47 protein-coding genes, 1 tRNA gene, 3 rRNA genes and 1 pseudogene are annotated in these 55579 nt (G+C 41.4%); 40 read left to right on the top strand and 12 right to left on the bottom strand.

Annotated elements, in window-relative coordinates; all coding sequences use genetic code 11:
- Positions 1-5 precede the first annotated feature (5 nt).
- Both rrf (ACJJVX_RS05430) and ACJJVX_RS05435 read left to right on the top strand, forming a co-directional pair.
- Positions 6-120, top strand: a 5S ribosomal RNA gene (gene rrf / locus ACJJVX_RS05430).
- Between the two features lie 416 nt (positions 121-536).
- Positions 537-1796 (top strand): aromatic amino acid transport family protein, encoded by a 1260-nt coding sequence (locus tag ACJJVX_RS05435; protein ID WP_405630551.1) that lies wholly within the window; start codon positions 537-539, stop codon positions 1794-1796.
- 845 nt (positions 1797-2641) lie between these two features.
- On the opposite strand, the gene cysQ is transcribed toward ACJJVX_RS05435, so the two are convergent.
- Genes cysQ through cysG form a run of 6 tightly spaced genes read right to left on the bottom strand, consistent with a single transcriptional unit; the run spans position 2642 to position 9604 of the window.
- Positions 2642-3412 carry a 3'(2'),5'-bisphosphate nucleotidase CysQ gene (gene cysQ, locus ACJJVX_RS05440; protein WP_405630553.1) on the bottom strand — a complete coding sequence of 257 codons (771 nt, stop codon included), beginning with the start codon at positions 3410-3412 and terminating at the stop codon, positions 2642-2644.
- A 3-nt stretch (positions 3413-3415) separates the two neighbouring features.
- Complete coding sequence (gene cysC / locus ACJJVX_RS05445) at positions 3416-4015, bottom strand: adenylyl-sulfate kinase (protein WP_054206858.1); 600 nt, start codon at positions 4013-4015, stop codon at positions 3416-3418.
- A 30-nt stretch (positions 4016-4045) separates the two neighbouring features.
- On the bottom strand, positions 4046-5770 hold the full coding sequence (locus tag ACJJVX_RS05450; protein WP_054206859.1) for an SLC13 family permease: 1725 nt from the start codon (positions 5768-5770) through the stop codon (positions 4046-4048).
- A gap of 30 nt (positions 5771-5800) precedes the next feature.
- Complete coding sequence (gene cysN / locus ACJJVX_RS05455) at positions 5801-7228, bottom strand: sulfate adenylyltransferase subunit CysN (RefSeq protein WP_054206860.1); 1428 nt, start codon at positions 7226-7228, stop codon at positions 5801-5803.
- Positions 7228-8127 (bottom strand): sulfate adenylyltransferase subunit CysD, encoded by a 900-nt coding sequence (gene cysD / locus ACJJVX_RS05460; RefSeq protein WP_054206861.1) that lies wholly within the window; start codon positions 8125-8127, stop codon positions 7228-7230. The genes cysN and cysD overlap by 1 nt, the downstream gene beginning before the upstream one ends.
- Before the next feature lie 55 nt (positions 8128-8182).
- Positions 8183-9604: a siroheme synthase CysG gene (cysG, locus tag ACJJVX_RS05465; protein ID WP_054206862.1), complete on the bottom strand. Its 1422-nt coding sequence runs from the start codon at positions 9602-9604 to the stop codon at positions 8183-8185.
- A gap of 290 nt (positions 9605-9894) precedes the next feature.
- Here cysG and deoC point away from each other — a divergent pair, with 290 nt between their 5' ends.
- The 17 genes and pseudogenes from deoC to ACJJVX_RS05550 all read left to right on the top strand — a co-directional run bounded on the left by deoC (position 9895) and on the right by ACJJVX_RS05550 (position 30207).
- Positions 9895-10644: a deoxyribose-phosphate aldolase gene (deoC, locus tag ACJJVX_RS05470; protein ID WP_405630558.1), complete on the top strand. Its 750-nt coding sequence runs from the start codon at positions 9895-9897 to the stop codon at positions 10642-10644.
- 141 nt (positions 10645-10785) lie between these two features.
- A tRNA-Trp gene (locus ACJJVX_RS05475) sits at positions 10786-10862 on the top strand.
- 132 nt (positions 10863-10994) lie between these two features.
- Positions 10995-11372 (top strand): preprotein translocase subunit SecE, encoded by a 378-nt coding sequence (gene secE, locus ACJJVX_RS05480; RefSeq protein WP_054206864.1) that lies wholly within the window; start codon positions 10995-10997, stop codon positions 11370-11372.
- A 4-nt stretch (positions 11373-11376) separates the two neighbouring features.
- On the top strand, positions 11377-11934 hold the full coding sequence (gene nusG, locus ACJJVX_RS05485) for a transcription termination/antitermination protein NusG (RefSeq protein ID WP_054206865.1): 558 nt from the start codon (positions 11377-11379) through the stop codon (positions 11932-11934).
- 215 nt (positions 11935-12149) lie between these two features.
- A complete protein-coding gene (rplK, locus tag ACJJVX_RS05490) occupies positions 12150-12578 on the top strand; it encodes a 50S ribosomal protein L11 (protein ID WP_008108462.1) in 429 nt (142 codons plus the stop codon).
- A 3-nt stretch (positions 12579-12581) separates the two neighbouring features.
- Positions 12582-13286, top strand: coding sequence for a 50S ribosomal protein L1 (gene rplA / locus ACJJVX_RS05495; protein WP_054206866.1), 705 nt, complete (start codon positions 12582-12584; stop codon positions 13284-13286).
- Positions 13287-13609: 323 nt separating this feature from the next.
- The gene (rplJ, locus tag ACJJVX_RS05500) at positions 13610-14104 is read left to right on the top strand and encodes a 50S ribosomal protein L10 (RefSeq protein WP_054206867.1); all 495 of its coding nucleotides are present in this window, start codon (positions 13610-13612) and stop codon (positions 14102-14104) included.
- A 74-nt stretch (positions 14105-14178) separates the two neighbouring features.
- Entirely contained in the window at positions 14179-14541 is a 363-nt protein-coding gene (gene rplL, locus ACJJVX_RS05505; RefSeq protein WP_054206868.1) for a 50S ribosomal protein L7/L12, read from the top strand.
- Between the two features lie 271 nt (positions 14542-14812).
- Positions 14813-18838, top strand: coding sequence for a DNA-directed RNA polymerase subunit beta (gene rpoB / locus ACJJVX_RS05510; RefSeq protein ID WP_054206869.1), 4026 nt, complete (start codon positions 14813-14815; stop codon positions 18836-18838).
- Between the two features lie 104 nt (positions 18839-18942).
- The gene (rpoC, locus tag ACJJVX_RS05515; RefSeq protein ID WP_054206870.1) at positions 18943-23118 is read left to right on the top strand and encodes a DNA-directed RNA polymerase subunit beta'; all 4176 of its coding nucleotides are present in this window, start codon (positions 18943-18945) and stop codon (positions 23116-23118) included.
- A gap of 194 nt (positions 23119-23312) precedes the next feature.
- Positions 23313-23687 carry a 30S ribosomal protein S12 gene (gene rpsL / locus ACJJVX_RS05520; RefSeq protein WP_002958885.1) on the top strand — a complete coding sequence of 125 codons (375 nt, stop codon included), beginning with the start codon at positions 23313-23315 and terminating at the stop codon, positions 23685-23687.
- Positions 23688-23784: 97 nt separating this feature from the next.
- Positions 23785-24255, top strand: a complete 471-nt coding sequence (gene rpsG / locus ACJJVX_RS05525; RefSeq protein WP_054206871.1) for a 30S ribosomal protein S7 — start codon at positions 23785-23787, stop codon at positions 24253-24255.
- A gap of 27 nt (positions 24256-24282) precedes the next feature.
- Positions 24283-26391 carry an elongation factor G gene (fusA, locus tag ACJJVX_RS05530; RefSeq protein WP_054206872.1) on the top strand — a complete coding sequence of 703 codons (2109 nt, stop codon included), beginning with the start codon at positions 24283-24285 and terminating at the stop codon, positions 26389-26391.
- Positions 26392-26458: 67 nt separating this feature from the next.
- Positions 26459-27256, top strand: a pseudogene (locus ACJJVX_RS05535) (elongation factor Tu); the annotation flags it as partial.
- Positions 27257-27371, top strand: a 5S ribosomal RNA gene (gene rrf / locus ACJJVX_RS05540).
- A 632-nt stretch (positions 27372-28003) separates the two neighbouring features.
- On the top strand, positions 28004-28498 hold the full coding sequence (locus ACJJVX_RS05545; protein ID WP_054206827.1) for a hypothetical protein: 495 nt from the start codon (positions 28004-28006) through the stop codon (positions 28496-28498).
- A 5-nt stretch (positions 28499-28503) separates the two neighbouring features.
- Positions 28504-30207, top strand: coding sequence for an LruC domain-containing protein (locus ACJJVX_RS05550; RefSeq protein WP_064436085.1), 1704 nt, complete (start codon positions 28504-28506; stop codon positions 30205-30207).
- 105 nt (positions 30208-30312) lie between these two features.
- Here the strand turns inward: ACJJVX_RS05550 and ACJJVX_RS05555 are convergent, their stop codons facing one another.
- The 3 genes from ACJJVX_RS05555 to hslR form a co-directional block, all read right to left on the bottom strand.
- Complete coding sequence (locus ACJJVX_RS05555; RefSeq protein WP_054456056.1) at positions 30313-31851, bottom strand: phosphoenolpyruvate carboxykinase; 1539 nt, start codon at positions 31849-31851, stop codon at positions 30313-30315.
- Positions 31852-32117: 266 nt separating this feature from the next.
- Positions 32118-32963, bottom strand: a complete 846-nt coding sequence (hslO, locus tag ACJJVX_RS05560; protein WP_054206830.1) for an Hsp33 family molecular chaperone HslO — start codon at positions 32961-32963, stop codon at positions 32118-32120.
- Positions 32964-32975: 12 nt separating this feature from the next.
- The gene (gene hslR, locus ACJJVX_RS05565; RefSeq protein ID WP_054206855.1) at positions 32976-33353 is read right to left on the bottom strand and encodes a ribosome-associated heat shock protein Hsp15; all 378 of its coding nucleotides are present in this window, start codon (positions 33351-33353) and stop codon (positions 32976-32978) included.
- 265 nt (positions 33354-33618) lie between these two features.
- Here hslR and gspC point away from each other — a divergent pair, with 265 nt between their 5' ends.
- From gspC to ACJJVX_RS05630, 13 genes are all read left to right on the top strand, one after another.
- A complete protein-coding gene (gene gspC / locus ACJJVX_RS05570) occupies positions 33619-34566 on the top strand; it encodes a type II secretion system protein GspC (protein ID WP_054206831.1) in 948 nt (315 codons plus the stop codon).
- A 23-nt stretch (positions 34567-34589) separates the two neighbouring features.
- On the top strand, positions 34590-36650 hold the full coding sequence (gene gspD, locus ACJJVX_RS05575) for a type II secretion system secretin GspD (RefSeq protein ID WP_054206832.1): 2061 nt from the start codon (positions 34590-34592) through the stop codon (positions 36648-36650).
- Positions 36643-38202: a type II secretion system ATPase GspE gene (gene gspE, locus ACJJVX_RS05580; RefSeq protein WP_054206833.1), complete on the top strand. Its 1560-nt coding sequence runs from the start codon at positions 36643-36645 to the stop codon at positions 38200-38202. The genes gspD and gspE overlap by 8 nt, the downstream gene beginning before the upstream one ends.
- A 2-nt stretch (positions 38203-38204) precedes the next feature.
- Positions 38205-39440, top strand: a complete 1236-nt coding sequence (gene gspF, locus ACJJVX_RS05585) for a type II secretion system inner membrane protein GspF (RefSeq protein ID WP_054206834.1) — start codon at positions 38205-38207, stop codon at positions 39438-39440.
- 74 nt (positions 39441-39514) lie between these two features.
- Positions 39515-39937, top strand: a complete 423-nt coding sequence (gene gspG, locus ACJJVX_RS05590; protein ID WP_054206835.1) for a type II secretion system major pseudopilin GspG — start codon at positions 39515-39517, stop codon at positions 39935-39937.
- Positions 39938-39983: 46 nt separating this feature from the next.
- Positions 39984-40589: a prepilin-type N-terminal cleavage/methylation domain-containing protein gene (locus tag ACJJVX_RS05595; RefSeq protein WP_054206836.1), complete on the top strand. Its 606-nt coding sequence runs from the start codon at positions 39984-39986 to the stop codon at positions 40587-40589.
- Positions 40589-40963 carry a type II secretion system minor pseudopilin GspI gene (gspI, locus tag ACJJVX_RS05600; RefSeq protein WP_054206837.1) on the top strand — a complete coding sequence of 125 codons (375 nt, stop codon included), beginning with the start codon at positions 40589-40591 and terminating at the stop codon, positions 40961-40963. Before ACJJVX_RS05595 ends, gspI begins: the two co-directional genes overlap by 1 nt.
- Positions 40964-41584 carry a type II secretion system minor pseudopilin GspJ gene (gene gspJ, locus ACJJVX_RS05605; protein ID WP_054206838.1) on the top strand — a complete coding sequence of 207 codons (621 nt, stop codon included), beginning with the start codon at positions 40964-40966 and terminating at the stop codon, positions 41582-41584.
- Positions 41574-42566, top strand: coding sequence for a type II secretion system minor pseudopilin GspK (gene gspK / locus ACJJVX_RS05610; RefSeq protein ID WP_405630569.1), 993 nt, complete (start codon positions 41574-41576; stop codon positions 42564-42566). The genes gspJ and gspK overlap by 11 nt, the downstream gene beginning before the upstream one ends.
- Positions 42563-43771: a type II secretion system protein GspL gene (gspL, locus tag ACJJVX_RS05615; protein WP_054206840.1), complete on the top strand. Its 1209-nt coding sequence runs from the start codon at positions 42563-42565 to the stop codon at positions 43769-43771. Before gspK ends, gspL begins: the two co-directional genes overlap by 4 nt.
- Positions 43768-44241: a type II secretion system protein GspM gene (gene gspM, locus ACJJVX_RS05620; protein ID WP_405630572.1), complete on the top strand. Its 474-nt coding sequence runs from the start codon at positions 43768-43770 to the stop codon at positions 44239-44241. Before gspL ends, gspM begins: the two co-directional genes overlap by 4 nt.
- 2 nt (positions 44242-44243) lie before the next feature.
- Positions 44244-45002, top strand: coding sequence for a type II secretion system protein N (locus ACJJVX_RS05625; RefSeq protein ID WP_054206842.1), 759 nt, complete (start codon positions 44244-44246; stop codon positions 45000-45002).
- 18 nt (positions 45003-45020) lie between these two features.
- The gene (locus ACJJVX_RS05630) at positions 45021-45641 is read left to right on the top strand and encodes a UPF0149 family protein (protein WP_169328465.1); all 621 of its coding nucleotides are present in this window, start codon (positions 45021-45023) and stop codon (positions 45639-45641) included.
- A gap of 391 nt (positions 45642-46032) precedes the next feature.
- Here ACJJVX_RS05630 and ACJJVX_RS05635 read toward each other — a convergent pair whose 3' ends face one another.
- A complete protein-coding gene (locus tag ACJJVX_RS05635; RefSeq protein ID WP_054206845.1) occupies positions 46033-46392 on the bottom strand; it encodes a hypothetical protein in 360 nt (119 codons plus the stop codon).
- Between the two features lie 291 nt (positions 46393-46683).
- On the opposite strand from ACJJVX_RS05635, the gene ccoG reads away from it, so the two are divergent.
- The 5 genes from ccoG (at position 46684) to ACJJVX_RS05660 (ending at position 50990) form a co-directional block, all read left to right on the top strand.
- On the top strand, positions 46684-48114 hold the full coding sequence (gene ccoG, locus ACJJVX_RS05640; protein WP_054206846.1) for a cytochrome c oxidase accessory protein CcoG: 1431 nt from the start codon (positions 46684-46686) through the stop codon (positions 48112-48114).
- A 63-nt stretch (positions 48115-48177) separates the two neighbouring features.
- Complete coding sequence (locus tag ACJJVX_RS05645) at positions 48178-49152, top strand: serine/threonine protein kinase (protein WP_054206847.1); 975 nt, start codon at positions 48178-48180, stop codon at positions 49150-49152.
- Positions 49153-49186: 34 nt separating this feature from the next.
- Positions 49187-49810: a thiol:disulfide interchange protein DsbA/DsbL gene (locus ACJJVX_RS05650; protein ID WP_054206848.1), complete on the top strand. Its 624-nt coding sequence runs from the start codon at positions 49187-49189 to the stop codon at positions 49808-49810.
- A gap of 20 nt (positions 49811-49830) precedes the next feature.
- A complete protein-coding gene (locus ACJJVX_RS05655; protein WP_054206849.1) occupies positions 49831-50469 on the top strand; it encodes a thiol:disulfide interchange protein DsbA/DsbL in 639 nt (212 codons plus the stop codon).
- 62 nt (positions 50470-50531) lie between these two features.
- Positions 50532-50990, top strand: coding sequence for a DUF523 domain-containing protein (locus ACJJVX_RS05660; protein ID WP_054206850.1), 459 nt, complete (start codon positions 50532-50534; stop codon positions 50988-50990).
- An 8-nt stretch (positions 50991-50998) separates the two neighbouring features.
- On the opposite strand, the gene trmA is transcribed toward ACJJVX_RS05660, so the two are convergent.
- Positions 50999-52102 carry a tRNA (uridine(54)-C5)-methyltransferase TrmA gene (gene trmA, locus ACJJVX_RS05665; RefSeq protein WP_054206851.1) on the bottom strand — a complete coding sequence of 368 codons (1104 nt, stop codon included), beginning with the start codon at positions 52100-52102 and terminating at the stop codon, positions 50999-51001.
- Between the two features lie 163 nt (positions 52103-52265).
- On the opposite strand from trmA, the gene ACJJVX_RS05670 reads away from it, so the two are divergent.
- Complete coding sequence (locus tag ACJJVX_RS05670; RefSeq protein ID WP_054456063.1) at positions 52266-53387, top strand: DUF5610 domain-containing protein; 1122 nt, start codon at positions 52266-52268, stop codon at positions 53385-53387.
- 63 nt (positions 53388-53450) lie between these two features.
- A complete protein-coding gene (murI, locus tag ACJJVX_RS05675) occupies positions 53451-54260 on the top strand; it encodes a glutamate racemase (protein WP_405630575.1) in 810 nt (269 codons plus the stop codon).
- Here murI and ACJJVX_RS05680 read toward each other — a convergent pair.
- On the bottom strand, positions 54223-54702 hold the full coding sequence (locus ACJJVX_RS05680) for an RNA-binding protein (RefSeq protein WP_054206854.1): 480 nt from the start codon (positions 54700-54702) through the stop codon (positions 54223-54225). The genes murI and ACJJVX_RS05680 overlap by 38 nt on opposite strands.
- A 677-nt stretch (positions 54703-55379) precedes the next feature.
- On the opposite strand from ACJJVX_RS05680, the gene ACJJVX_RS05685 reads away from it, so the two are divergent.
- Positions 55380-55579, top strand: a 16S ribosomal RNA gene (locus ACJJVX_RS05685); the annotation flags it as partial.

The raw sequence follows: 55579 nt of genomic DNA on the forward strand, positions 1-55579 counted from the left end.
ATTTGCTTGGTGACAATAGCGTTTTGGACCCACCTGATCCCATGCCGAACTCAGTAGTGAAACGAAACAGCGCCGATGATAGTGTAGCATTTGTTATGTGAAAGTAGGTCATCGCCAGGCTCCAAATAAAGAAAGCCCGACTCATAGAGTCGGGCTTTTTTACGTCTGCAGGATAGTGAAACAGCGAGCAAGGTGCAAGGTGGCGAGTGTCGCTCAGGCGCTCATCTGAAAGCAGTACACCCCCATATATCGGTTGTCGCGATAAATCACGACCTACATCTTACTGAGTGAGCTCAAATAGTGTGTGTGATTTTACAGCTATACATATGATTTATTTTAATATGGAAACGAGTAAATCTATTTCCTCTATTTGAATTTTAATTTTGATTTCACGACTGTTTCAAATTAGTGACAGTTAGTAACTCATCAATTACAGCATATTTAGCATTATTTACTTAATTGCATCGTCAAAACCTGAAATTTTTAGCTGACTTCTATATGCTCTTGCCAAATTATTATTCTAATAGGTGAAGTGCATGAATTCTTCCACTGATGCTGCGCAATTTGAGGCATCGACAACAAGCAAATCTAAATGGAATTTTCATGATACCCAGTGGGTGTTGAGTCTTTTTGGTACTGCCGTGGGTGCTGGTATTTTGTTTCTGCCAATAAATATAGGGATTGGTGGTTTTTGGCCGTTGGTGATTTTAGCTTGCTTAGCTTTTCCTATGACTTTTTTAGCTCATCGAGGTTTAGCGCGTTTTGTATTGTCGTCAAAAAATAAAGATGCGGACTTTACTGATGTTGTTGAAGAGCATTTTGGCGTAAACGCAGGACGTTTAATTTCGTTACTTTATTTTTTATCTATTTTCCCAATTTTACTTATTTATGGTGTAGGTTTAACCAATACGGTTGATAGCTTTATGGTAAATCAGCTCGGGATGGAGTCACCATCTCGAGCATTACTTTCAGGTGTTTTGGTAGCAGGTATGATCAGCCTAATGTTAGGTGGCGAAAAGCTAATGCTACGTGCCTTTGCAATATTGGTATACCCGTTGGTTGGCATATTATTCTTTTTATCTTTGTATTTAATTCCTAGCTGGCAAATGCCAAATATGAGTTTCCCAGAGTTTGGTAGCTTTAGCCAAACATTATGGTTATCAATTCCTATTATAGTGTTCTCTTTTAGCCATGCTGCGGCTATCTCAAGCTTTGCAAATATACAGCGAGGTCACTATGGTAAGGAAGCTACAGCTAAGTCTGAAGCGATTTTGAAGCGTACCAGCTTACTTTTAATCGTGTTTGTACTGCTGTTTGTATTTTCGTGTGTGCTTTCTTTAACATCAGAGCAAATGTTACAAGCTAAAGCACAAAATGTGTCAGTTTTATCTTACCTTGCAAATGTAACTGATAATTCATTTATAGCAACGCTAGGTCCTCTAGTTGCATTTATTGCTATTACATCTTCATTCTTGGGTCATTTTTTAGGAGCACGTGAAAGCTTTAATGGTCTTGTAACAAAGCAAACTAAATTAGACGTTAAAATAGCAGATAAGATTGGTGTTGCAATCATGTTTTTTGCAATTTGGTTTTGTGCAGTTCAAAACCCAAGCATCTTAGATATGATGGATAAGCTTTCAGGGCCAATTATTGCGATGATCTTATTCATCATGCCGATGATTGCCGTGTATAAAGTCCCCGCATTACAAAAATACCGTGGCCGCTTTAGCACCTTATTTGTATTGTTTGTCGGCGTTCTTGCCGTAATGGCATTGCTATATAGCTTTATTAGGTAACTGAAATATAGATCTAAACAGCCCCGCAAGGAAACTTAGCGGGGTTTTTAGTATTTTTAGGAGAGTTGATTTTCGAAGTGGTGGGATTGTTTATCAAATAGATGCAGTACAGAGCTCTTCGTGGCTGAAGCCATCTCCTACATGGGATTTATACTTACGGTTTTACATCTTGTAGGTCAGGCTTTAGCCTGAAAAATGTGACAGGATGAATCCCGACCTACAAAAGAACATGAATATCAAACCTCGGTGCGCTCGGTGGTGAAATTGCCTTTTTAAATAGAATTCAGTGTAGGCTTTTTCGTGGCTGAAGCCATCTCCTACGGGTATATTTGGACTTACGGTTTTATGTCTTGTAGGTCTGGCTTTAGCCTGAAAAATGTGACGGGATAAATCCCGACCTACAAAAGAACATGAATATCAAACCTCGGTGCGCTCGGTGCTGAAATTGCCTTTTTAAATAGAATTCAGTGTAGGCTTTTTCGTGGCTGAAGCCATCTCCTACGGGTATATTTGGACTTACGGTTTTATGTCTTGTAGGTCTGGCTTTAGCCTGACAATGTGACGGGGTAAACCCCGACCTACAAAAACAATCTCTGTGCAGCGCGAAGTGCCTCGGTGGTCTCTGTGGTGAAATTTGTTTTTTTAATAGAGTTCGGTGTAGGATTTTTCGTGGCTAAAGCCATCTCCTACGGGTTGGGTTTTGAGGCGCTTATAACTTACCGCTTAAAGCTCTACAGCTTATAGTTCAGCATGCTGGGTTTTGCTTCGCTCTACCCAGCCTCGGCGTCAAATGTAACGCCGATCAGTTCCTAAACTGACGGCTGATAGCTTACAGCTGAAAGCTTTTATTCTTCCACCGCTGAAACAATAAAATACGGATTCAGGTATTCATCCTTAGTATTGTAAACAAGCGGGCTGCCGTCGAGTTTAGTGACCTTCGCGCCAGCGATTTCAGCAATGGCGTGGCCTGCGCCGGTGTCCCATTCGCAGGTTGGACCTAAGCGAGGGTAAATATCAGCGCGGCCTTCGGCGACTAGACACAGTTTGAGTGAGCTGCCTTTTGAGACCATTTCAATTTCATCAAAGCGTTTTACAAACTCGGCTAAATCAGGTGACGGGTGCGAGCGGCTGCCGACTACGCGAATTAACCCTTTGTTAGGTTTAGTAGTCACCTTAAGCTCTATGCGTTCGTCGCCTTTGTCTTTAAAGGCGCCGATTGCCTCCGCGGCTAGGTACGATACGCCAAGTGCAGGAGCATCGACTACGGCTAAAATTGGTTTGCCGTGTTCAATCAAAGCGATGTTAACGGTAAATTCGCCATTCTTTTTAATGAACTCTTTGGTGCCGTCAATTGGATCTACAAGCCAATAGCGAGTCCAGGTTTGGCGAATATCCCAGCTAATGTCGGCACTTTCCTCACTTAATACAGGAATATCTGGCGTTAAGTGGGCTAGGCCATTGGCAATCACTTTGTGGGCTGCAAGATCGGCGTCGGTAACTGGGCTTTCATCAGCTTTGTATTCAACGTTAAAATCCTTTTCGTAAATCCCCATAATTGCACAACCAGCTTGGCGGGCGAGGATCAATACTTCTTCTAGCAGTTCCGTTTGGTTCATGACTTAACCTTTAATTATTTGCTGTTGTTTAAGATACGCTATCAGCTCTTGCACCGATCGGTCTAGGGTATTTTTACTGGTATCTAGGGTTATTTCAGGTGAATTAGGTATTTGGTAGTCTGAATCTATACCTGTGAAGTGTTTTATTTCACCAGCGCGGGCTTTTTTGTATAAGCCTTTAGGGTCGCGACTTTCACACACGTCTAAAGGCGTGTCTAAAAATACTTCTATAAATTCACCGTCATCAACTAAGTTCCTGACCATATCCCGTTCAGCGCGAAAAGGTGAAATAAATGCGGTGAGTACCAAAATGCCTGCATCAACCATGAGTTTGGCGGTTTCCCCTACGCGACGGATATTCTCAATGCGGTCTTCGTCACTAAAGCCTAAGTCTTTACATAAACCGTGGCGTACGTTGTCACCATCAAGTAGATAAGTATGAATACCTTGTTGATTTAGTGCGCTTTCAAGGGCGTTTGCCACGGTGCTTTTGCCTGAACCTGAAAACCCTGTAAACCATAAAATAGCAGGCTTATGGCTTTTGTGTTCGCTACGTTGTGTTTTGGTAATTGCGTAATTATGCCAAACAATATTCTCATCCATTTGCTATGCCTCTTTTCGTGGTGCGCTGGTTTAAAATGGAAACACCAGCGGGATCAGGGTTAATACCGTTATTGAATAAATAATTGAAAGCGGTAATCCCATTAATACATAATCTTTTAAACGATAGTTACCGGCGCTGTAAACCATTAGGTTAGTTTGATAACCAAATGGTGATATAAAACTGGCTGATGCGCCAAAGGCAACCGCCATAATAAACGGCAGCGGGTCAACATTAAAGCCAATAGCCAATGCATATGCGACAGGGAATGATAATGCAGCTGCGGCGTTATTCGTGATTAGTTCGGTAAATAATACTGTCATCACAAAAATCGCGATAAAAGCGCCGTACGGGCCAAAATCCCCGAGTACATAAAACAGCGCTGACGATATTTCGCCAGCAAGGCCTGTTCCTATCATTAACTTAGCAAGACCAATGGCGCTGCCAACAACTGCGAGTAATTCGATTGGGAAACGACGCTTTACTTCACTGAGTTTTATAGTGCCGGTGAGCATTAAGCCGATTAATAAAACGAGTAAACCTTTTACCAGTGGCACATAGCCAACAATACTTAAACCGAGTACCACCGCAAAGCTGGCTAATACTAAGTTAGATTGTTTAGGTGCTAAATGAGTTTGTAAATCAAGCCCTGAGATATACACAAACTCACGCTTTAAATTAGGTAAGGTATAAAAGTCTTTACCTGGGGCAAGGATCAGTGAATCACCTGCTTGTAGTTTTACTTTACCAAGGCCGCCTTGCAAGCGGTCGTGACCACGGCGAATAGCAATCACTGCGGCATGAAACTGTTCACGAAAACGTACTTCTTTAACCGTTTTGCCTATAAACTTTGATGATTGACTAACGACTACTTCAACAAGGTGTTCTACGTCTTTTTCATGTTTGTCATGGACTACTTTTAGACCGTCAAAGCGAGTTAATAGCGGGACTGATTTTATATCGCCAACAAATAGTAGTACATCGCCTGCTTTAATAACTTGTTGAGGCGTGACGGCGCAAATACGTTTATCGCCGCGGATAATTTCAGCGAGGAATAAGTCTTTTAATTCACGTAGGCCGTTTTCTTCTACGCTTTTACCAATTAGCTTTGAGCCTTCTTCTATTTTACCTTCGAGGTAAAAGGGCACCACTTCTTGGTCATTTTTGCCGTTGTCAGGCAGGTATTTTAGCATTACTAAAATAGTGATAAGGCCAACACTTAATGCGCCTAAGCCGACTAAGGTAAAGTCGAAAAAGCCCAGCGGTGCCATGCCAGCATCAACGGCAAAGCCATTGACGATTAAATTTGTTGAGGTGCCAATTAAGGTGATTGTGCCACCTAAAATAGCGGTATACGACAGCGGGAGTAGCAGCTTTGAAGGTGAATGTGTTGGGCTGTCTTTAATTGCGGTGATAAGCGACGCTACCACGGCGGTATTATTCGTAAATGAGGATAAAAAGGCGGTCGAAAGGCCAAGTTTAGTGACTGAGCTGGTTAAACTTCCTTTTGATAATGACTGGGCAAGCTTTTGTACGAGCGTGGTTTTTTCTACCGCAATCGATACTAACACTAATAACACAAGGGTGATCAGTGATGGGTTAGCGTAGTTAATAAGCATATCTTCAAGTTCAATTAAACCACCAAGATAGGCAATACCAATACCACTGACAAAAAGCCATGCTGGCTTTAGTCGCGTGCCAAAAAGGCACCCGACTAAAGTGAGCATAATGCCTGTTAATACTAGCTGTTGATACATGCTTTATATATCCTTAACAGGCGAAGTTGATTATTTAAGCTTTGAGATATCAAGCGCTTGCCAATGTGGGAAGTGCTTGCGTACTAAAGTGTTAAACTCAACTTCAAAATCACTAAAGTTACCGCTCTGTTCTTGGCTAGTTAGAACTTGCTCAACCATGCCCGCTGCAACTGTTAGGTTAGATAGGCGATCAATTAAGATAAATGCACCGGTTTCGTGATTGTTGTGATAAGTATCAGCCAAAATAGTTTCGGTCAATTCTAAGGTTACAATCGCGATTTCGTTAAGCTGTAAGCTATCCGCGCTGCCGTGTTCAAGCGTGTTCACATCAATGGTGTGATCAATCTTTTTCACGATGGCTGAGGTGTTTTTACTGCCCAACTTAAAGTTATAGCTTTTACCTAAAACCAGGGGGGCTTCATGCATCCATACCAATTTCGCTTGTACTTGGTTAGTCACTGTAGCGGTTGACTCAGCTGGGACGATAACATCGCCACGGCTAATATCAATTTCGGTGTTAAGCGTTATAGTAATTGCTTGGCCTGCTTGTGCGGTATCTAAGTTACCGTCAAACGTTACTAGTTCTTTAATGCTTGATGTTTTACCCGATGGCAAAACTTTTATAGCATCTCCAACGCTTAACTTGCCCGAGGTTAATGTACCTTGGAAACCACGGAAGTTAAGGTTAGGACGTACTACATATTGGACAGGAAAACGCGCTTCAAAGCCTGTATCTGTTTCAGCTGCTGGTGAGTCTTCTAGCAGCTCTAGCAACGGCTTATCGGTGTAATACGGTGTATGTGCTGAACGAGTTACTACGTTGTCACCTTTAAGTGCTGACATAGGCACAAACTTAATGTTTGATACGTTAAGTTGCTCAGCAAAGTGCAAGTACTCGGCTTTAATACGCTCATAAACGGTTTCGTCAAAATCAACGATATCCATTTTATTCACGGCAACCACAAACTGTTTAATGCCCAGTGAATCACAAATGAAGCTATGACGTTTAGTTTGTACTTGTACACCGTAACGCGCATCAACAAGAATAATGGCTACATCACTAGTTGACGCACCCGTTACCATGTTACGTGTGTATTGCTCGTGTCCTGGGGTATCAGCAATGATGAATTTGCGCTTTGCTGTTGAAAAATAACGGTAAGCAACATCTATGGTGATACCTTGCTCACGTTCAGCTTGTAGACCATCAACTAAAAGAGCTAAATCAAGCTCTTCGCCTGCGTTACCTACTTTTTCGTTATCTTTATGAAGGGCGGCTAGCTGATCTTCATAAATTTGGTGGCTATCATGCAGTAGGCGGCCAATCAGGGTTGATTTGCCGTCATCTACGCTACCACAGGTCAGCATACGTAATAGGCTTTTATCTTGCTGGCGAGCAAGGTAGGCATCGATGCCTATTTCTTTTACTTCATTAATTGTGTCGTTATTTTGATTAGACATTAGAAATAGCCCTCACGTTTTTTCTTCTCCATTGAACCTGCTGAATCATGGTCAATTACACGACCTTCACGCTCTGATGAAGTCGATAACAGCATTTCTTCGATAATTTCGGTTAAAGTACTGGCCGTAGATTCCACGGCACCTGTAAGTGGGTAACAACCTAAAGTACGAAAACGTACAGATTTCATCATCGGTACTTCGCCATCAGCAAGCGGCATACGTTCATCGTCAACCATAATCAGCGTACCGTCACGGTCAACAACTGGACGCTCTTTTGCTAGGTACAATGGCACCATATCAATGTTTTCTTGGTAGATGTATTGCCAAATATCAAGTTCGGTCCAATTAGACAGCGGGAATACACGAATGCTTTCGCCCGGGTTTACCTGGCTGTTATAGGTATTCCAAAGCTCTGGACGCTGGTTTTTAGGATCCCATCTATGGTGTTTATCACGAAACGAGTAAACACGCTCTTTTGCGCGAGATTTTTCTTCATCGCGGCGGGCACCACCAAAAGCAGCATCAAAACCATACTTATCAAGTGCTTGCTTTAAGCCTTGAGTTTTCATTATGTCAGTGTGCTTACCTGAGCCATGTGTAAATGGCCCAACGCCCATTGCCAGGCCTTCAGGGTTTTTATGGACGATTAAGTCAAAGCCATACTCTTTTGACAAACGGTCACGAAACTCAATCATCTCTTTAAACTTCCAGTCGGTATCAACGTGCAGAAGTGGAAACGGAATTTTACCTGGGTAAAACGCTTTACGAGCAAGGTGCAATAGCACGGAAGAGTCTTTACCGATAGAGTAAAGCATTACTGGGTTTTCAAACTCAGCAGCCACTTCGCGCATGATTTTTATACTTTCAGCTTCTAATTGCTGAAGGTGAGTTAAAGCCATTGTTAGTCGTCCTACTAAAATGATTAAAAGTTAAAATATTTAAATAATTTGAAGCTTATGCAACATCTGTTAGCGGTTGAGCAAAGCTGCTGGTTTGCGCTTTTGTGCCAAACCAATGAAGTTGCTCATGTAATGATGCAACTTCACCAATAATTAATAATGCCGGTGAAATAATGCTATGGCGTTCGATTAAATCGGCGAGTTCACCCAACTTCCCGGTAACTACACGTTGATTTTTGCGTGTGCCGTTTTCAATAATAGCCACGGGAGTATCTGCGCCGCGGCCATGTTTTAATAACTGAGCTTGAATATGTGGGGACTTAATGACACCCATATAAATTGCTAATGTTTGATGTGGTTTAGCAAGCGATTGCCAATCTAATTCTTGGCCATCTTTTTTACAGTGACCAGTTACAAACTGAATTGATTGCGCGTGATCTCGGTGCGTTAGCGGGATCCCCGCATAGGCACTACAACCAGCCGCTGCAGTAATACCTGGAACAATTTGATAGTTCACTTGGTTTGCGGCTAATACTTGTACTTCTTCGCCACCACGACCATAAATGAATGGGTCGCCACCTTTAATTCGACACACTTTTTTACCTTGCTTAGCAAGGTCAACAAGCAGTTGATTCGTGTCTTCTTGGGCAACACTATGATCGCCTAAACGTTTACCTACGCAGATTAAATCTGCATCACGACGTACAAGCTCCATTATTTCATCAGACACTAGGTAGTCATAAACGACCACATCAGCTTGTTGCATTAATTGTAGTGCTTTCAATGTTAGCAACTCAGGATCGCCTGGACCTGCACCTATGACATATACTTCGCCTTCAGGTGCTAGTTTTATATTAAGTAACTGCTCAAGTTGGGAAGCAGCTGCTGCTGTATCACCACTTTGTACTTTACTTACAACCGATGAATCAAATACGCCCTCCCAAAATTGACGGCGATCAGCAAAACTTGTAAAACGTTGTTTTACTTTGTCACGAAAACTACCAACCAAAGTTGCTAATGGGCCTATATGCTGTGGAATTAGCGTTTCGAGTTTTTCACGTAAGCGACGTGCTAAGACTGGCGCTGTGCCAGCGCTTGAAATGGCAATAGTGATCGGATCACGATCAACAATTGAAGGAAAAATAAAGGTACACTTAGGTTGATCATCCACCACGTTAACAAATACATTTCGTGCATTAGCCAACTCGAAAACATCATTATTGACAGCATCTTTATCTGTTGCTGCAATTACGAGCATTTTGCCATCAAGGTGCGATTCATCAAAATAAGCATCAATTAGCGTGACTTCGTTATTATGCGCATGTTCTTTTAACTCATCACAAAACCAAGGTGCTACTAAGGTTACATTTGCGCGTGCTTTTAAAAACGCGCGACATTTGCGTAATGCGACCTCTCCACCACCAACGACCAGTACAGGCTTGTTGTCTAGCTTGGTAAAGATAGGTAAATATTGCATCGTGTAACCCCTTGGAAAAATAACAGCATATAAATGCGTCTTCAGAAGCGCAGAATATAGCGCCCCAAGCTAAGTAAAAAATAATTAAAACCCAGTTTATATAACTAAATGTTATATAGGGTGGGCTTGTTTGGCTTAAGGCTTAGTTAACAAGGGATTGAGCGCAGTTGCAATGTTTATCACTCAGTTTGAATAGCTTATAGTGTTTGGTTATGAGCTATAGCGAGAATGCTAAATTTTGATACTATGCGTATTCCAAAAAGCGGTATATGAATATTTAGGCGCAATTTATGACAACTAAATTAGTAGATGCGGCATTAGCCGTGCAATTAATGGATTTAACGAGTTTAAATAGTAATGATAGCACGGCGGCAATACAGGCCTTGGTGGCTAGTATTAAGCCCAACCTAGGTATTCCGGCTGCAGTGTGTGTTTATAGTGAGTTTGTTGATGACGCCAAGCTTGCTTTAGCTGAGCGCGAGCTTAGTTATGTAAAAGTCGCCACAGTAACTAACTTTCCCTCAGGCAACAGTGAGCTAAGTGAAGTAATTAATGAAACATTAATCGCAATAGAGCGTGGCGCAGATGAAATTGATTTGGTGTTACCGTATCAAGCTTTAATCGCGGGGGACGAAGCCACAGCGCTAGAATATGTGCGTGCCAGTAAAGAGTGTTGTCCTGAACACGTACAATTAAAAGTAATTATAGAATCCGGCGAACTAAAAACAGCGCAGTTGATAACACTGGCGACAGAAATAGCAATTGCCGGTGGTGCTGACTTTGTTAAAACCAGCACCGGCAAAGTTGCAGTTAACGCTACGCTTGAAGCGGCTGAAATTATTTTACGGACGATTAAAATGTCAGGAAAGGCAGTCGGCTTTAAAGCCGCTGGAGGCGTTAAAACTGTTGTTGATGCAAGTAACTATTTGCAACTAGGTTTAAATATCATGGGGAAGGAGTATGTAAACACCTCAACATTTAGATTTGGTGCATCAGGACTGTTAATAGATGTGTATGACATCTTGAAAAGTAAAGCCTAATAGATATAACTTACCGCTTTGGTAGGCTCAGTTTCGCCATTTTACAATCAAGAGGTTAATTAACCGCTAAGATTTTATAATATGAGTATCTTTTACACTTGTGTTAATGAATTGCGTAAGTATAATAGGCATCCACTTTGCAGGGGCGTAGTTCCAATTGGTAGAACAGCGGTCTCCAAAACCGATGGTTGGGAGTTCGAGTCTCTCCGCCCCTGCCATTTCATCCTTTTTGAGGGTGAAGTCTGAGATTAAAAATCGGTTTAAATAAGTCTGTTTTTAAGTTTAGATTTTAATGGATTAGCCTTTCCTTTGTGTAAGGTTGTTGTGTCTGTAGTTAAGGTAATAATATTATGAGCACGAATGTAGAAACACCATCGAGTGCGATGGATTCAGTAAAGTGGCTTGTGGCAATTGCGCTACTTGCAGGCGCAGTAGTTGGTAATCACATGTACGCAGATGCATCTGCTCTATACCGTGCAATTGGTGTAGTGTTTGCGGTTGCGGCAGGTTTAGGTATTGCTTCACTCACTGGTAAAGGGCAAGCATTTCTTGCTTTTGCCAAAGAAGCACGTATCGAAGTACGTAAAGTAGTATGGCCAACGCGTCAAGAAACTACCCATACGACATTTATTGTAATGGTTGCAACTGTGATTATGGCACTTATCCTTTGGGGATTAGATGGTGTATTATTCCGCGCAGTAGGCTTTTTAACTGGATTGGAGATCTGATCCCATGTCGGATGAGAAGAAAGAGATTAAACTACGTTGGTACGTAGTACAGGCTTTCTCAGGTTACGAGAAGCGTGTAGCACAAACTATTTTAGAGCATATTAAAATCGAAGGTCTTGAAGAGAGCTTTGGTGAAGTATTAGTACCAACTGAAGAAGTTGTTGAGATGCGCGCAGGTCAAAAGCGCAAGTCTGAGCGTAAATTCTTCCCAGGTTATGTGCTTATACAAATGGATATGAATGACGCAAGCTGGCACTTAGTAAATAGTACAGCACGCGTAATGGGCTTTATTGGTGGTACGTCTGATCGTCCAGCACCAATTAGCACGAAAGAAGCAGATCGTATTCTTAACCGTCTACAAGAAAATGCAGAAGCACCTAAACCTGCTACATTATTTGAACCAGGTGAAGTGGTACGCGTTGTTGATGGCCCGTTTGCTGACTTTAGTGGTGTAGTAGAAGCAGTTGACTATGAAAAGAGCCGCGTAAAAGTATCGGTACTTATCTTTGGTCGTTCTACGCCAGTTGACCTTGAATTTGGTCAAGTTGAGCAAGATAAATAATAAAATTAGATAGTTTATGCTAAGTAATTTATTACTCAGCATAAGACTTGATAAAGGCCGCTGATTAACTTATAATCAGCGGCCTTTTTGTATTCAATGATAGAGTTTCTTGATTTGATTATAAAAAGTGAGAAACCAATTTTTAAACTGGGAAGCCGCTAGAGTACGCGTCCTCGCGCGCACAAGGCTAAGACCCACCTAATGAGGTATTTATAATGGCTAAAAAAGTTGAAGCTCTAATCAAGCTACAAGTTGCTGCTGGTATGGCTAATCCTAGTCCTCCAGTAGGTCCAGCACTAGGTCAACACGGTGTAAACATCATGGAATTCTGTAAAGCGTTTAACGCACGTACAGAATCTATCGAAAAAGGCGCTCCAGTTCCTGTAGTGATCTCTGTTTACGGCGACCGTTCATTTACGTTCGACATGAAAACGCCACCGGCTGCTTACTTACTTAAGAAAGCTGCAGGTATCAAATCTGGTTCAGGCCGTCCTAACACTGAAAAAGTAGGCACAGTAACTCGTGCTCAACTTGAAGAAATCGTTGAGACAAAGAAACCTGACCTTACAGCTTCTGATTTAGAAGCTGCGGTTCGCACTATCGCAGGTTCTGCGCGTGCGATGGGCTTGAACGTAGAGGACTAAGAAATGGCTAAATTAACTAAACGTATGCGTACTATCCGCGAAAAAGTGGAAGTAACTAAAGATTACGAAATCAACGAAGCTGTTGCTCTTTTACAAGAGTTAGCGACTGCTAAATTCGTAGAAAGTGTTGACGTTGCCGTTAACCTTGGTATTGATGCTCGTAAATCTGATCAAAACGTTCGTGGCGCAACTGTACTACCTAACGGTACTGGTCGTGATGTTCGTGTTGCTGTATTCACACAAGGCGCTAACGCAGAAGCTGCGAAAGAAGCCGGTGCTGAATTAGTGGGCATGGAAGATCTTGCTGAACTAGTTAAGAAAGGCGAGATGAACTTTGACGTTGTAGTTGCATCACCAGACGCTATGCGTGTTGTTGGTCAACTAGGTCAAATCTTAGGCCCACGTGGTCTAATGCCAAACCCTAAAACTGGTACTGTAACACCTAACGTTGCAGAAGCAGTTAAAAATGCTAAAGCTGGTCAAGTGCGTTACCGCAATGACAAAAATGGTATCATCCATACTACTATTGGTAAGGTTGATTTCACAGTTGAGCAACTTCAACAAAACCTTGAGTCGCTAATTGTTGCGCTTAAGAAGGCTAAGCCTTCACAAGCAAAAGGTGTTTACATTAAGAAAGTAACCATCTCTACAACAATGGGCGCAGGTGTTTCTGTTGACCAAAGCACTTTAACAACAACTGTTGTTTAATTGAGTGTTTACATGGCGTGAAATTTGTACTATAATTTTGCGCCATTTTGCTGATTAATTCGTTTGTTAGCAAAGTAAAGAATTCGGGTTGAAGTCCATAATTTCGGTGAGCCTTCGGGTAAAGCGATAAATTGGGCTTCCGTCCAAGACCGTAGGTGGCTTCGGCCTTAATATTCACCTACGTAGACGGTGTGAATCCCCAGATAGATTTTTCCTAATCCTTCTGGCTCTCGCCGTAAAAAGCATCTCTATCTTGTTTGATAGGGAAGAGTAGAACAGGGAAACCGAGTGTCGGTGACCCCATTAAACCAGGAGTAACACCCATGGCTTTAAATCTTCAAGGCAAAAAAGCAATTGTTGCTGAAGTCAACGAAGCAGCCAATGGTGCTCTATCTGCAGTTGTTGCAGATTCTCGTGGTGTAACAGTAGGTGCAATTACTGCCCTTCGTAAAGAAGCTCGTGAAGCGGGTGTTTGGATGAAAGTTGTCCGTAACACTTTAGCAAAACGTGCTCTTGAAGGAACAGATTTTGAGTGCCTTTCTGATTCATTCGTTGGTCCAAGCTTAATCGCTTTCTCATCAGAGCACCCTGGTGCTGCTGCGCGTATCTTTTCAGATTTCGCGAAAAAGAATGAGAAATTTGAGCTTAAAACGGCCGCTTTTGAAGGAAATGTTGTTGATGCAGCAATGCTTGCGACATTACCTACATACGATGAAGCTGTTGCACGCTTAATGAGCGCTATGAAAGAAGCGTCTGCTGGCAAATTGTGTAAAACAATTGAAGCAGTACGTGTACAGAAAGAAGAGCAAGCTGCTTAATTTTAAGCTGTTTAATCACTTTCGGTGTAAAATTTTTTTGGACTTAAAGTCCGTTAATTATTAGGAAATTTGTAATGTCTGTAACTAAAGACCAAATCCTTGACGCAATTGCTGAAATGTCAGTAATGGACGTTGTTGCTCTTATCGAAGCAATGGAAGAAAAATTCGGCGTAACTGCTGCAGCTGCAATGGTAGCTGGTCCAGCTGCTGAAGCTGCTGAAGAGAAAACTGAATTTGACGTAATCCTTACTGGCGCTGGCGCTAATAAAGTTGCGGCAATCAAAGCTGTACGTAGCGCAACTGGCCTAGGCCTTAAAGAAGCGAAAGCGCTTGTTGAAGCTGCTCCAACTCCAGTTAAAGAAGCTATCTCTAAGGAAGAAGCAGAAGCACTTGCTAAAGACCTTACAGAAGCTGGTGCTGAAGTTGAGGTTAAGTAATTTAGCTTTTGCTAAGTTCGCTGCCTGAGAAATCAGGCAAGGGCTGGTGATTATTTAATCACCGGCCTTTTTGCGCTATAGAGCGATGTATTCCTATAGCTCAAATAAAATCTAATTTTTTCTTTACTTTCAACGCTTTATAGTTTGCTAGTGTTAAAGTGAGAGTCTATTAGAACAACAATTAAATGTTGTACAATCTTGGCTTAGATGCCAGTTAAGTCTGTTCTTACAAGAACAGGTCGGGTCAAAGATCAGCAAGCTGAGGAACCCCATGGCTTACTCTTATTCTGAAAAGAAACGTATCCGTAAGGATTTTGGTAAACGTCCACAAGTTTTGGATATACCTTTCTTACTGTCAACACAGTTAGAATCGTTTAAAAAATTCTTAGTGCCGGACGCTGATGGCGATCATGGTTTGGAAGCTGCCTTCCGTTCTGTGTTTCCAATCAAAAGCTACTCGGGAAATTCTGAGCTTCAATACGTAAGTTATCGTATTGGTGAGCCAGTTTTCGATGTAAAAGAATGTCAAATTCGCGGTGTGACTTATTCTGCTCCACTTCGCGTAAAATTGCGTCTTGTGGTGATGGATAAAGAAGCGCCAGGCACAGTTAAAGACATTAAAGAGCAAGAAGTTTACATGGGCGAAATTCCGCTCATGACCGATACCGGTACTTTTGTAATCAATGGTACAGAGCGTGTTATCGTTTCTCAGCTACACCGTAGCCCTGGTGTATTCTTTGATAACGACCGCGGTAAAACTCACTCATCGGGTAAAGTGCTTTATAACGCACGTGTTATCCCTTACCGTGGTTCATGGTTAGACTTTGAGTTTGATGCAAAAGATAACTTATATGTACGTATTGACCGTCGTCGTAAATTACCGGCGTCTATCATCCTACGTGCACTTGAGTACTCGAGTGAAGAAATCTTAGATATCTTCTTCGATACCACTGCGTTTGAAGTAACTGACGGTAAAGTTCTAATGGAACTTGTACCTTCACGTTTACGTGGTGAAACCGCTGCCTTTGACATAAAAAGCGAAGATGGTGAAGTGTTCGTTGAATCTGGCCGTCGTGTAACTGCGCGCCATATCAAGAGCATCGAGAAAAAAGGCATTAGCCAACTAGAAGTGCCACATGAGTACATCATTGGTCGTGTAATTGCGCGAAACTACGTTGATGAGTCAACGGGTGAAGTTATCGCAAATGCGAATGATGAATTAACTCTAGAGCTTATGGCTGAGTTGGTTAAAGCAGGTCACACTAAAATTGATACTCTATATATCAATGAAGTTGACAGCGGTGCATATATTTCTAACACGTTACGCATTGATTCAAGCAGTAGCCGCTTAGAAGCACTAGTAGAAATTTATCGCATGATGCGCCCAGGCGAGCCACCGACGAAAGACGCGGCTGAAGCCTTATTTGAGAACTTATTCTTCTCAGAAGAACGTTATGACTTATCAACAGTAGGTCGTATGAAGTTCAATAGCCGTGTTGGTTATGATACAGACACAGGCCCTGGTACATTAAGCAAAGAAGACATCGTGTCTGTTATGAAGGTGCTAATAGCTATTCGTAATGGTCAAGGCGATGTTGATGATATCGATCACTTAGGCAACCGTCGTATTCGTAGTGTTGGCGAAATGGCTGAGAATCAATTCCGTGTAGGTCTAGTACGTGTAGAACGTGCTGTACGTGAGCGTTTAAGCTTAGGTGACCTTGACGCGATCATGCCACAAGATCTTATTAACGCTAAGCCTATTTCGGCAGCGGTAAAAGAGTTCTTTGGTTCGTCTCAGTTATCACAGTTCATGGACCAAAATAACCCGCTATCAGAAGTAACGCATAAGCGTCGTATTTCTGCATTAGGTCCGGGTGGTTTGACTCGTGAGCGCGCAGGCTTTGAAGTACGTGACGTTCACGTAACTCACTATGGTCGCGTATGTCCAATCGAGACTCCTGAGGGTCCAAACATCGGTCTAATTAACTCACTATCTACGTACGCACGTACGAATGATTATGGTTTCTTAGAAACACCATACCGCAAAGTGGTAGACGGTGTTGTAACTGATGAAGTTGATTACCTATCAGCCATTGAAGAAGGTCAGTTTGTTATCGCACAGGCGAACTCAAACTTAACTGAAACCAATGAGTTTGTAGATGAACTAATTCCATGTCGTCACAAAGGTGAATCAACCTTTATGGGTCGTATGGATCAGCAATATATGGATGTATCACCACAACAGGTGATCTCTGTAGCGGCCGCACTTATCCCGTTCTTAGAACATGATGATGCTAACCGTGCATTGATGGGTTCAAACATGCAACGTCAAGCAGTACCAACATTGAAAGCGGATAAGCCGTTAGTAGGTACTGGTATTGAGTTAACACTAGCGAAAGATTCTGGTGTAACGATCGTTGCTAAACGTGGTGGTGAAGTAATGTATGCTGACGCAAGTCGCATCGTTGTTAATGTACATGAAGAAGAACGCATCCCTGGTGAAGCGGGTATCGACATCTACAACTTAACCAAATACACACGTTCAAACCAAAATACATGTATTAACCAAAAACCGACTTGTATGGTTGGTGAACCGGTTACTCGTGGTGATGTGTTAGCAGATGGTCCTTCGACTGACTTAGGCGACTTAGCCCTTGGTCAAAACCTTCGCGTGGCATTCATGCCATGGAACGGTTATAACTTCGAGGATTCAATCCTACTATCAGAGCGCGTAGTTGAAGAAGATCGTCTAACGACTATCCATATTCAAGAACTACAGTGTATCGCCCGTGATACTAAGTTAGGTCCAGAAGAGATCACAGCAGATATCCCGAATGTGGGTGAGTCTGCACTAGGCAAGCTTGATGAATCAGGCGTTGTTTATATCGGTGCTGAAGTTAAAGGCGGCGATATCCTAGTAGGTAAAGTGACTCCGAAAGGCGAAACGCAATTAACGCCTGAAGAGAAGCTTCTACGAGCTATCTTTGGTGAGAAAGCGTCTGACGTTAAAGACAGCTCATTACGTGTACCAAACTCTGTAACAGGTACTGTAATTGACGTGCAAGTTTTCACCCGTGATGGTGTTGAAAAAGACAAGCGCGCGCTAGAAGTTGAAGAAATGCAACTTCGTGATGCGAAAAAAGACTTTAATGAAGAATTCCGTATTCTTGAAGCAGGCGTGTTAGATCGTGCTCGTAAGTTACTTATTGCAGCCGGTCAAGACGAAGACAGATTAGCGTCACTTAATGCTGAAAAACTACTTACTCAAAGCCTTGCTGAAGAAGACAAGCAAGCTGAACTTGAGCAATTAGCAGCCCAGTACGATGAGCTTAAAGCTGAATACGATAAGAAGTTTGAAAACAAACGTCGTAAAATTACCCAAGGTGATGACTTAGCACCAGGCGTACTTAAGATTGTTAAAGTATACCTTGCTGTTAGACGTCGTATCCAACCGGGTGACAAAATGGCGGGTCGTCATGGTAACAAAGGTGTTATCTCGACTATCGTACCAGTAGAAGATATGCCATACGATGACAAAGGTCGTACGGTAGATATCGTATTGAATCCACTAGGTGTACCATCGCGAATGAACATCGGTCAGATCCTTGAAACACATATGGGTCTAGCTGCGCGTGGTATTGGTGAGCGCATTGAAGAAATGATGAAAGAACAACGTGAGCTTCATGAGCTACGTGACTTCATCAAGCAAGCTTACGAAATTGGTGAATCTCGCCAAGTTGTAGACATTGCTAGCTTCTCTGATGACGAAATTCGTCGTCTAGCTGTAAACTTAAAAGGTGGTTTACCGATTGCAACTCCTGCATTTGATGGCGCGAAAGAAAGCGAAATCAAAGACATGTTAGAGCTAGGTGGATACCCACGAAGTGGTCAGGTTACACTTTATGATGGCCGTACTGGCGATCAGTTTGAACGTCAAGTAACCGTTGGTTACATGTACATGCTGAAACTGAATCACTTAGTTGATGATAAGATGCATGCACGTTCTACTGGTTCTTACAGCCTTGTTACTCAGCAGCCGCTGGGTGGTAAAGCACAGTTCGGTGGCCAGCGTTTCGGTGAGATGGAAGTATGGGCACTTGAAGCTTACGGTGCTGCTTACACTCTACAAGAAATGCTAACAGTGAAATCGGATGACGTGAACGGTCGTACTAAGATGTATAAAAACATCGTTGATGGTAACCATAAAATGGAACCAGGTATGCCAGAATCGTTCAACGTATTGTTGAAAGAAATCCGCTCACTGGGTATCAACATCGAGTTGGAAGAAAATTAAGCCAATTAGATGCTGTAGCTAACGCTGCAGCATCTGTTACGGCCGAATAGAATGTAGGGACGAAATCATCCGTCCTCAAGATTAACTCCGACAGGAGAGCTAAGGTGAAAGACTTACTTAAGTTTCTGAAGCAACAAAATAAGACCGAAGAATTCGATGCAATTCGCATTGGTCTTGCTTCACCAGACATGGTTCGTTCATGGTCATACGGTGAAGTAAAGAAACCTGAGACTATTAACTACCGTACTTTCAAGCCTGAGCGCGATGGCTTATTCTGTGCCCGTATTTTCGGCCCAGTGAAAGATTATGAATGCTTATGTGGTAAATATAAGCGTCTTAAACACCGTGGTGTGATCTGTGAAAAGTGTGGCGTTGAAGTAACACTCACTAAAGTGCGTCGTGATCGTATGGGTCATATCGACCTTGCGAGCCCAGTTGCACATATATGGTTTTTAAAATCATTACCGTCACGTATCGGCTTAATGCTAGATATGACACTTCGTGATATTGAACGTGTTCTTTACTTCGAATCATTCGTAGTAACTGAGCCTGGTATGACAACGCTTGAGCGTAGTCAATTACTTGGTGAAGAAGAATACCTTGATGCACTTGAAGAGCACGGCGATGAGTTTGAAGCTAAGATGGGTGCTGAAGCAGTTTTAGACTTGCTTCGTGAACTCGATCTTGCACAATTAATTGCTGAAATGCGTGAAGAGTTACCAACTATTAACTCTGAAACCAAGCGTAAGAAGATCACTAAACGTCTTAAATTAATGGAATCGTTCCACCAATCAGGTAATAACCCTGAGTGGATGATCATGACAGTACTTCCAGTATTGCCACCTGATCTACGTCCATTAGTACCACTAGATGGTGGCCGTTTTGCGACTTCAGATCTAAATGACCTTTACCGTCGTGTTATTAACCGTAATAACCGTCTTAAGCGTCTATTAGATTTAGCAGCACCAGACATTATCGTACGCAACGAAAAACGTATGTTACAAGAAGCGGTTGATGCGCTACTTGATAACGGTCGTCGTGGTCGTGCAATTACAGGTTCTAACAAGCGCCCGCTTAAATCTCTTGCTGATATGATCAAGGGTAAGCAAGGTCGTTTCCGTCAGAACTTACTTGGTAAGCGTGTAGATTATTCAGGCCGTTCTGTAATCACAGTGGGTCCTACACTTAAGCTTCACCAATGTGGTCTTCCTAAGAAGATGGCACTTGAGTTATTTAAACCATTCATCTATGGCAAATTAGAGCGTCGCGGCATGGCTACGACGATCAAAGCTGCTAAGAAGATGGTTGAACGTGAAGTTCCGGAAGTATGGGATGTACTAGACGAAGTAATTCGTGAACATCCAGTATTACTTAACCGTGCACCAACACTTCACCGTTTGGGTATCCAAGCGTTTGAGCCTGTGCTTATCGAAGGTAAAGCAATCCATTTGCACCCATTAGTATGTGCGGCGTACAACGCCGATTTCGATGGTGACCAAATGGCGGTACACGTACCGCTAACGATTGAAGCACAGCTTGAAGCGCGTGCCCTTATGATGTCGACAAACAACATTCTATCTCCTGCGAATGGTGAGCCAATCATCGTTCCATCACAGGATGTTGTATTGGGTCTTTATTATATGACTCGTGATCGCATCAACGCCAAAGGCGAAGGCGCAATCTTTAAAGATCCAAAAGAAGCAGAAAAAGCATACCGTAGTGGTAATGCAGACCTTCACGCAATCGTGAAAGTGCGTATTAGCCAATCAGTTAAAAACGAAAATGGTGTAGTAGAAGATACTATAACTGTTATCGAAACAACTGTTGGCCGTGCAATTTTGTCTCTTATTTTACCAACTGGTATGCCGTTCGCGTCAATTAACCAGCCATTAGGTAAAAAGCAGATTTCTGGCTTATTGAATGAGTGTTACCGTCGTCTAGGTCTAAAAGACACTGTTGTGTTTGCTGACCAAGTTATGTACACCGGTTTCCATTATGCAATGAAGTCTGGTGTTTCTATCGGTATTGATGACTTAGTTATCCCACCGGTTAAAGCACAAATCATTGAAGCAGCAGAAGCTGAAGTTACTGAAATCAACCAACAATTCCAATCAGGTCTTGTAACGGCTGGTGAGAAGTACAATAAAGTTATCGATATTTGGTCACGTGTAAATGAAAATCTATCACGTGAGATGATGTCTAACTTGTCGAAAGACACAGTGATTAATGCAAAAGGTGAAGAAGTAGAGCAAGCATCATTTAACTCTGTGTTTATGATGGCCGACTCAGGTGCTCGTGGTAGTGCTGCTCAGATCCGTCAGCTGGCGGGTATGCGTGGTCTAATGGCACGTCCAGATGGTTCAATCATTGAGACGCCAATCACCGCTAACTTCCGTGAAGGTCTAAACGTACTTCAGTACTTCATCTCAACGCATGGTGCGCGTAAAGGTCTTGCCGATACAGCACTTAAAACAGCGAACTCGGGTTACCTAACGCGTCGTCTAGTAGACGTTGCACAAGATTTGGTAATCAATGAAGATGACTGTGGCACAGAAGATGGCTTAACAATGAAACCGCTTATTGAAGGTGGTGATGTTGTAGAAGCACTTCGTGAACGTGTTCTAGGTCGTGTTGTTGCTGAAGATATTGTGATCCCAGGTACTAATACTGTACTTGTTGAACGTAATATCATGCTTGATGAAAAACTGTGTGATCTTTTAGAAGAGCATTCAGTTGATGAAGTTCGCGTACGTTCAGTTATCACATGTGATAATGACTTTGGTGTATGTGCTAAGTGTTATGGTCGTGACCTAGCACGTGGTCATATCATCAACGCGGGTGAATCAGTAGGTGTTATCGCGGCTCAATCAATCGGTGAGCCAGGTACACAGCTTACGATGCGTACATTCCACATCGGTGGTGCGGCATCTAGAGCATCTGCTGAGAACAATGTACAAGTTAAAACTAACGGTACATTGAAACTTCACAATGCTAAATATGTATTAAACACTGACGGTAAGATTGTTATTACTTCACGTTCTACGGAAATCACTATCATCGATAGTCATGGCCGTGAGAAAGAGCGTTATAAAGTACCTTACGGTGCAGTATTAACAGTTCAAGATAATGCTGAAGTTCAAGGTAACGACATTGTTGCTACTTGGGACCCGCATAGTCACCCAATCGTTCTTGAGCATAAGTCAAAAGTATCATTCAGTGATATCGATGACTCAAACACTGAAGCACAGACTGATGAACTAACCGGCTTAACCCGTGTAGTTGTTAAAGATCTTGCTAAGTTGAATACAAAAGAACCTAAGCTTATCATCGAAAGTGAAGAGCGCGGCTTGCAAGAAACTCGTCTTCCTTCATTCACTACGATTGAAGTAATTGACGGCGTTACAGCAAACCCAGGTGACGTGTTAGCACGTATCCCGCAGGAAGGTTCGAAAACTCGTGATATCACGGGTGGTCTACCACGCGTAGCCGATTTATTCGAAGCTCGTAAACCGAAAGAACCAGCTATTTTAGCTGAAGTAACCGGTACGATTAGCTTTGGTAAAGAGACTAAAGGTAAGAAGCGTTTAGTTATTACTCCACCAGAAGGTGATCATTACGAAGAAATGATCCCTAAATGGCGTCAACTTAACGTGTTTGAAGGTGAGCAAGTGTCTAAAGGTGAAGTTATCGCCGATGGTCCTGAGTCACCACATGACATCTTACGCCTACGTGGTGTGACTCATGTTGCTAACTATATCGTTAACGAAGTGCAAGAAGTTTACCGCTTGCAAGGCGTTAAGATCAATGACAAGCACATTGAAACAATTATCCGTCAAATGATACGTAAATGTACCATTACAGACGGTGGTCATAGTGAATTCTTAGCTGGTGAGCAAATCGAAGTGGCGCGCGTTAATATCGCAAACCGTGATCTTGAAGCTCAAGGCAAGTTACCTGCTAAGTTTGAAATCCAGTTAATGGGTATCACTAAAGCATCACTAGCGACAGAATCTTTCATCTCAGCAGCCTCGTTCCAGGAGACAACTCGTGTCCTAACTGAAGCCGCTGTAAATGGTAAGAGCGATGAACTTCGCGGTCTGAAAGAAAACGTAATTGTGGGTCGATTGATCCCAGCCGGTACCGGTTTTGCGTATCATCAAGAACGTATGGCTCGTCGTAAGCAGAGTAAAGTAGTCGTTGAAGAGCAAACGGTAAGTGCAGAAGAGGCAACTCAAGCACTAACAGACGCTTTAAACGCAGATTTATCTGGAAATCAATAAACTGAATCTAATCAATAGATTAGCTTTTAGCAAGGTAGTTATCTACTGCCTTGCTAACGGTTTAGGTTGACAGGTCAATCTTTGCTCATTAAAATTCCGCCACCCATTTACCTGCACGTTTGATACGAGCACGTAAATAAAGGGCGGATTTTTTCATTTTTTCAGTAGTAATTTTAATTTCAGGAGCTATTTAAATGGCAACTATTAACCAGCTAGTGCGTAAGCCACGTCGTAGCAAGGTTACGAAAAGTAACTCAGCTGCGCTTAAAGCGTGTCCGCAAAAGCGCGGTGTATGTACTCGCGTATATACAACTACACCTAAGAAACCAAACTCGGCGTTACGTAAAGTAGCTCGTGTACGTTTAACTAACGGTTTCGAAGTAACTTCATACATTGGTGGTGAAGGTCATAACCTTCAAGAGCATAGTGTAATCCTAATCCGTGGTGGTCGTGTTAAAGATTTACCAGGTGTGCGTTTTCACACTGTTCGTGGTGCACTTGACTGTGCAGGCGTTAGCGACCGTCGTCAAGCTCGTTCTAAATACGGTGCAAAACGCCCTAAAGGCTAATTGTTTTCCGTTAGTAAGGCCAAGCACTAAATATTTTTAATTATTGTTTTGGGTGATTGACTCGAAAGAGCAAACCTGAATAAACCGGAGATACAAAATGCCTAGAAGACGCGTAATAGGTCAACGTAAAATTCTTCCAGATCCTAAGTTCGGATCGGAACTTCTTGCAAAATTCGTTAACATCGTAATGTTAGACGGCAAGAAATCTACTGCTGAAAAAATCGTTTACGGTGCGCTAGATGTGGCTGCTGAGAAATCAGGCAAATCGCACCTTGAAATCTTTGAAACTGCACTTGAAAACATCCGCCCACAGGTTGAGGTTAAATCTCGCCGTGTTGGTGGTTCAACGTATCAAGTACCAGTAGAAGTACGTCCAGTACGTCGCAACGCATTAGGTATGCGTTGGTTAGTAGACGCTGCACGTAAGCGTGGCGAGAAATCTATGGGCTTACGTTTAGCTCAAGAACTTGTTGACGCTTCTGACAACAAAGGCACTGCGGTTAAGAAACGTGAAGACGTTCACCGTATGGCTGAAGCGAATAAAGCATTCGCACATTACCGTTGGTAATCTGTCTTTAACCTTTAAGAGGATTTTATGGCACGTACAACTCCAGTTGAGCTTTATCGTAATATCGGTATTGTTGCTCACGTAGATGCAGGCAAAACCACCACAACAGAACGAGTTCTGTTCTACACAGGTCTTTCACATAAGATCGGTGAAGTACATGATGGCGCTGCAACTATGGATTGGATGGAGCAGGAACAAGAGCGTGGTATCACAATCACTTCTGCTGCTACAACGTGTTTCTGGAAAGGGATGGACGCGCAATTTGACGCCCATCGTATCAATATTATTGATACTCCAGGACACGTGGATTTCACTATTGAAGTAGAGCGTTCTTTACGTGTACTTGATGGTGCGGTAGTTGTGCTTTGTGCTTCATCAGGTGTACAGCCGCAAACTGAGACAGTTTGGCGTCAAGCGAACAAATACGAAGTTCCTAGAATGATCTTCGTAAATAAAATGGATCGCACGGGCGCTGATTTCTTAGCGGTTGTTAGCCAGGTGAAATCTCGTCTTGGAGCAACGCCTGTTCCAATTCAGTTGCCAGTAGGCGCTGAGGACGACTTTAAAGGTGTTATTGACCTTATAAAAATGAAAATGATTAACTGGAATGATGAAGACCAGGGAATGACTTTCGCTTATGAGGCAATACCGGCAGACCTTCAGGAACAAGCTGAAGAATGGCGCTCAAACTTAGTTGAGAGCGCTGCTGAAGCATCTGAAGAACTAATGGATAAGTATTTGGAAGGTGAAGACCTGAGCGAAGCAGAAATTAAAGCTGCTTTGCGTCAGCGTACATTAGCAAACGAAATCGTCCCAGTTACCTGTGGCAGTGCATTTAAAAACAAAGGTGTTCAAGCTGTGCTTGATGGCGTTGTTGAATATATGCCTGCACCAACACAAGTAAAACAAATTCAAGGTATTCTTGAAGATGGTACTGAGGAAGAGCGTCCTGCTAATGACAATGCACCGTTTGCTGCACTTGCTTTTAAGATTGCAACAGACCCGTTCGTTGGTACTTTAACCTTCTTCCGCGTTTACTCTGGTACTGTTAAACAGGGTGATGCGGTTTACAACCCAGTAAAAAGCAAACGTGAGCGCCTTGGCCGTATCGTTCAGATGCATTCAAACTCACGCGAAGAGATCAAAGAAGTCTACGCAGGCGACATCGCGGCGGCTATTGGTCTTAAAGACGTAACAACAGGTGAAACACTGTGTGATCCGAATTCTAAAATTACGCTTGAGCGTATGGAATTCCCTGAACCAGTTATCTCTGTTGCGGTTGAGCCTCGCACAATCGCTGACCAAGATAAGATGGGTATCGCGCTAAGTAAATTAGCGGCAGAAGATCCTTCTTTTCGCGTACAAACTGACGAAGAATCGGGCCAGACTATAATTTCTGGTATGGGTGAACTTCACCTTGATATCATTGTCGACCGTATGAAACGTGAATTCAGTGTTGAATGTAACGTTGGTAAGCCGCAGGTTTCTTACCGTGAAGCTATTCGTTCAACTGTTAAAGTTGAAGGTAAATTCATACGTCAATCAGGTGGACGTGGTCAATATGGGCATGTCTGGCTTAAACTTGAACCGATGGATATTTCGGATGATGAAGCACCAATTTACGAGTTCGTTAACGAAACCGTAGGTGGTTCAGTTCCAAAAGAGTTCATCCCTGCGGTAGACAAAGGCATCCAAGAGCAAATGGCTCAAGGTGTGCTGGCAGGCTACCCATTACTTGGCGTCAAAGCGACTTTATATGATGGTTCATTCCATGATGTAGACTCGAATGAAATGGCATTTAAAATAGCAGGTTCATTGGCAATGAGACAGGGTGCGCTTGATGCAAGCCCAGTACTTTTAGAGCCAATGATGAAGGTTGAAGTACTCACTCCTGAAGCAAACATGGGTGATGTAGTTGGCGACTTAAACCGTCGTCGCGGCATGATCGAAGGCATGGAAGATGCGCTAGGTGGACTAAAATTAGTTAACGCCCAGGTTCCGCTTTCTGAAATGTTTGGTTATGCTACTGATCTACGATCTGCAACACAGGGCCGTGCCTCATACTCTATGGAGTTTTTGAAGTACGCTGAAGCCTCAAAAAATGTTGCAGATAAAATAATTGCAGCTCGCTGTTAAGTAATTTTTAGCTCGGTTTAGTCCAAAATGGACTGGACCTTTAATTTCTTTATAGGAATTTTTTAAGATGGCAAAAGAAAAGTTTGAACGCGTAAAACCGCACGTAAACGTTGGTACAATCGGCCACGTTGACCACGGTAAAACTACACTAACTGCAGCAATCACTAACGTACTTGCAAAAGTATACGGCGGTGTTGCTAAAGATTTCGCATCAATCGATAACGCTCCTGAAGAGCGCGAACGTGGTATCACTATTTCAACGTCTCACGTTGAATATGACACTCCTTCACGTCACTACGCACACGTAGATTGTCCTGGTCACGCCGATTATGTTAAAAACATGATCACTGGTGCTGCTCAAATGGATGGCGCTATCTTAGTAGTTGCTGCGACTGATGGCCCTATGCCACAAACGCGTGAGCACATCCTTCTTTCTCGTCAAGTTGGCGTTCCTTACATCATCGTGTTCATGAACAAATGTGACATGGTTGATGACGAAGAGCTACTTGAACTAGTAGAAATGGAAGTTCGTGAACTTCTTTCAGAATACGATTTCCCAGGTGATGACTTACCTCTAATCGCTGGTTCTGCGCTTAAAGCGTTAGAAGGCGAGAAAGAGTGGGAAGATAAGATCGTTGAGCTTGCAGAAGCACTTGATACTTACATCCCAGAGCCAGAGCGTGACATCGATAAGCCATTCATCATGCCTATCGAAGACGTTTTCTCAATCCAGGGTCGTGGTACTGTTGTAACTGGTCGTGTTGAAGCTGGTATCATCCGCATCAATGACGAAGTAGAAATTGTTGGTATCAATGATACAACTCGTTCTACTTGTACTGGTGTTGAAATGTTCCGTAAGCATTTGCTTGGTGACAATAGCGTTTTGGACCCACCTGATCCCATGCCGAACTCAGTAGTGAAACGAAACAGCGCCGATGATAGTGTAGCATTTGTTATGTGAAAGTAGGTCATCGCCAGGCTCCAAATAAAGAAAGCCCGACTCACTGAGTCGGGCTTTTTTACGTCTGCAGGAAAGTGAAAAAGCGAGCAAGGTGGCGAGTGTCGCTCGGGCGTTCACCTGAAAGCAGTACACCCTCATATATCGGTTGTCGCGATAAATCACGACCTACAGTAGTGCGTTTAGTTTATTGTCAACAACAACTGAAAAGTGAGCCACTCGAGTATTTGAATAATGATCCACTATTTATACCAATCGACTTAAATATTTAACCATTCTAGCGGGCTAAATAAAGCGCTAACAGCGTTAGTGATTTTTCAAGTAGTAACAACTACATGTCAAAATTTCTGCCTTGTTATCACTGTATTTACCTGTCGCTATAAGTGGCCAGTAACTTAGCATGATTGGTATTATTAATATTTTACATTAATCCGCCTTGTTTTTTTCTTCGATTCTATAACTCCACACTCATTTGAATATCTCTGTTGTGGTCAACTAATTCCGGACACATTATAAGTAACCGAAAACTCGCTTTCTGCATTGCATTTTAATAATAAGATAAATTAAATTTTATATTAAGCTTAAAAATCAGTTGCTTAAAATTGGCTTGATTACTGCTTCATTAACTATCAATTAATACAGTGGAGATGACCTATGCTCAGGAAATTATTATGCTTAATCTTTTTTACGCTTTTATCTGGTTGCGGCGGTTCCGGAGGGGATACTACAGCAAGCCCGGTTGTAGTAACGCCCCCCGTTGTAGTTGAGCCTGTTGATAACTCACTAACAGACGTCGTGATCCCATCAGGATTTGATTGGTCAATGAATGATGAGGTGAGTATCAATTTTAAAGTTGTAAGCACTATAACGATGATAGACCAAAGTGGAGCTGGTATTGGTGGTAAACATTTCATAAAGGTTACTGCTATCGATCAAAACTCAGAGCAAGTGGGCACTACATTGCTCAAAGCCCTAACATCACGAACTGGGCAGTTAGAGAGCACGCTTAAATTTCCTAATGAGTGGAGTGGAATTAAAGTTGACGCTAAGGTTGATGGGGTAGTTTGTACTGAGACGTTTTTAAAAAATGTTTTGTTGGGGGACCTTGAGATTAAGTGTCCAGTTGAAGTTAATGCAGAAGAAGGATAACCGCGATGAGTCTTAAAAAAATTATTTTAGCGTCTGTATTATCTCCTTCATTTTGTGTAATAGCCGCAGCAACAAGTACAAGCACGGTGGATAACCAAGATGGGACATTTACATATACTCAGCGTATAAACAAACAAAGTACTGCACCTCATTATTTAGCTCCTCAAAACTATGGCTTTGATTTTTACTCGCATTATTCTCAAGATTATGGTTGGCAGCATAGTTTTGAAAACCTTGAAGATCCATTACTTAAAATACAAAGTGCCACGTTATTAATTCGAGGCTATGACATTGATTCTGAGTCTTTTCATGGAACGAGTGGTGAATATGATGGTATTAGTGTGGATGGTTCAGAGCTTAATCCTGGCTTGCTACAAGGTACTAACGGTACATGGTCTGAAACATCATTTGATGTGCCTTTGTCAGCCATAACTGACGATGGTTTAGTTAATGTATTTCTTGATATAGATATGAACCACGACTACGTGAAATGGAAAACAACTTTAGATTATAGTGAGCTGGTCATTACGTATGCTATAACCCCGAATGATTCACCATATTTGCCTGTTCTAACAGTAGAAAATGAGAGTTGTCTATCGCCAGATAAAGATCTAGTTATTGTGGTTGATAATACAGAAAATGCAGATCCCGATGGTGACAGCGTTACCTACCAATATCGTTGGTTTGTTGATGTAGGCCAAGGTGAAGTTGTTGATGATGAAATAGTGGGTAAAACAGATCACTCAGGTAGTACTGTATTAGCCTCGCAAGTGCAAGGTGGTGAAATATGGCGTGTGCAGGTCACCGCGATTGATAGCAATGGTTTAATTAGTAATCCTGCATTTTATACATGGGAAGTAAGTGCTGATACAGACTCTGATTGTGATGGGATTAGTAATATTGATGACGATTATCCAAACGACCCACAAAGAGCCTCAAATAACTATACTGTTAAATCAACCCTAGCGTTTGAAGACTTGTGGCCTAATAAAGGCGACTATGACTTAAATGATTTTGTTATGGGTTACACCTTTAATGTTATAAAAAATGCAGATAACCAAGTGAAGCAGATTGACCTAACTGGATCTATCAATGCACGAGGTGCAAGCAATGCAAATGCATTTGCTTTAGCATTTGATAATATTTCAAATGGGAGCGTTCAAAGTGCAAGCATTGATATAGCAGGTAATACACGTTCATTGGTTGCTGAAGCTGGACACACAAATCAACTCGTTTATACATTGGTTGAAAACATTCATGATGTAACAGCAAGTGCTAATGGGTATCAGTTTTTTAATACGCAAAGTGGTGATGAAAGCGATGTAGTACCAGTAACAATGAGTATTATATTTAATGACACTGTGAATACTTCAGATATTGGTAACGCTCCCTTTAACCCATTTATATACCCGGTAAATGATCGTGGGCGTGAAGTGCACCTTCCTAATCATTCCCCTACAGCGTTAGCAAACGCTGATTTATTTAAAACGGGTGACGATAATTCTGAAGTAGGTGGAGCACAGACATACATGACAACTGATGGTCACCCTTGGGCGCTCGATGTTACTTCAGTTTGGTCACATCCAATTGAAAATGTGGATATTGTTAATGCATACCCAATGATTAAAGAGTGGGCTGAAAGCAAAAAAGGTAAAAATACTACTTGGTATAATGAACCAGTAAAAGGTAAGTGTTGGAAGTGTAATTAATACCAATTTAATGAAACTAGTATTATAGGTTCAGTTATTTTAAATAAAAGAGTAGATCAAAAACGCCAGCTTTAGCTGGCGTTTTAATGTGGCGACTAAAGTTAATTAAGCTTTAGGGCCTGCATTTTTAATATCGTCTGAGACATCATACTTAGCGAAGTTTTCAGTGAAATCAGCAGCAAGCTTAGTCGCGTATTCAGCGTACTTTGCTTTATCTTCCCATGTGTTAATTGGGTTAAGTAAATTGCTGTCTACACCTGGAACTGCTACTGGCACGTCTAGGTTTAAAACATCGATGTGCTGAGTTTCAACACCAGCCAGCTTACCAGATACGATTGCATCAACAACAGCACGTGTTGTTGGGATATCAAAACGCTTACCAGTGCCGTAAGGGCCACCAGTCCAACCTGTGTTAACAAGGTATACTTTGGCACCAAACTCACGTACACGCTTCATAAGAAGCTCAGCGTAAACACCTGCTGGACGTGGGAAAAATGGTGCGCCGAAACACGTTGAGAATGTTGACTCAATATCGCTGGTTGAACCAATCTCTGTAGAGCCTACTTTTGCAGTGTAGCCACTTAAGAAGTGAAACGCTGCAGCTTCTTCAGTAAGGATTGATACCGGTGGTAATACACCGCTTACATCACATGTTAAGAATACAACGGCTTTTGGTTCACCAGCACGGTTTTCTACTTTACGCTTTTCAACGTGTTCAAGTGGATAAGCTGCACGGCTATTTTGAGTTAGGCTTGTATCGTGAAAGTCAGGAATGCCTTTATCATCTAGGACGACGTTTTCTAGGATAGTTCCAAAGCGGATTGCATCCCAAATAACTGGCTCATTCTTTTGTGAAAGGTCGATACATTTAGCGTAACAGCCGCCTTCGATGTTGAATACGCTGCCTGGTGCCCAGCCGTGTTCGTCGTCACCAATTAGAAAGCGAGTTGGATCTGCTGATAAGGTAGTTTTACCTGTACCAGATAGACCGAAGAACAATGCTGTGTCGCCAGCTTCACCTACGTTAGCTGAGCAGTGCATTGGTAATACACCCTTCGCTGGAAGTAGGAAGTTCTGAACAGAGAACATTGATTTTTTCATTTCACCGGCATAACGCATACCTGCTAGCAATACTTTACGTTGTGCAAAGTTGATAATAACGGTGCCGTCGCTGTTAGTGCCATCACGTTCTGGATCACATACAAACGAAGGTACATTCATTACCTGCCACTGGGGTAAATCAGATGCATTGTAAGACTTAGGTTCGATAAACATGTTTTTGGCAAAAATATGATGCCATGCAGTTTCTGTTGTAACAACAACAGGTAAATAGTGCTCTGGATCAGCGCCAACTTCAAGGTGAGAGATGAAGTGGTCGTTGTCTTGCACATGTGCTTCTACACGTGCCCATAAAGCGTCAAATTTATCTGCATCGAAAGGGCGGTTTACATTACCCCATTGAATTTCATTTTCAGTACTTGATTCTTGAACAATAAAACGATCTTTTGGAGAACGGCCAGTACGGCGACCAGTGTTCGCAACAAAAGCTCCATTGGCGGCTAAAGTCCCTTCGCCACGACGGATCGCGTGTTCGACAAGTTCAGCTGCAGTTAGATCGACAAAACGAGTAGCGCTTGAAGTCATGTTTATACCTAAATTGTGTGAGATTGAACGGGATAGCTCTGGGTTCTTAATAACCTTAAGCTGTAATTATAGTAACAGATGGATTAGGGATATTCGAGCCTATGAAAGCTTTAAAAACACATATATTTAGTAAAAAACATGAATAATTTCAATGATACCGGTGTCATGAAAGTTGTTGGTTTTATGACACCGGTATCATTTTTTATGAACAAAAAAGCTGCAGTGTTTACAGCTTTTCAATGTGTACTTTTTTAAGAGGGGGGTTCTTAGTTAAAAATGGCTTTGATTTCTTGCTCGTTAAAAGAGTAGTCTTTTAAGCAATAATGACAGCTAATTTTGATTTCACCGTTTTCAGCTACGTCGTTAAGTAATTCTTGCTGACCAATATTAACGAGTGCGGTAATCGTTTTCTCTCTGCTGCAACCACATTTAAATTGGATTGCTTGTGGCTCGTATACACGAGGGTTATCTTCATGATAAAGGCGAGTCAGTACAGTGTTAGCATCAAGCTCTAGTAACTCTTTATCTTTAATCGTATTACTGAGTGCCTCTAGATGTGTAAAATCAGTAATAGATTTTTCTTTATTCACAGGTAAAACTTGCAGTAATAAGCCGGATGCTTTGGCTTTATCTTGAGTTGTATCAGTGGCAAACCACAATCGTGTCTGCAGTTGTTCTGATTGGGCAAAGTATGCTTCTAAACATTCTGCAAGCGTATCGTGCTCTAGTGGTACGATACCTTGGTAGCGCTCGCCCTTATCAGGTGTAATAGTTAATACCATCACACCATTACCAATTAGTTCTTTAACAGTACTACCTGTTACTTCACTTTGTATGCGAGCGATACCACGCATATTTTGTTTATCATCACCATTAATAACCGCATATTTTACAGGACCATCACCTTGTAACTGTACTGCAATATCACCTTCAAATTTTAATGTGGCTGTTAATAAGCACGTTGCAACGAGTAATTCACCTAATAAGGCTTTTACTGGTGCAGGGTAATTATGGCCTGCAATCATCTCATTGTAGGTGTGCTCAATTTGGACTAGCTCGCCGCGGACGTCTAGTTTTTCAAATGTATAACGGTGAAGTAGATCTTGTTGCATGGGTCGCTTTACCTAACTTGATTTCATTTTTAAAAGTTCGCGTCTTTGCTTTTTATCGGGTTTACGATCCGGATGTGGAGCAAAAAAGCTATTATTTTTGCGGGCAATACTATTTGCCTCGCGTTTTTCAATACTAGCTTGTGATTCTAGATATAAGGTTTGAGCAATGGGGGCACTTAAACGTTTATCAACTAATTTAAGTACAGTGATGAGCTTTTCATCAACACCTTGTGCTAATTTAATTTGTGCGCCTAGTTCAACTATTTTACTGGGTTTTGCACGTTGCCCATTATAATGTACTTTACCACCTTGTACCATGTCTCGTGCGGTGGCTCGGGTTTTATAAAAACGTGCAGCCCACAGCCATTTATCTAAACGAATGGCATTAATATCATCAGCTGAAGTCGAATTGCGGGTGTTTCCTTTTGAACCATTACTTTTTGACAAAATAGCACTCTTTTATTTCGCTGATCACAAATACAAAATTTAGCACGAAACCCACATTTAAAGAAATAGTTGGTGAGTTTTGTAGTGAAGTAAAAGCCCTAATTTACCTTGTTTACAAAGTTTAATATTAGTGCGCTTGTTGAATGAAAAATGAAAAGGTACTATAGGGCAGAGATATGGCAGTAAATTAAAATAAGAAATGGCATTTATGGAACAGCAATTACAGCAGCTAAAACATCTAGTAAATAAATTACCCCACGCTAAATTAAGCTGGGTGGTAACTCTTTTAGCTATTGTTTACATTGCTTTTTTATTAGCTAAAGCGTTTTGGCTTGCATGGCCAGAGCCTACGAATTTAGCCCTCCCACCAAGCAGTATGAATGCTGCAAATAATTCATCCGAGCGTGTAAATTCTAAGTCAATATTAGAGCAGAATTTATTCGGTAAAGCCGATGTTGTGCTTGGTAAACAGCCTACCAAACAAGCTAAAGTGATTAATAATGCACCTGAAACACGGTTAAGCATTAATTTAACAGGGATTGTAGCCGTTAGTAATAATGATTTAACGGGGCTTGCGGTTATTGAGTCGCAAGGACAACAATCTACTTACCTTGTTGATGATGTAGTGAAAGGAACACGGGCAAAGCTTGCTCAGGTATTACCTGATCGAGTGATATTAGATGTGAGTGGGCGTTTTGAGACATTAATGCTTGATGGACTCGACTTTACTAAAACAGTCTCAATGCCTGTTTTGGCTCAGCGTGAAGAGGATGAGTCGGAATTAGATGAGGGCCCACAGATGGAAGGTGATCGTCAAATTGATGCCACATCTAATCAAGAAGTCAAAGAAGCAATCATAGAAACCCGAGAAGAACTATTAAAAGATCCTGGTAAATTATTTGATTACATCCGTGTATCTCAGGCAATGAAAGACGGCGAGCTTGTTGGCTATCGCTTAAGTCCAGGTAAAGACCCTGTGCTATTTAAGCAAATGGGATTACAAAATAACGATTTAGCTGTATCGATTAACGGCTATCAACTAACAGATTTAAAACAGGCCATGTCAGCCATTAATGAGCTGCGTAATAGCACCGATGCCAATATCACTATTGAACGTGATGGTGAGCAAATCGATGTACAATTTAGCCTGCAATAACTTAGCTTTGGAGTTTTAAAATAATGGTTCACGCGCTACACCTCAAAAAAATCAGAAAAGGGTTAGCTAAGTACGCAACACTTTTTTTTGCGGCCAGTTTATCTTTGTCAGTATCTGCCGTTGAGTACGCTGCAAACTTTAAAGGGACCGATATTAACGAGTTCATTAATATCGTAGGTAAAAACCTTAATAAAACAGTGATCATTGATCCTAACGTACGCGGCAAAGTAAATGTTCGCAGTTATGAGCTGATGGATGAAGCGCTCTATTATCAGTTTTTCCTAAATGTGCTTGAAGTTTACGGTTATTCAGCGGTAGAGATGGATAACGGCATTTTAAAAATCGAAAAAAGCTCTGACGCTAAAAAGTCGAATGTTCCACTGATCACTGAGGATAATCAGGCCAGCGGCGATATGATGGTGACGCGAGTTGTTCGCGTTAAGAATGTTAGCGTGCAAGAGCTTGGTCCGTTAGTGCGTCAATTTAGCGACCAAAAAGATGGCGGTCATGTTGCTAACTTCAATGCCGCTAACGTTATGATGTTGACGGGTCACGCAGCATCCGTGAATCGTTTAGTCGAAATCATTCGCTCTGTTGACCAAGCGGGTGATAAGCGCGTTGATATTGTAAAACTAAACTTTGCCACGGCAGACGACGTGGTTTCAGTGGTTGAGAATATTTACAAAGATACAGGTAAAGGCAGCGTTCCTGAGTTTTTAATTCCTAAAGTGGTTGCCGATGGCCGTACAAACAGCGTTATAGTCAGTGGTGAAGGCCAAGCAAGAACCCGCGCAATTGAGCTTATTAAGCGTTTAGATGGTGAATTGCAAAATCAAGGTAACACAAAAGTTATTTACCTTAATTACGCCAATGCTGAAGATCTTGTTAAAGTACTGCAGGGGGTAAGTAAAACACTTGGTGAAGAAGGCCAAGGTGGGGCAACCAAAACCCGTAGCCGTAGTAAAGATGATACAAGTATTGAAGCTCACCCAGATTCAAACTCGCTGGTAATTACCGCTCAACCAGACACAATGCGATCACTTGAATCAGTTATTGCACGCTTAGATATTCGCCGTGCGCAGGTACTCGTAGAAGCAATCATTGTTGAAGTTATGGAAGCTGATGGTATCAACTTTGGGCTGCAGTTTATCTCAGAGCAAGGCGGAATGATGCAGTTTAACAACGGCAATTCAGTCCCTGTAGGGTCGCTGGCCGTTGCAGCTGAGGTAGCTCGTGATAAAACAGTAACAAAAACCCTTACCGGCGTTAATAACGAACTAACAGAGTATGATGAAACTCAAGAAGGTGATTTAGGCCCATTAGGCGCATTACTGGGTGGTATTAATGGTTTAGCCATGGGTATTGTTAAAAATGACTGGGGCGCGATCATCCAAGCAGTGTCTACTGACACCAACTCAAATATCCTTGCCACTCCATCCGTAACAACGATGGATAACGAAGAAGCGTCAATGATCGTTGGTCAAGAAGTACCAATTATCACGGGCTCGCAAACAGGCTCTAATAATAACAACCCATTCCAAACTGTTGAACGTCAAGAAGTTGGTATTAAACTCAAAGTAACACCCCAAATTAACGATGGCAGTGCTGTTCAACTTATTATTGAACAAGAGGTTTCTGGTGTAAGTGGCGCCACTGCGGTGGATATTTCAATTAATAAGCGTGCTATTAAAACAACGGTAATGGCTGATGACGGTGGTATGGTTGTACTAGGTGGTTTGATTGATGAAGATGTACAAGAAAGTGTATCTAAAGTGCCGCTACTAGGTGATATCCCTATTTTAGGGCATTTATTCCGCTCTACCAGTACCAGCAAACGTAAACGTAATCTCATTATATTTATTCGCCCGACCATTATTCGTGATGGTATAAAAATGAATAAATTAAGCCACTCAAAATATAACTTTATTCGTGGTGAGCAACAAATAAAGCGAGATGACGGGATTGATTTGATGCCGCTAACTGATTCGCCAATATTACCAGAGTGGAATGACGCATTAATCTTGCCACCAACGTATGAAGAATACTTAAGAAAGCAAAATGCAGACGAGCGCAACGATGACTGATGCAATCACTGAAATCAGCGAAGAGCATGCAAAGCCACAAGATAGCAGCGACTTGATGACCAGCGATGATCTTGTTGAGCTACCCAATAAGCGTTTGCCTTTTTCGTATGCAAGGCGTGCGGGTATGTTATTAAGCAAAAATAATGATGACCGTGTCGTTTTCTACCGTGGTGAATTGGATATTGAAGCCCTGCTAGAAGTACGCCGTATTGCCGGTCATGGCTTTACACTTGAGCAATTACCAGATGATAAATTTGAATTGTTGCTCGAAGCATCGTATCAACGCGATAGCTCTGAAACTCAGCAAATGATGGAAGATATCGGCAATGAAGTGGATTTATTTTCATTAGCAGAAGACATGCCACAAACTGAAGATTTACTCGCTGGGGATGATGACGCGCCAATTATTAAATTGATCAACGCTATGCTTAGTGAGGCAATCAAAGAGGGTGCATCTGATATTCACATTGAAACCTTTGAGCAAGAGTTAGTAATTCGCTTTAGGGTTGATGGTGTGCTTAAAGAAGTACTTAAACCAAACCGTAAACTGGCCTCTTTATTGGTTTCGCGTATCAAAGTAATGGCGAAACTCGATATTGCTGAAAAGCGAATTCCGCAAGATGGTCGTATTAGTTTACGTATTGCAGGTCGTGCTGTTGATGTACGGGTATCAACCATGCCATCTAGTTTTGGTGAACGTGTAGTACTTCGTCTACTTGATAAAAACAATGCACGTTTAAATCTTGAAGATTTAGGAATGACTTTACGTAATCGCGAGTTATTCTCTGATTTGATAAGTAAACCGCATGGTATTATTTTGGTGACCGGGCCAACCGGCTCAGGTAAAAGTACCACGCTTTATGCTGGTATGAGTCAAATTAACTCTCGCGATCGCAATATATTAACGGTTGAAGATCCAATTGAGTATGAAATCCCAGGTATTGGCCAAACTCAGGTCAACGCAAAAGTTGATATGACCTTTGCTCGTGGCCTTAGAGCTATTCTACGCCAAGATCCTGATGTCGTAATGGTTGGTGAAATACGTGATTTAGAAACGGCTCAAATTGGTGTGCAAGCATCACTGACTGGCCACTTAGTTATGTCAACGTTACATACCAATACAGCAGCGGGTGCTATTTCACGTATGGAAGATATGGGGGTAGAGCCTTTCTTACTTTCATCGTCATTATTAGGTGTGTTGTCACAGCGCCTAGTACGTACTTTATGTAAAAGCTGTAAAGAAGCTCACACCGCAGATGAGCGTGAATGTGAATTACTCGGCGTGCCGTTTGAGAATCCACCGACAATTTACCGCGCAGTGGGTTGTGAAGAATGTAACTTTAATGGTTACCGTGGACGTACGGGTATTCATGAGTTACTTGTTGTTGATGAAACTGTACGAGAGCTTGTGCACAGTGGTAAAGGTGAGCAAAGTGTTGAAAAATACATTCGTAAACATACACCAAGTATTCGTCAAGATGGCTGTAGCCGCGTATTGGCTGGTAAAACGACCCTTGAAGAAGTGTTACGTGTAACACGTGAGGAAGGTTAATAATGGCTGCGTTTGAGTATCGCGCGTTAGATGGTCGTGGCAAAGATAAAAAAGGTATTTTAGAAGCGGATACCGCTAAACAAGTTCGTCAATCCCTGCGTGAACAAGGGCTCACTCCATTAGAAGTGATCCCCGCAGCACAGGGAGATAAACAGATTAAAGGTGAAAAAACTACGTTTTTAGGTGGTTTTTTTAAACCAAAAATATCTACATCGGATCTTGCATTAATCACTCGTCAGCTCGCTACTTTAATTCAGTCAGCACTGCCTGTTGAAGGAGCTGTTATGGCTGTCGCTGAGCAATGTGAAAAGCCACGCTTGAAGCGCATGTTGATGTCGGTACGCTCTAAAGTTGTAGAAGGTTACACCCTTGCTGATGGTATGTCTGAGTTTCCGCACGTATTTGATAACTTATACCGAGCAATGGTTGCGGCAGGTGAAAAGTCAGGCCATTTAGATGCTGTTTTGAATCGTTTAGCAGATTACACGGAACAACGTCAGCACATGCGCAGTCAAATAACGCAAGCAATGGTATATCCGGTTATATTAGTTATTTTTGCAATCGGCATTGTATCCATTCTATTAGGTACTGTAGTGCCTAAAATATTAAAAACGTTTGAAAAATCTAAACAGGTTTTACCATGGACGACAGAGTGGGTAATGGCCGCGAGTAATTATGTGCAAAATTACTGGTTTATAACTCTTGTGCTGTTTACGTTGCTTGTTATAGGGATTAAACACGCATTAAAACAGCCAAAAATTCGCTTTTGGTATGATGCTAAAATTTTAATATTACCCGGTATTGGTAAGGTTGCGCGTAGTATAAATACGGCTCGTTTCGCGCGCACGTTGAGTATTCTGTCATCGAGTTCGGTGCCATTACTCGAAGGTATGCGGATCTCTGGCGAGGTACTGATTAATGAAAAAATTAAGAAAGCGGTAGCGGATGCATCAACGCGTGTCAGTGAAGGTGCGAGCCTTCGAGCATCGCTACAAGAAACCAAATTATTTCCACCGATGATGCTACATATGATCGCCAGTGGGGAAAAATCGGGTGAGCTTGAGCAGATGTTAGAGCGTGCAGCGAATAACCAAGACCGTGAATTTGAAAGCATGGTAAATGTCTCGCTAAAACTCTTAGAGCCTGCGATGATAGCGTCAATGGCAGTGATCGTATTGTTTATTGTTATGGCCATATTACAACCTATTATGGCGATGAATAAAGCGATTGGGCTGTAACAGTTTCAGGGATATCGTAATGCACTTTACCGTATTGCGATGAATTAATTATTAAGAAAAATAGAGGTACATACGTGAATAAACAATCAGGTTTCTCATTGCTAGAAGTTATGGTGGTACTGGTTATCATTGGCATGATCATGTCAATCGTGGCACCAAATATTATGGGTCAACAAGAAGAGGCGGCAATCGATAAAGCGCATTTGGATATCCAGCAGCTTGAAGATGCAATGAGTCTTTATAAATTAAAAAATAAAGCGTACTTAACGACAGAGCAAGGCTTAGAAGGTTTAGTGACACAAACCAGCGTAGAGCCAACACCAAGACGTTTTCCTGAAGGTGGTTTTATTTCTAAGCTACCAGAAGACCCATGGGGTAACCCATATCTATTAATCAGTCCAGGTGAAGTGGGTAAAATTGATATTTTTTCAATGGGACCAGATGGCGAAGCGGGCACTGATGATGATATCGGTAACTGGGACGAAGAAAAACAGTAATGCATAATAATTCAGCGGCGTTATTCTTTTTAGTACAGGGCTTAGCATGTTCTTAAGCCCCACAGCTAACTCACGCGCTACAAAATTGAAGCCACCAACGCGTGGCTTTAGTTTAATTGAAATACTCGTTGTGTTGGTGGTCATCGCCTTTGCAACAAAGATGGTGGTATACAGCCTTGATGGCGGTGTTGAAGATGAGCTTGATAAGCAAGCGCTGAGGCTGCATACCACCATTAATATGGCATCTGAATTTGCAATATTAAATCAGGTTGAATTAGGTTTTCATATTGACGAAGATACCTTTGAATTTTTAGTATTTGATGGCGAAAAGTGGATTGTGTTCGATCGCGATAAACTGTTTGCACCCATTAAAGTTGATGAGCGTCTTAAATTGACACTTAATCTAGAAGATCTCGCATGGGCTCAAGATAACCTTTTAGAGCAATCTAACTGGCAGGAGCTGATGAGCGGCGGTGATGACGATGATTTTTTAGAGCTTAAAAAACTTAAAATCCCGCAAGTCCTTATTTTATCTTCTGGTGAAGTTAGCGCGTTTCAACTTGTTTATGAATTAAAAGACGAAAGAGAGCCTCTGTATTTCATTGAAGGGGAGTTTTCTGCTCCTGTAAACCTACGCCGAGAACCTGAATAATGCTTAATAATAAAGGTTTTACTTTACTGGAAGTGATGGTGGCGTTGAGTATATGCGCTATGGCGGGTATTGCTGCTATGCAGGCAACGGGCGATCACATTAATCATTTATCAAGCCTTGAAGAGCAAACTTACGCATCATGGGTTGCTGAAAATGTATTGGTTGAACAACGGGCAAAAGGCAATAAATGGCAAGGAAAAAACGGCGCTAAAGGCACTGAGGTTATGGGGGGCGTTGAATGGTATTGGCGACAAGACGTGGTTGCCACAGCTGATAAAACCTTTGTAAAAGTGACTATTAATGTTTTTAGTGATGAAAAACTAGAATACTCAATCTATGAACTTACTAGCTACTTAAATAAAGGTGGTCGTTAAGTGAAGCAGCGCGGATTTACCTTATTAGAAGTGATGGTAGCGCTGGGCATCTTAGCCTTTGTCATTTTGGCTACTCATCAAATACTGGATTCGACCACTAAAGCAAAAGAAGCGTCGGACGAAAAAATTGCAGAATTAAATGGTTTGCAAACGACATTCAGGCTAATGGATCAAGATTTTAGCCAAATGACAAAGCGAGCCGTTCGCGACGAATCTGGCGATATACAAGAGTTTTATCTATTAGCGGGACGTTATACATTAAATAGCCAATATGACGGCATAGGCTTTGTACGCGATGGTTGGGTAAACCCAATAAATTTATTACCTCGCTCAGAACTACAAGCAGTGGGTTATCGCGTGATAGATGACAACTTAGAGCGTGTGCATCGGGTGTATGTGGATCAGCTTGATAATCTTGAACCGCGTGTGCAAGTAATACTCGAAAATATTGAAGATCTTAAATTTGAGTTTTTAGATGACAAAATTGAATGGCAAGAGCAATGGCAAAAAAAGGAACTCCCTAAAGCGGTTGCTGTGACTATTACGCGTATTGATGAAGAGCCATTAAGGCGCATATTTTTAGTGCCAGGTAATGGCCAAGGGGGCAGTGTTGAACCATAAACCCCAGCAAGGCGCCGCACTCATAATTGTGTTGTTTATTGTTGCTTTAGCTTCAATATTGGCAGTTGAAATGAGTAGCAACCTGCTAATTCAGGTACAGAAAAGCACCAACATTCAAGGGCATCAGCAAGCAAAATGGTACGCCTATGCAGCGGAAGAGTTGGCAATAAAGGCATTGTTACAAAGCAAAAAAGACGATCCGGATAAAACCACACTAAAGCAGATTTGGGCTCAACAAGGTGATGTACCATACCCTGTTGATAATGGCACACTTCAAGGTAAAATTATTGATTTACAAGCGTGTTTAAATTTAAACGCATTGCGTGTAAAAGCAGCAACACAAGCAGGGAGTACAAGTAGAACAAACCCTGCACATAAGGCTCTACTTGCATTGCTTGAAAATATTGAAGACCTGCAATCAGATGAATCAGAAGAAGCGATGGCTGACAGTGTGTTTGATTGGCTAGACGAAGATAGTATTACGTATCGTTCGGGTGCAGAGGAGGACGAATACTTGTCGCGTCAATTTCCGTATATGACAGCGAATAGTTATTTTGCCTCAACATCAGAGTTACGTTTAGTTAAGGGCTTTAACCCGCTTGTAATGGAAAAAGTACTGCCTTACGTATGTGTTATACCAGGTAGTGAGTTATTGGCAATTAATGTTAATACGCTCGACCCCGAAAATGCCTTATTGCTTAGCGCAATGATTGATGGTTTGGATATATCTGGGGCGCAAGCCGTTTTAGCAGCACGCCCAGATGATGGTTTTTCAAATATAGAAGAATTTTTTGAGCAAGTGAATCAACAAGGGGCTCAAAATGTTAAGTCCGTTGAAAAGTTGTTCACCATAAATAGCGAATATTTTAAATTACAATCGCAAGCTGAATTTGTTGAGCTGCGTTTTTCGATGACCACATTACTGCAAGCCAAAGATGGTGAAGTAACGATACTGGCGCGAAAATTTGGAGGCGTACAGTGACAGAAATACTTTTGATCCGCACGGGTCAAACCCAGCAAGATAAAATTAATTGGTTGATTTACTCACCACTAGAACAAGAAATTATTGCCAGCGGTGACTTACCCAATGCAGAGCAATTGAGTGAGTTAACTGAAAAATCACAAAATCGAGAAGTGGTGGCATTGCTGCCCTGTGATCAAGTACAGCTTAAAACCGTTGAGCTACCTACTAAGTGGAATCGTAAACTCGAACAAGCATTACCCTATATGCTTGAAGAGGATATTGCGTGTGATGTTGATGATTTATTTATAGCGATAGCTGAACCGTCAATGATTGGTGATAAGCACGCAATTAATGTTGCGATGACAGATCGCGACTGGTTTGAATCTTGGTTAGCTGTATTTGTTGAGCATGATATAGAAGTATTTAAATTATTACCCGATGCAATATTACTACCTACAGCAGAAAATGATGCCTTAAGTGTAATTGAGCTGGGCGAACAGTGGTTGTGTAAGCACGGCCTGTGGCGAGTTGGCGCAGTAGAGCAAAGCTGGCTAGCAGAATATTTAGCAGCGCTAGGTAATCCACATGTTGAGCACTATAGCCCTGCGTCACAATTCCCTGAGACAATTGATTTAACAGCGCAGACAGATGCTTATGATTTACCATTAGCGTTATTTGCAAAGCAATTACCGAGTGTGAAATTCAACCTTCGCCAGGGGCAGTACCAACTTAAAAAGAAAACGTCTTTATGGTGGGGATATTGGAAAAATGCTGCGATAGCAGCGAGCGTTGCTTTAGTGGGGTCAATCGTTATTAAAGGTGTTGAATTGCACCAATTGAATAGCGAAATAGACATAGCAAAAACACACGTTGTTGAACGTTACCAAAAAGCCTTTCCGGGTAAAGCACTGAACCCTCATCTGATTAAAAGCCAAATTAAAGGTGAGCTCGCCAAACTTGATGGCGTTAGCAGTGCAGGCTTTTTAGACCTTACCAATGAGCTGGTTAGTGTGTTTAGTCAGGTTCAAGAGTTTAAGCCTGAAACGCTACGTTATGATCAACGTCGTAATGAATTAAGAGTGCGTGCTCGGGGTAAAGATTTTCAAACATTTGGTAAAGTTAAAGCAATCCTTGAGCAGCGTGGTTTAACAGTTGATCAAGGGTCATTGAACAATGATGGCGACTTTGTAGTCGGTGAAATAAAACTACGAGGTGCAGCATGAAACAACAGTTACTAAAACATTGGCGTTCTTTAAAAGAGCAAGAACAACAGTTAGTAATGATTGCGGGTGTTATTTTTATTATTTTTGTACTTGTTATGGGGATTTTTAGACCGCTCAATAATGCCATTGCTGAAGCACAGAAAAATCAGCTTAAACAGCAAGAGTTATTGACTTGGGTTGATACCAGTATTGTTAAATTGAAAGCTGGAAGTTCACGTGCTGTCATCAACAACCAAAATCTAAGTCAAATAGTCAATGCAACGCGTGGCCGTTACGATATTACAATTAGTAAAATGCAGCCGAACGACAACGCACTAAGATTAACGATTGACACAGTGCAATTTAATAAGTTAGTGCAATGGCTAGATGAGTTAGTAAATGACAAAGGTGTGATGATCGAAAACCTCGATTTGAGCCGCGATGACAAGCAAGGCTATGTTCGAGTTAGCCGATTGGTATTAGAGAAGTAAGCATGAAAAAAACAGCCACACTTATAGTAATATTTATCATTAGTTTTATCGTGTTTGCTTTGTTAAAAACGCCCGCTGCTGTGGCGCTTAACCTTGCGAGTAAATACGTGCCTCAAGACGTACAAATAGGCAAAGTGTCAGGTACTGTGTGGCAAGGCCGAGTAATGCAACTTCGTTATCAGGGGGAGCAAATTAATAGCTTAACATGGGACATCTCTGGTTGGGCGTTATTTACAGGACAGCTTAAAGGTAATGTTAAGTTTGGTAATGCACGTGAAAAGACGGATATATCCGGTCGTGCAGATTTTAGCTATGGTTTGTTTAATCAAGCTATAACATTGTCAGATACAACACTGCGTTTAACTGTTGAGCGAGCGATGATGCGCTTACAGTTACCTTTGCCAATCAATGCCAAAGGACGAGTGATTGTACAATTGGATGAATTTTCTTCAGGGCAACCGTATTGCAATGCATTACAAGGTGAGATTTCTAGCCAGAATATTGATGTTCAAGGTTTATCTGGTTGGTTTAGCATTGGCCCTCTTAGCGGCCAGTTAAGCTGTAAATCAGGTGATGTTGCAGTGTTGGTTGATCCAGATAATCGCCTAGGGCTCGCAGCCGATGCAACACTCAAAGCGAATATGAACTTTAAGGTCGCAGGGTATATAAAACCTGACGCGTCACTACCAAAAGAAGTGCATGATGCGACTAAGTTTTTAGGCCGTGCTGATAGCGATGGCCGTTTTCCATTAAATTTTTAAGTGTTATTGAGTTATCTTATGCAAATACCTGAATTTACTCTGCAACATAGTCAGCAACTAAGTGCATTTTTAGCGAGCCGAAAAGGCGCAATGACATTGCCGCAAAGCCAAGGTTATTTATTCGCGATAATATGTTCGCCCGAGCCGTTAGATGTTCACGAGTGGCTTGAGCAGATAATACCTGATACACAAGGGCAACTAGAGGAGCAGATGTTATTCTCCTTTATGGCTATGTACCACCAAATTAGCGAGCAAGTCTACGAAACGGGTTTTAAACTCCCTGTAAGCTTGCAAATAGGTGCTGATAATGAAAACTACCTAGATTTACATGAATGCCAACAGTGGTGCTTGGGGTTTGTACACGGCTCGCAATCTTATGTTGATAAGTTAATGCAAGCAGGTTCACTTTCCGTTGAGTTAAAAGAAGCATTGCAAACAGCTTATGCGAGTTTGGGATTTTTTGCTCTAGAGCCTGAAGTGATAGCAACAATTGCTCAACAAAATCAGTTAAGCGATGCGCAACTGAGTCAGCAGCAATATGAGTTAATGGGTGATTTTGCACTAGGTTTTGCTGAACTGATAGAAATCATTGCAGTACAAAGTGGCTTATATACGGATGAGGAAGACAGCTGGAACTAGGGCGTGTTGACCTTTGTGGATTGAAATTCGTTCAATCTAGGGGCTATTTAATCGCGGCGCGAGGTTTGTAACCTAGCAGGCTAAGTAAAAACCGAGCAAAGCTTGTACGTCCTGCTCACGCCCTTTACCTACATCCGTGTAGGTAACAAAGAGTCAATCCCCCTGGGGTATATAGCAGGGGATACCTGCTATATTAGATCAAGTATGATTTCAGTACAGTTTTGCGGGCATTTAGCGATGCCTTTTCCATGCTGCTGAGTTTTTAAATCTAACGTCAGCACTCCTTGGCACTTTTCGCACTTCACGGTCTGTCCTTTAGCGAGCTTTTTCAGCAAGTTTTTATGCTGGTTAAACGACGCGCTACTTTTTTTTGTTAATGCTGAGAAATCCACTATTTAGCTCTATTTTCTATCAGTGACTCGGATACGATAGAACACACTGTAGCTAGACGATCTTCATAAAAATATAAATTAAGGTCTTTACTATTACAGTAACGCGTATGGAACAACTGCAGTTGCTCATCTGTTTTTAAGGTATCTTCTAGATACTCGCGTTCAGATCCTGATAGTGTGAGTGCAGAGCTAATTCGGCTTTTAGCCATGCTAGCACCTCTACCTCGGTTTATATTTCCAGCATCACTGAGTACGCCAACACCTTCCCCTAATAGTTTTTCTCTAGGTTCTTTTATCATTGGGTGGTCGATAGTAAATAACGCAAGTATTACAACAACAAGTACAAGAAATTTCTTCATATGAATAAACTTTGATCTAAGCGGGTATGAATTGACCACTAGTGTAATAAAATGCACCTTTGTAAAGCAAGTAAGTTAGGTGAATAAATTATTAGCATTGAATTTCAGTTTTTCTAAATAGAGTTGGTATAATGCTTATGAACAATTAGATTTTTCAGAAATCTCTGAACATAACGAAGCGCTATGTCGGTTTCTGCACTATTTTTAGTATGAGCTTTCTATATTTTATTTATTGAATAAAGCCATATGATTGTTCAACTTTCATTCTCCAAGCGGCGTTGAGGAACTTCGATGGAAAAGCAAATAAAAGTAAAGAACATACCTTCTGAGGTGAAGATCGAGAAACCAGATCTTAATGCCCCACAAGATAGATTTAACCCCCGAAACCGCATTTATGTGCGTGCAGTAACTGGTTTACACCAACTGCTAAGGCAGCGTATCGGTTTTCTTGGCATGTTAGCGTTTATGGCGTTGCCATGGATAAACTTTAATGACCAACAAGCCGTGCTATTTGATTTGATGGGTCAAAAGTACAATATATTTAGCCTAACGTTATGGCCGCAAGACTTTACTATTCTTGCTTTTATTTTAATGCTTGCCGCATTTGCATTATTTTTAGTGACTACCTTCTATGGCAGAGTGTGGTGTGGCTATACATGCCCCCAAACAGTGTGGACCTTCATCTTTATTTGGTTTGAAGAGAAATTAGAGGGGACTGCCAATAAGCGCAAAAAGCTTGATCAGCGGCCGATGGATTTCGATAAGCTGTGGCGAAAAACAGCTAAACATACGAGTTGGATTGCATTTTCGCTTTACACTGCACTGACATTTGTTGGTTATTTCACACCTATCCGAGAGCTACTTCCTGATTTTATCACCTTTAATGTGGGTGGTTATGCGCTTGTGAGTATTTTAGTATTTGCAGCGTGTACATACGCAAATGCGGGATGGATGCGTGAAATTATGTGTTTACATATTTGCCCCTACTCACGCTTTCAATCAGCAATGTTTGATAAAGACACCTTCACCGTTAGTTATGACGAAACTCGCGGCGAGAATCGTGGTCCTCGTAGCCGTAAAGACGATCCTAAAAATCTAAACCTCGGTGACTGTATTGACTGTAACTTGTGTGTTCAAGTATGTCCGACCGGTATCGATATTCGAAATGGCTTGCAGGCAGAATGTATAAACTGTGGTGCGTGTATTGATGCATGTGATGGTGTGATGGATAAAATGAGTTACCCACGCGGGCTTATTTCATACACGACGGAGCGTAACTTAGAAACGCCGGATAACAAAACAAACCCATTGCGACCTAAAATTATTGGTTACATTGTGATTCTAGTTATATTAAGCACTGCGTTGGTTGCAAATATAGTCATGCGTAAACCGATGGACTTAGATATCATAAGGGATAGAAATCAGCTTTATCGAGTCGATTTTGATGGTTTAGTTGAGAATACATACACCCTTAAAGTAATTAATAAAGCGCAATACGAGCAAAGCTTTAATATTAAAGTTGAAGGGTTGGAAAACTTTAAATATATAGGCAAGCAAACTTTCACTGTGCAGGCCGGTGAATCACATAATGTACCATTATCACTAGTAATGGACCCATATGATTTGAAAAAGCCTATGACCGAGTTTAATTTTATCTTATCGCCAGTGGATGAGCCGAGTTCACAAATTTCGCAGCCGAGCAACTTCTTTAAAGCACGATAGTTAAGTACACTATCACTTAATAAAAAGCGGGATTTTCCCGCTTTTTTTATATTGATGAGAATTATGAGTAAATTTAGCTTTGTAGACTTAACCCCAGATTCAATTTTAGATGCCGTTGAAAGTATCGGCATTTATGCCGAGTCTGGCTTATTAGCATTAAATAGTTATGAAAACCGTGTTTATCAATTTAAAGCTGAAGATGGCAATCGCTATGTTGTTAAATTTTACCGACCTGAGCGCTGGAGCAAGGCACAAATACTAGAAGAGCACTTATTTGCAGCGGAGTTAGCTGATGCCGAGGTGCCTGTTGTTGCGCCGATTAGTCGTAATGGTGAGAGTTTATTTGAACATGACGGCTACTTGTTTACGCTGTTTCCAAGTGTTGGTGGACGTATATTTGAAGTTGATAATTTAGATCAGCTTGATGTACTTGGGCGTTTGATAGGCCGAATGCATCAATCAGCAAAAGTCAGTGAATTTAGTCACCGGCCTACAATTAGCTGTGATGAGTATTTAGATACAGCTAAAATTCAGCTTCAAAACAGTAATCTAGTGCCAAGTAGCCTAACTACAGCGTTTTATACCATTTTGGATATGGTGATCGATAAGACCAAATCACTCTATCAACAAGTCAGCACAATACGCCTGCATGGAGACTGCCACGCAGGTAATATTTTGTGGGCGGGTGATGCGCTCATGTTTGTAGATTTAGATGATAGTCGCCAAGGTCCTGCTATTCAGGACTTATGGATGATGCTAAGTGGCGATCGAAACAACCAACTGTTACAGTTAGATACCTTGGTGGCGGCCTATGAAGAGTTTTGTGATTTTGACCACTCTCAGCTTAAATTGATTGAACCATTACGTGCTATGCGTATGATCCATTACATGGGATGGTTAGCTAAACGCTGGGATGATCCTGCATTTCCACGGAACTTTTCGTGGTTTGCGGATGACAAATACTGGGAGCAACAAATTTTAGCATTAAAAGAGCAGTATTCTGCACTACAAGAACCAGCGCTAAAATTACTGCCATAAATAAATTATTTTAAAAAAGTGAATCGAGAGTCCAATGCTTAAAAAATTAAAACTGAGTCTTCTACTTTTATGTTTACCCTTTGCAGCTATGGCCGCAGACTTTAAAGCGGGTGATCAATATGATGTATTGAATATTGAAAAAAGCAAAACGCCCCAAGTAACCGAGTTTTTCTCATTCTATTGCGGACATTGCTTTAAGTTTGAGCCCGTCGCTAAAGCGATCGAAAAAAGCTTGCCTGAAGGTGCTGAGTTTATTAAAAACCATGTAAATTTTCTTGGTGGTTTAACACCACAAGTGCAAAGTAACTTAAGCTACGCTTATATCATTGCTAAACAGCATAATAAAGGTGAGAAAATTGCGGATCAAATCTTCAACAGTATTCATGTTCAACGCGCACCGCTTGATAACATTAAAGATGTTAAAAAGTTACTTGAAGTGAATGGTATTGATAATGATACATTTAATAGCGATATTGCCAGCATGCCAGTTATTTCAGCAGAGCGTGCTATGCAAGATAAGCAAAATAAATATTCTGAAATGGGCGCTTTGACCGGCGTACCAACATTCATCGTAAACGATAAATATAAAATAAATATCAATACCATTAAGAGCCAAGAGCAGCTTAATGAGTTAGTAGAATTTTTATTAGAACAATAATTTTTTGGAGTTAATTGATTATGATTAAATTAGTTAAAGCAGGATTACTTGCCTTATTACTACCTTTGGCGGCAAATGCGGCGCCAACGACTTACGAAGAAGGCGTGCATTATGAGATTGTCTCTGAGCGTGCGAGCAAAAAACCTGAAGTAAAAGAGTTCTTTTCATTTTATTGCCCAGCGTGTAATAACTATGAAGCGCTACTGGCTGAAGTTAAACCAAAATTAAATACGGGCGTTGAGTTCAAAAAAAGCCATGTGGATTTTGTCGGTGTGCGAGACCCAGAAAATCAGCAAATGATCTCTCAGGCTCTAGCAACAGCTGAAGTGCTACCACAAAAGGATGCATTGATTGCCGCTATGTTTAACCATATTCACGCCAAGCGCGCAAAGTTTAACGAATTAGCAGATATAAAAGATGTATTTGTTGCCCAAGGTGTTGATGGCGACAAGTTTGATAAAGTTTATAAGAGCTTTTCAGTGCGCACTATGAGCTCGAAGATGAAACGCGATCAAAATTACTATAAAGAAAAGGGCGCACTACGTGGCGTACCAACCTTTATCGTCAATGGTAAGTATAAGCTTAACTTAGGTCGTGAAACAGGTATTACAGAACCTGATGATATTAGTAAACTGATTAACTATTTAGCTGCTAAATAGCTAAATACAAAATTATGATGAAAGCCCCGGATGCGGGGCTTTTTTGTTTATAGAGATGCATGATGGAAAAGATTTTCGTATCGAGTTGTTTGTTGGGCGCCCCCGTACGTTATGACGGTAAAGGCCAGGCATTAAAACACCCCCAATTAGCCACTTGGCAGCAGCAAAAAAGAATCGTTTCTTTTTGTCCGGAAGTTGCTGGTGGCTTACCAATTCCACGAGCCCCTGCAGAGTTAAAGTCACAAAAAGTAATAACCAAAAGCGGTGAAGATATGACTGCTGAGTTTGAGCTTGGTGCTCAAAGAGCGTTACGCTTTTGTAAGCTAAACCACATTCGGTTTGCATTACTAAAAGAGTCGAGCCCGTCATGTGGGCGAAATAATATCTACGACGGCACGCATAGCGGTATAAAAATCATAGGTATGGGTTTAACTGCGGCATTATTAGAGCAAAATGATATAAAGGTATTTAGCGAAATGCAAATACCAGCGCTGTTAAAAGCACTGGCACAGGAAGTATAGCTATTTTATCAAAGCGCCTTTTTTTGTAAAAACACGCCCGACTCAATATGGTGGGTGTATGGGAACTGATCAAAAATAGCGAAACGTTTAACGTCATGCGTACGGGTTAAGTGGTCTAAATCGCGTTCTAGTGTCTCAGGGTTACACGAAATATAAATAATGCTCTCGTAATTGGCGACTAAATCACATGTTAATGTATCCATGCCTGCGCGTGGTGGATCTACTAAAATAGTTTGACAATCGTAGCTGGTTAAATCAATTCCTTCTAACCTAGAGAATGTACGCTCGCCGTTCATTGCTTGCGTAAACTCTTCACTCGACATACGAATAATATCTAAATTGGTTACATTATTTTTAGCAATATTATATTGCGCCGAATGCACCGATGACTTAGATATTTCTGTTGCCAATACACGGTTAAATGAGCCAGCTAGCGCAATTGAAAAATTACCATTGCCGCAATAAAGCTCAAGTAAATCATTCTTAAGAGGTTTACATAAATCTTGTGCCCACTCCAGCATTTTGATGTTCACTTGTGCATTGGGTTGAGTGAAGCTATTTTCTACCTGCTGATAAATAAGCGCTTGGCCATTAACCGTTAAGTGCTCGGTTACATAGTCAGTGCCTAGTACTTCTTTTTGTTTACGCGCGCGACCAATAAAGTCAATTTTAAATGAATGGCTTAGCTTTTCTTTTAAGGCTTTTATTTCAGCCATCCACTCTTCATCAAGTGGCTTGTGGTAAAGTAAACTTACTAAAATTTCACCACTGAGAGTCGATAAGTAGTCAATCTGAAACAGTTTGCGGCGCAGGATTTCACAGTCTTTAAGGTTATCAATCATCGCTTTCATTACTTCACCAATTAATGGCGCAGCAGGGTCAAACTCATCGACCCTAATTTTTTCTTTTGTTGCTTGGTCAAACATGATGTGAAACAGATCGTCGCCATCATGCCAAACTCTAAATTCAGCTCGTTGACGGTAATGAATTGGTTCAGAGGCAAATACGTCTAGTTGTTCAACACCAAAGCGTTGGAATTGCGCAATGATACGTTGCTCTTTTTCTGTTAATTGTGCATCGTATTCAGTTGTATCTATCTTTATAACCGCCATTACCTAATACCTTATCTCATTATGCTGTTTATCGGCGCTATTGTAGGGGGCAGAGAGTATTTGTCTAGTTTTGAGTAATAGTAAATGCTGTTTTTTTGTACGTATCGCTTTAGTTATTCGTTTTTAGGCCGATAATGAAGTAAGCAGAAATAGGAGTCGGATCATGAAAATTGGTAACTTTGGCTTTGTTCCAAATAATAATGTCAATAAATACAGCAATAAAGGCGCATTGCAGCAGCCTACAATACAATCTCCCCAAGATAGCTATCAGCAACGTGGCAAAGAATTAGCTGCAAAAGTATTGGGAGATAAAATGGCTGAAGCCTTAGGTTTGCCGATCGCTGAAGAGAAAAAAGACAAGCCACTGTTTGATTTTGATGAAATTGTCAAAAATGTGCTTAGCTTTGTTACTGGCGCAGTTAAAAAGGCACAGGTCGATGGCGCAGACAATGAGAAATTAAAAGGTATGCTTGATGACGCACGTAAAGGTGTGCAAATAGGTATCGATGGCGCGTTTGAAGAACTAAAAGATACCGGCATCTTAAATGATGAAATTGAAGAAGGTATAGAAAAGTCAAAAGAGGGCATTTTTAATGGCCTCGATGAATTTGAAGATGACTTATTTAATCCCAAGCCAGATTCAGTAAGTGTTACGCAGGCGCAATATTTAAGTTTAAGTAATAACGCGCAATATAACTTCACGACCGCAGAAGGTGATGAAGTGAGTATTAGTTTTGCCGATGCATTCAAACAGCAATCAGCAAGTAGTTACCAGCGTAATGGTCAAAATGAAGGTTATGCGAGTGAATCATCGCAATCACGAGAGCTATCATTTAGCATGTCAGTCAATGGCGATTTAAATGAAGATGAGCAAGAAGCCATTAACGCCCTTATGGAAGACCTACAGAGTGTCAGTAAAACATTCTTCGGTGGTGACATGGAAGATGCATTTGAGCAAGCTAAAGAGCTAAATCTAGGTAATGAACAGCTGGTGGCATTTTCAATGGATTTAAAGCAAACCAAAACGTTCGCGGCAATAAAAGGCTATGAAGAAAATAAGCCTGCGCCAGAAAAAGCAATTACCGAGAAGGTCGCGCCATTTAACAGTGATTTAAAAGATGCATTTAATAAAGCAGGTGATCTTGCATTGCAAAATGAGCTGTCAGGTATTTTGCAATGGTTAAATCAAGATCAGGAAGAAGTCGGCAAGCTAGTTGATTATACCAAGGCCATGTTTGAACAAATGAACAAGTTACGCTCAGCAACACTAGAGGGTGAAGCTTAAGCTTTATTTTAGAAGATGTGCATGGCAAACTGGTCAGCTTAGGTTTAGTTTGGAGCGAGTCGTTTGTCAGCACATATAATGGTATTTGATTCTGGAATAGGGGGGACAACCGTTCTTGAGCATATTCAGAAGCAGCTCCCATATGCACGCATTAGCTATTTTATGGATAATGCATTTTTACCCTATGGTAAATTGAACCAGCAAAAAATTATTGAACGCCTCAGAGGTTTACTGCACTTTATCGAAGTGAACTCACTTAACGTTGATGTGTTAGTTATAGCATGCAATACGGCATCCACTTCAGCATTGAGTGCTATTCGATCATTAACACACATTCCTATAGTAGGCGTAGTGCCTGCCATTAAACCTGCCGCAAGTATCACGAACAGTCATCACATAGGCCTACTCGCAACACCAGCAACGATAAGCAGCCCATATACACAGCAATTAATCGAAGACCATGCTTCATCTATCACTGTTAGTTTATATAGTAGTGTCGCGTTAGTCGCTATTGCTGAATATGCCTACTTAAATGGAGTGGTCGACATAGACAAGTTAAACGCCGAGCTTAGAGAGTTATCAATTAATCAAAGTATTGATGTTTTGGTATTAGGGTGTACGCATTTTCCCATTTTAGCGTCGGCGATTCATGCATTTTATCAAGGCAGCATTAAATTATTAGATTCGGGAGCGGCGATAGCAAAGCGGGTAGAAACTGTGCTTATAGAGAAAAACTATTCCTTAAACAGCAAAGTTACTTTTGATCACAAAAAAAAGCCGCTGCATTATTATGCAACGGCTTCTATTGTCATTGATGAGCAACCGGTGGAGCTAGTTACACTGACTGATCCGATTCAGAACGAAAAGAGTTAGGCTCGTCATCTTGTTTTTGTTTTGCTTCACGAACTTTCAACGTACGTTGTTGGAACTCGCTATCGTTTAACTTAGCAATTGCATTATCAGCATCTGACTCTGCCATTTCAACAAAACCAAAGCCGCGGCGCTTGCCAGTATTTTTATCCTTTAATAAACGAACATTAAACACTTTACCTTGCTCTTCAAATAAAGCACGAACAACACCTTCATTTGCACGATAAGGAAGATTGCCTACATAAAGTGTTTTTGTCTTTACTTCGGCTTCTTCTAAATCGTCAGACGACATTGCAGCAATAACAACACCACCAATTAGTAAACCAGCACCAAATAACAGTGCAGGACTTAATTGTAGGCTTGAAAGCGCAAAATTAACTATAACGAAACCAATAACAGCAAGGATAACTGAAGAGATAAGAGATTTTTGATCGGGTAATTTCATTTTTGATCTACCAATAAACAGGAAATAAACATTAATTTAACATTGTGAACTTGCTATCTTAACGCGATAAATGAACATAGCAATGGTATTTATGTGAAATTATCTAATTTAGCTTAAAAAAACAGCTCTGTAGTAGGCGTGAATTATCATTTTAAGCCGATTAGCACGCTTTTTGAGCGAACAGTCAAAATATCGAAAAAAAGTGTTGATCTGTTTTTGGATCTCCCTATAATGCGACCCCACTGAGACGGGAAACGCCAACGCATAGCGAGGCACGGACTTATCAGAGAGTTAAATAAAACTTCGGTTTTAAATATTCCAAAAGAAAATTTAAAACAAAGTGTTGACTCGAAAAATAAAGGGTGTATTATTCGCATCCCTTGAGTCGCTAAAGCGAATCAAAACGTTCTTTAACAATATAAAGCAATCATCTGTGTGGGCACTCGTACAGATTGAGTTCTAACAGCCGAGCTTAACTTTCTTTTTAGATAGGTAAGCAAGGCAAAAAATTTAGAGTCTCAATGTGATTTCTCGAAAGAGAAACTGAGTGACCAACAGAATAGTTATTTTTAATAATTATTCGGCACAGTCAATTCAATATCGAAAGATATTAAATAAATTCAGAATTCATTGAGCAGGTTCTTCATTCTTTATTGGATGAGAACAGAAAAAACTTTTAATTGAAGAGTTTGATCATGGCTCAGATTGAACGCTGGCGGCAGGCCTAACACATGCAAGTCGAGCGGTAACAGAGAGTAGCTTGCTACTTTGCTGACGAGCGGCGGACGGGTGAGTAATGCTTGGGAATATGCCTTTTGGTGGGGGACAACAGTTGGAAACGACTGCTAATACCGCATGATGTCTACGGACCAAAGTG

The sequence above is a fragment of the Pseudoalteromonas sp. Ld20 genome, from assembly GCF_045064175.1.
Taxonomy (GTDB): domain Bacteria; phylum Pseudomonadota; class Gammaproteobacteria; order Enterobacterales; family Alteromonadaceae; genus Pseudoalteromonas; species Pseudoalteromonas neustonica.

Coding starts and splice junctions, on each gene's coding strand:
- ACJJVX_RS05435 (WP_405630551.1), top strand. CDS start 537: ATGAATTCTTCCACTGATGCTGCGCAATTTGAGGCATCGACAACAAGC.
- cysQ (WP_405630553.1), bottom strand. CDS start 3,412: ATGAACCAAACGGAACTGCTAGAAGAAGTATTGATCCTCGCCCGCCAA.
- cysC (WP_054206858.1), bottom strand. CDS start 4,015: ATGGATGAGAATATTGTTTGGCATAATTACGCAATTACCAAAACACAA.
- ACJJVX_RS05450 (WP_054206859.1), bottom strand. CDS start 5,770: ATGTATCAACAGCTAGTATTAACAGGCATTATGCTCACTTTAGTCGGG.
- cysN (WP_054206860.1), bottom strand. CDS start 7,228: ATGTCTAATCAAAATAACGACACAATTAATGAAGTAAAAGAAATAGGC.
- cysD (WP_054206861.1), bottom strand. CDS start 8,127: ATGGCTTTAACTCACCTTCAGCAATTAGAAGCTGAAAGTATAAAAATC.
- cysG (WP_054206862.1), bottom strand. CDS start 9,604: ATGCAATATTTACCTATCTTTACCAAGCTAGACAACAAGCCTGTACTG.
- deoC (WP_405630558.1), top strand. CDS start 9,895: ATGACAACTAAATTAGTAGATGCGGCATTAGCCGTGCAATTAATGGAT.
- secE (WP_054206864.1), top strand. CDS start 10,995: ATGAGCACGAATGTAGAAACACCATCGAGTGCGATGGATTCAGTAAAG.
- nusG (WP_054206865.1), top strand. CDS start 11,377: ATGTCGGATGAGAAGAAAGAGATTAAACTACGTTGGTACGTAGTACAG.
- rplK (WP_008108462.1), top strand. CDS start 12,150: ATGGCTAAAAAAGTTGAAGCTCTAATCAAGCTACAAGTTGCTGCTGGT.
- rplA (WP_054206866.1), top strand. CDS start 12,582: ATGGCTAAATTAACTAAACGTATGCGTACTATCCGCGAAAAAGTGGAA.
- rplJ (WP_054206867.1), top strand. CDS start 13,610: ATGGCTTTAAATCTTCAAGGCAAAAAAGCAATTGTTGCTGAAGTCAAC.
- rplL (WP_054206868.1), top strand. CDS start 14,179: ATGTCTGTAACTAAAGACCAAATCCTTGACGCAATTGCTGAAATGTCA.
- rpoB (WP_054206869.1), top strand. CDS start 14,813: ATGGCTTACTCTTATTCTGAAAAGAAACGTATCCGTAAGGATTTTGGT.
- rpsL (WP_002958885.1), top strand. CDS start 23,313: ATGGCAACTATTAACCAGCTAGTGCGTAAGCCACGTCGTAGCAAGGTT.
- rpsG (WP_054206871.1), top strand. CDS start 23,785: ATGCCTAGAAGACGCGTAATAGGTCAACGTAAAATTCTTCCAGATCCT.
- fusA (WP_054206872.1), top strand. CDS start 24,283: ATGGCACGTACAACTCCAGTTGAGCTTTATCGTAATATCGGTATTGTT.
- ACJJVX_RS05545 (WP_054206827.1), top strand. CDS start 28,004: ATGCTCAGGAAATTATTATGCTTAATCTTTTTTACGCTTTTATCTGGT.
- ACJJVX_RS05550 (WP_064436085.1), top strand. CDS start 28,504: ATGAGTCTTAAAAAAATTATTTTAGCGTCTGTATTATCTCCTTCATTT.
- ACJJVX_RS05555 (WP_054456056.1), bottom strand. CDS start 31,851: ATGACTTCAAGCGCTACTCGTTTTGTCGATCTAACTGCAGCTGAACTT.
- hslO (WP_054206830.1), bottom strand. CDS start 32,963: ATGCAACAAGATCTACTTCACCGTTATACATTTGAAAAACTAGACGTC.
- gspC (WP_054206831.1), top strand. CDS start 33,619: ATGGAACAGCAATTACAGCAGCTAAAACATCTAGTAAATAAATTACCC.
- gspD (WP_054206832.1), top strand. CDS start 34,590: ATGGTTCACGCGCTACACCTCAAAAAAATCAGAAAAGGGTTAGCTAAG.
- gspE (WP_054206833.1), top strand. CDS start 36,643: ATGACTGATGCAATCACTGAAATCAGCGAAGAGCATGCAAAGCCACAA.
- gspF (WP_054206834.1), top strand. CDS start 38,205: ATGGCTGCGTTTGAGTATCGCGCGTTAGATGGTCGTGGCAAAGATAAA.
- ACJJVX_RS05595 (WP_054206836.1), top strand. CDS start 39,984: ATGTTCTTAAGCCCCACAGCTAACTCACGCGCTACAAAATTGAAGCCA.
- gspI (WP_054206837.1), top strand. CDS start 40,589: ATGCTTAATAATAAAGGTTTTACTTTACTGGAAGTGATGGTGGCGTTG.
- gspM (WP_405630572.1), top strand. CDS start 43,768: ATGAAACAACAGTTACTAAAACATTGGCGTTCTTTAAAAGAGCAAGAA.
- ACJJVX_RS05625 (WP_054206842.1), top strand. CDS start 44,244: ATGAAAAAAACAGCCACACTTATAGTAATATTTATCATTAGTTTTATC.
- ACJJVX_RS05630 (WP_169328465.1), top strand. CDS start 45,021: ATGCAAATACCTGAATTTACTCTGCAACATAGTCAGCAACTAAGTGCA.
- ACJJVX_RS05635 (WP_054206845.1), bottom strand. CDS start 46,392: ATGAAGAAATTTCTTGTACTTGTTGTTGTAATACTTGCGTTATTTACT.
- ccoG (WP_054206846.1), top strand. CDS start 46,684: ATGGAAAAGCAAATAAAAGTAAAGAACATACCTTCTGAGGTGAAGATC.
- ACJJVX_RS05645 (WP_054206847.1), top strand. CDS start 48,178: ATGAGTAAATTTAGCTTTGTAGACTTAACCCCAGATTCAATTTTAGAT.
- ACJJVX_RS05650 (WP_054206848.1), top strand. CDS start 49,187: ATGCTTAAAAAATTAAAACTGAGTCTTCTACTTTTATGTTTACCCTTT.
- ACJJVX_RS05655 (WP_054206849.1), top strand. CDS start 49,831: ATGATTAAATTAGTTAAAGCAGGATTACTTGCCTTATTACTACCTTTG.
- ACJJVX_RS05660 (WP_054206850.1), top strand. CDS start 50,532: ATGGAAAAGATTTTCGTATCGAGTTGTTTGTTGGGCGCCCCCGTACGT.
- trmA (WP_054206851.1), bottom strand. CDS start 52,102: ATGGCGGTTATAAAGATAGATACAACTGAATACGATGCACAATTAACA.
- ACJJVX_RS05670 (WP_054456063.1), top strand. CDS start 52,266: ATGAAAATTGGTAACTTTGGCTTTGTTCCAAATAATAATGTCAATAAA.
- ACJJVX_RS05680 (WP_054206854.1), bottom strand. CDS start 54,702: ATGAAATTACCCGATCAAAAATCTCTTATCTCTTCAGTTATCCTTGCT.